Below are 50,482 nucleotides of genomic sequence, written 5' to 3' on the forward strand. Positions count from 1 at the left end.
CACTCTTTCCCTACACGACGCTCTTCCGATCTGACCAGCTATGTATGGCTCATACCATCACATTACAGTTCTCGGAAAGGAAGATAAAGAATGTGATAATACCTATGATATAGTGGGTTCGCTCTGTGAAAATAATGATAAGTTTGCGATAGACAGAGAATTGCCAAAGATAGATATGGGGGATTATATTTATATCCATGATACGGGCGCACATGGTTTTGCAATGGGATATAATTACAATGGAAGGCTTCATTCATCAGAATTATTGTTAAAAGAAGATGGAAGTGTAGAAATGATAAGAAGAGCAGAGACACCGAAGGATTACTTTGCAACTTTTGATTTTTGCGACATAATGATGTAACCAATCGGAAGGATTCATTACCTGAGATTGTAGAAAAGTAGGCTTTTATGAAGAAGATTGTTGGAGATTTATTAAAAAATAGAAATGTTGAAGCTGCATTACAGGAATATTATGGTAAATTTATGGAAATAAATAATAAATATGCCTACATCAGACTGGCTATGAATTATTATACCTATTATGTAATGCTCTCAGAGAGTGATGGAATCATGCAAAATGATTTCAAGGCAGAAATCGAGTGTATCAATGACATTGTTGAAAAAACAATAAATGAAGATACAGAAGCGGTAGAGAAAGGTATTGTGTCTCTGGAGAAAATCCGTGAAGATATGATAAAAAAAGTAAGGGACATTACCTGTTTTGTAGATAGATATAATATCTATGAATATGTGTTAAACCGTATAGAATATCGATTTAAGGAAACAGATTATCCGTCCGGATATTCAGATGAAAACTATACGAGGAAAATTATGCAGTTCATTTTAGAAGATGAAGACGGCATGATGATAAATAGCAAGATTAAAGATGTTATTGGACAGCTTCCGATTCGGATGACAAAAAATAAATTTTACGACATGATATCGAACGGATTGACAATTTACAATGATAGTTCCAAAGATAGTGTTGATGATTTTTTATATATGATTAAAACTTCTTCAATGTTAGCTGAGACCAAAACAATGAAAGAAAGTTATCCGTATCTTTCTGAAGCATTTGTCCAATTAAAAAATATTAAATTTAGAGATTTATCTGAGGAACAGTTTAATGAGGCAAGAGATATTCTGAAACAAATTGCTGCTTACATTGATGAAAAAATGAATGGAGCGATGATGATTCAGGAAATCGTAAATGACTTGCTGCTTGTCTTATACACACATAAGAAATGTATTTGCGATAATATTGTTAAGGCATGTAAAGAAATTGTAAAAGATACAAATCTGTTGTTCATGAATAAATTCAGTCCGAAATCTACGGAGGAGATTGAAGATATGTTTGTTATGTTAGAGGGTGAGCAGGAACAATTATATCCAAAACTCTCCACATATGATATATCAGATGAAATTAAAAGTACCTATTCGGAGAAGATTATAGAGTTAAATCTGAAAGACGAGTACGATATTGTCTATAAGCTGCCAAAGTTAAATTCAGACAGTATGTTTGTAGACATGAATAAAGAAGAAAATGAGACAATAGCAGGTGAGGCTTATATAGAAGCTGAAAAGAATAAATTATTTGAGGAATACGGCAGGCTTTTTAAAGAAAACGAAAAAGTGATTAACAGAGCAGTCATGTCAGCCGCGTTATCAGAGTTACCGGTTTTCTTTCATAATATCAGTGAACTACAGGATTTTATTTATAATACGCTTTCGGTCTGTACAGATAAAGCAGAAAAATTGGCATGCATTGAGATATTAAATGGTATCATGTATGAATAAAAAATGTGAAGGTAGTGGAGTAGTTATATGAGATGGTACGAAGATTTATATGTCGGCTATAATCTCCTGGATAAAAAGAGACAGGTTATGAGAAAAATAAAAAACGGTAAGCCACAGATGAATAAATACGTTATCACTCTGCCACAAAATGACTATGATACACTAGAAATATATCCTTCTAATATTCTGACACAAAAATGGTATCTTACTTCAGATATAGTAGTGGTTGGCATCGCTGAGGGCATGGAAGAAGCACTGGATATGATGCAGCTGATAATAATGGATTGTCTCCATGAGACGGGAGAAATAAAAGTAAAGAAATATATTTTGAGTAAGATGGAAGCAGAGGAAAAGTAGCCTATGATACATATATTGTTATTGATTTTAAAAATAATCGGAATCGTATTATTGGCAGTGATTTTTCTTGTGTTGTTACTGTTGTTCTATCCTGTGACGTATAAAATGAAAGGAGTTGTCCGCAAAAATGATTATCAAATCAAAATATCAGCAGGATGGCTCTTTCAAATAATACACTTTAAATTATTAGCAGATAATGAAGGATGGCAGTTTTTTTTAAAAGTATTTGGAATATCGATTGTAAAATATCCTCAGAAAAGAAAAAAGAAAGAAGATATACAAAAGACAGATATCAAAAAAAAGAGTGAAGATTCCTTTGAACAAGAGGTGAAAGAAGACGGTGAGGAAATCTTAGATAAGATATTACAAATCAGAGAAGGCAAAGTTGAGGAAGAAAAAAAGACAGAAAGTAAAAAACAAAATAATAATATAATAATAAAAATACAAAAGTTTCTTATATATTTGTTTTTAAAGATAAAAAATCTTGTTTTGAATATCAAAGCAAAAAAAGATAAGATAATTGAAATAAAAAAATTCATATCGGCAAATACTACAAAAGAGGCATATCATTATGCTAAAAAAATATTGTTTCAAGTAATAAAACATATTTCTCCGGCAAAAATCAGAGGAAGAATCCATTACGGATTTGATATGCCGGATATCACAGGAAAAACACTTGGTCATATTGCTATAATATTTGGGATGTTTCATATAAATCCGAAACATATAAGGATTGCCCCCGATTTTAATCATAAAGTTTTTGAGGGTGATATCAGCTTGAAAGGGCATGTAATGGCTGGTGTAATTGTATTTTATTTGTTTCAATTATATCGGAAAAAGGAAATTCGTGATATTATAAAGAAAATTAGTTAGGAGGCATAATATGTCAGAAAACAAAAAGGCTACAGACGATTTGTTAAAGGCTATGGAACAGTTTATTACTACAAAGTCAGTTGTCGGTGAACCGGTGGTTGTCGGTGAAACAATCATACTTCCGATGGCGGATGTTTCTTTTGGAATGGGAATTGGTACATTCTCAAAGGGTGATAATGGTACAGGCGGTGTTGGTGGAAAAATTACACCAAGTGCAGTTCTCGTAATAAAGAATGGTTCGTCTAAACTGATTAGTGTTAAGGAACAGGACGGATTCGCAAGAATTATCGATATGGTTCCTGATATTGTAAATAAATTTACAAATAAGAGTGATGATGATTTTGAAGAAACAGAAGGGACAAATGATTAATATATTGTTATTTCTACAGTAAAAATAATCATATCAATGCATAAGATATAACATAATAGAAAAAAAGTTAGGAAGAGATATGCATAAATTATGTGGTTTTGCCTTGTTTTGGCTTGCGGTGGGAATGACATTGTCATTGCTGATAGAGAGTACATTTTTTGTGGTTTGTATAATTGTTATATGTCTGCTTGCAGGCTTTAATTTATTTTGTTCAAAACCATAGAATGAAAGTACAGATAAGGAGAAGAATGTGAATACAACAGAACTATTTCATAAAAAAACAGTGTTCTCTTTTGAGGTGTTTCCTCCCAAAAGAGAAAGTGGAGTAGAAACGATATATCGCACATTAGAGGAATTAAGAGAGTTACAACCTGATTTTATCAGTGTAACTTATGGTGCAGGCGGCAGCGGTGTGGCAAATGCTACAACGATTGATTTGTGTTCAAAGATTAAGAATGAATATGGAATCGAGACAATTGCTCATTTATCCTGTCTATATAATACGAAAGAAAGTATTGATGCTATTCTTGGACAATTACAGGAAAAGGGAATAGACAATATATTAGCGCTCCGTGGAGATGTGAATCCTGATTACGAGGTAAAAAAAGATTTTAAATATGCTTCGGAATTAACAGAGTATATTATGTCAAAAAATATGGGATTTCATGTATCCGGCGCCTGTTATCCGGAGGTACATCAGGAAGTTGACAATATGATTACGGATATTAAAAATCTCAAGAAAAAAGTAGAGGCAGGAGCAGAGCATTTAATTTCTCAGCTATTTTTTGATAATCGTGCGTTCTATGATTTTATTGATAAAGTAAGGATTGCCGGAATTGATGTGCCGGTGGAAGCCGGAATTATGCCTGTAACAAATAAAAAACAGATAGAGAGAATGGTTTCTATGTGTGGAGCCAGTATTCCGGCAAAGCTATCCAAGGTATTGCAGAAGTTTGGTGATAATCCTGTTGCCATGCGTGATGCAGGGATTTCTTATGCAGTAAACCAGATTATTGATTTGGTGGCAAATGGTGTAGATGGAGTTCATATCTATACGATGAATGATCCCTATGTGGCTAGAAAAATTACAGAAAGTGTCGAGAGTATTATAAAAAACGATAAATAGTGATATATATTTCACAAATAAGGAAAAGATGAAGAGAGAAAGAAATATTGTAATTGAAGATATAAACTATAGTGAAGCTCTTAGATATTTGGGGATGGGAGACCGTGCTCCGGATGAAACGACAAAAGAGCTTCTTTTGTTATGCGGGGAACAATTACGAAAAGTAATAGAACCAAAGTTTATTTATAAAGTTTTTGAGTTGGAGAAGGGGCAGATACCCGGCTGCGCATTTAGATTGCAGGGACAGGCAATAGCGAGACACTTAGAAAATTGCGAGAAGGTTGTGTTTATGTGTGCCACGCTGTCAGCAAATGTAGACTTGCTTTTACGGAAAAAACAGATTACAGGTATGGCGGAAGCTATGATTACAGACAGTCTGGCATCAGCAATTGTGGAGCAGGTTTGTGATAAGGCGGAAGAAATCATATTAAAAGATTTTATGGAATATGAACATACCTGGCGGTTTGGATTAGGATATGATGATTTTCCTTTAAGTGGCCAAAAACAGTTTTTAGAAGTATTGGATGCTCCAAAACGTATTGGCGTATGCGTAAATAGTAGTATGATGCTGACACCTACAAAATCAGTTACCTGTGTAATAGGTTTAGGACATAATTTAAAAGTTTCCAGTAAGAAAAGTTGTGATTTATGCAGCTTTAGAGAGAAGTGTCAGTTTAGAAAGGAAGGGAAAAGCTGTGGCAGATAGACAAATATTTAATAAAGATTATATATTACTTGATGGAGCAATGGGAACAATGCTTCAAAAAAAAGGCATGGAGGTTGGTACAGTTCCGGAAACGCTGAATATTTTAAAACCTGATTGGATTATTGACATTCATAAAAGTTATATAGAGGCGGGGGCGGATATTATTTATGCCAATACTTTTGGAGCAAACCGATATAAAATGGAAAATACCGGATATAGTGTCAAAGAGTTAATTGGTGCAGCCGTTAAAAATGCCAAAGAAGCAGCCAAGGGAACAGATACCCTTGTGGCTCTTGATTTAGGCCCTATAGGACAATTGCTGGAGCCTACCGGAAGTCTTACATTTGAGGAGGCATATGACATATATGCTGAAGAGGTAGAAGCGGGAAAAGAGGCGGATGTTATTGTAATAGAGACGATGACGGATTTGTTAGAGACAAAAGCAGCAGTATTAGCTGCAAAAGAAAATACAGATTTGCCGGTGATAACAACGATGACCTTTGAGGAGAATAAAAGAACATTTACAGGTTGTTCAGTGTCTGCAATGTGTCTTACACTGCAGGGGCTTCATGTGGATGCACTTGGTGTAAATTGTTCACTGGGACCCAAAGATTTACTTCCGATTGTAGAGGAAATTTCCCGATGGACAAACTTACCGATAGTGGTAAAGGCAAATGCAGGTCTTCCTGACCCGGTAACAAATACATATAATGTATCGGCAGACGAATTTGCAGTTGTATGTAAGGAAATGCTGAAATATGGAGTAAAGGTTTTGGGTGGATGTTGTGGAACAAACCCGGATTATATTATGGCATTGAAATCTATGTTGGAGCAGGCAAAAGCGAGTGGAGAGTTAAAGAAAAATGTAGAGAGTAAGAGGCTTGCTGTTTGTTCCCCACTTAAGACTGTAGTCATAAATCAGCCGAGAATTATCGGTGAAAGAATTAATCCTACCGGAAAAAAGAGGTTTAAACAGGCTTTGATAGACAACGATATGGATTATATTTTAGGACAAGCGATTGAACAGGTGGAAGGTGGAGCAGATATTCTGGATGTAAACGTGGGATTGCCACAGATTGATGAAAGAAAAATGATGGTAAAAACAGTGAAAGCACTCCAGGCAATTGTAGATGTTCCACTACAGATAGATTCTACAAAACCCGAAGTGTTAGAGGCAGCTCTTAGAGTGTATAATGGGAAACCGATTGTAAATTCTGTAAACGGTGAGGATAAAGTTTTAGATACGATACTTCCGGTAGTGTCCAAGTATGGCGCCGCCGTAATTGGTTTGGCACTTGACGAAAACGGTATTCCTGATAGTGCAGAGGGAAGAGTGGCCATAGCTGAAAAAATTATGAATAGGGCATTATCTTATGGTATTCCAAAAGAAGACATTATTATAGACTGTCTTACGCTTACAGTATCGGCAGAACAGAAAGCGGCGGGAGAGACTCTTAGAGCATTGAATATCGTAAAAAACGAATTGGGACTTAGGACAGTTCTGGGAGTTTCGAATATTTCTTTTGGTCTTCCAAATCGTGAAATCGTTAATAAAACGTTCCTTACAATGGCGCTTCACAGTGGACTTGATTTACCTATTATCAATCCAAATGTTTCAGCTATGGTTTGGGCTGTCAAGACATACAATGTATTGGCAGCAATTGATGAAAATGCGATGGATTTTATTGAGTATTCGAATCATAATCCAATTGATACGACTGTTGTGGGAAAAAAAATCACGGCAAATAATATACAGGCAGTCGGAAGTACAGTTGCCAGTCTTGGTTCTAAAGAGGCTGATATGATTTTACACGCTATGGAAACAGGAATGAAAAATGATGGTCGGAATATCACGAAACAAGTTTTGAAAAAGACAGAGGCAATGGAAATTATTAATGGGATGTTGATACCAGCATTAGACGTTATTGGTGATAAGTTTGAAAAAGGAACAATTTTTCTTCCACAGTTGATTTTAGCTGCAGATGTGGCAAAGGAATGTTTTGATGAGATTAAAACCTATTTGGCAAACCATGGAACTGCTTCAGAGAGTAAAGGAAAGATTATTGTTGCGACGGTCAAAGGCGATATCCATGACATTGGAAAGAATATTGTAAAAGTAATCCTCGAAAACTATGGATTTGACGTGATAGATTTAGGGCGTGACGTGGAGCCGATGGTAATTGTAAATTCTGCCTTGGATAATAACGTACATTTGGTAGGTTTGTCTGCGCTTATGACAACCACATTGGGGTCCATGGAAGAGACGATTCGATTATTAAGGGAAAACCATGTAGATTGTAAAGTGATGGTAGGAGGTGCAGTTCTGACGGAAGACTATGCAATGCAAATTGGTGCGGATTTTTATGCAAAAGATGCGAAGATGAGCGCTGATATTGCAAAGGAAGTCCTGTGCAGCTAAGTGAAGGGCAAAGTTTTTAAAAAAAGGGTTGCAATTTGTTTTTCATTTTGATAAAATGTCCTTTGTGTCAGGTCAATGAAGAAGTTTGACCTAATTTGTACAAAGGGAGGTGCTATTATGGCGAAATGTAGTATTTGCGGTAAGGGTGCTCATTTTGGAAACGCTGTGAGCCATTCACATAGACGTTCAAATAAAATGTGGAAATCAAACGTAAAGTCTGTTAAGGTTAAAACAGAAGGCGGAGCAAAGAAAATGTATGTTTGCACATCTTGTTTAAGATCAGGAAAAGTAGAAAGAGCATAGTTTAAGGTTCGAACTAGGCATAAATAAAAGAAAGAGCGGATAAGAGATATTCCTTATGTCTGCTCTTTCTTTGCGTTAGAATTGAATTCCCGTTTAAAAATTGTTAACAAAACCTTCATATAAAAATGTCTTTTATTTTTATGGTAAAAATAGTATAATAAACTAGATTGTGTAAAATAAAATTTCATTCGTTTAACTTTTATGTTAGTGAGAATAATATAATTAAAGTTACTATAAAATGGGAGGTACTTATATGAAAGGAAAAATGAACACTGATTTAGGTCAGATACTTATCAGCCCGGATGTTATTGCAAAATATGCCGGAGAGACGGCTTATGAATGCTTTGGTATTGTGGGCATGGCTATGGTGAGCGTGAAAGACGGTCTTGTAAGACTTCTAAAAAAAGACAGTTCTACAAAGGGCATTAACGTTTCCATTGACGAAAATAATGAGATTTCAATTGATTTTCACATTATTGTGGCGTACGGTGTAAATATTGCCACAATCGCTGATAATATTATCTCTAGTGTAAAATATAAAATAGAAGAATTTACAGGAATGAAAGTAAAAAAAGTAAATATATATGTTGAAGGAGTAAGAACAATAGACTAATATTCACTTACCCTCAGGAGGATAAAAATTTGGAAATGAAAGCTATTAATGCGGAAACTCTGCAAAAGATGTTTATTGCAGGCGCAAAAAATCTTGAAGCAAAGAAAGAATGGATTAATGAATTAAATGTATTCCCGGTACCGGATGGTGATACAGGTACAAATATGACGCTTACGATTATGTCGGCAGCGAAGGAAGTTGGAAGTATTGCTGAGCCGACAATGGAAAGTATAGCTAAGGCAATATCTACAGGTTCCCTTAGAGGTGCCAGAGGAAATTCCGGTGTTATTCTATCACAGTTATTTAGAGGTTTTACAAGGGAAATCAAAAAGAATGAAGTGATGAATACGGAAGTATTGTCCAGAGCATGTGTTAAGGCTGTTGAGACAGCGTATAAAGCGGTTATGAAACCGAAAGAGGGAACGATTCTCACTGTTGCTAAGGGGATGGCTGATAAGGCATGTGAAATGCTTGGAGAAAGTGATGATTTAGTTTTCGTTATTGATGAAATTATTAAACATGGTGATTTTGTTTTGAGCCAGACACCGGAAATGCTTCCGGTTTTAAAACAGGCAGGTGTGGTAGACTCTGGTGGACAGGGTCTTATGACTGTTTTAAAAGGTGCGTACGATGCACTTCTTGGTAAAGAAATAGATTATACTTTAGAGACAGTGGCATCTTCTGTGAATGTTACAACTGATGATATTCCAATGGATGAGGCAGATATAAAATTTGGGTATTGTACAGAGTTTATCATTAATTTAAATCATCCTATGCCTGAATCAGAAGAAAAGAGCTTTAAAGAATTTTTGGAGTCAATTGGTGATTCTATTGTACTTGTTGCAGACGAGGAGATTGTAAAAGTTCATGTTCATACGAACCAGCCGGGTGAAGCGTTTACCAAAGCTTTGACATATGGTTCGCTCTCGAGAATGAAAGTAGATAATATGAGAGAGGAGCATCATGAAAGGCTTATTAAAAATGCTGAAAAGATGGCAGAACAGCAAAAAGCAGAGGAAGAAAAGGCAAAGGCAAATGAACCGAAAAAGAAATATGGCTTTATTGCAGTTTCTGTAGGTGAAGGTTTAGATGAAATATTCAAGGGACTAAACGTTGATAATATTATTTCGGGCGGTCAGACGATGAATCCGAGTACGGAGGATATTTTAAATGCGGTTGACAAGGTAAACGCAGATACTATATTTATTCTCCCGAACAACAAGAATATTATTCTTGCAGCAAATCAGGCAGAAAGTCTCGTTGAGGACAAGGAATTGATTGTTATTCCTTCTAAAACAATACCACAGGGGATTTCTGCCATGATAGGATTTGTGGAAGAAAACTCAGCAGAGGAAAATAAAGAGGCTATGATGGATAGTATGTCATATGTAAAGACAGGTGAGATAACATATGCCGTCAGAGATACCGTAATTGATGATAAAGAAATCAGAGAAGGAAACATCATGGGTATTGGTGACGAAGGAATCCTTGCTGTCGGAGAAGATATCACTGCTACAACAGTTGAGATGATTAAAGAAATGCAGGATGATGACTCAGAAATCGTAAGTATATATTATGGGGAAGGTGTTACAGAAGATGAAGCAAATACATTAGCCGAAAAAATATCGGAGGAAATGCCTGAACTAGAGGTAGAAGTGTATGCAGGCGGACAGCCGGTTTATTATTATATTGCATCTGTGGAATAACACTAAAGTTACGGAGGAAGAATATGGATGAGGTATTTGTTGAACAGATAATTAAAAGAAAGACCAGTGCGTCAGGCATAGCTATCAGAGTAATATGTATCGCACTTGTAATAACAGGTTTTTTGAGTATGTTATTGTTGGGAGTGCTTGGACTGACAATAACAGCATTACTTATTTATGGAACTTATCTTTTGTGGGGATATACCAGTGTTGAATATGAATATTCATTTTTGAATGGTGAATTGTCGGTAGATAAGATAATGGGGCAGAGAAAGAGAAAGACAATTGCAAATTTTGACATAAAGAATGCAGAAATTGTAGCACCGGCAATGTCTGACGAAGTAATCAGCAGAGTGAACAATACAGTGACAAAGGATTACTCGACGGGATATCGGGGAGGAAACATATATTCTATGATAATAAATGATTCTGACGGAATGAAACAGGTATTGTTTGAGCCAAATGAAAAGGTTCTCTCTGCAATGTATCATGTCAAACCAAGTATTGTCAGAAAACAATAGATAGTTATAAAAGTTGACTGATGGACAACGGTTACAATTAATGTAATAAAAAACGGTATTGTCATTGACAATGTCGTTTTTTAGTGTTAGTATTTTCAACAATATATCTAAAATAATGAACTTAGAGGAGGAAAGAATCAGTGGGTAAAATTATTGGTGAAGGAATTACATTTGATGACGTTTTGTTAGTACCTCAGTATTCAGAGGTTACACCAAATATGGTAGATTTGACTACATATCTCACAAAAAAAATCAAATTAAATATTCCTATGATGAGTGCCGGAATGGACACGGTTACAGAATACAGAATGGCGATTGCTATGGCGAGACAAGGCGGCATTGGTATTATCCATAAAAATATGACGATTGAACAGCAGGCAGACGAAGTAGATAAAGTGAAACGTTCTGAAAACGGTGTCATCACTGATCCGTTCTATTTATCACCGGAACATACATTGAAAGATGCCAATGAGTTGATGGCAAAATTTAGAATATCCGGTGTTCCTATTGTTGTGGGAAGAAAGTTAGTAGGTATTATTACGAATCGTGACCTCAAATTTGAAACTGATGGAAGTAAGCTTATCAAAGATTCTATGACATCAGAAGGGTTGATTACAGCAAAGGAAGGAGTAACTCTTGAGGAAGCGAAAGCAATTTTGGCAAAGTCAAGAAAAGAAAAGCTTCCAATTGTTGATGATGATTTTAATTTAAAAGGTCTTATTACAATAAAAGATATTGAAAAGCAGATTAAGTATCCACTTTCTGCGAAGGACGAGCAGGGAAGACTTTTGTGTGGTGCGGCTGTTGGTATTACAGCTAATGTAATGGAAAGAGTAAAAGCTTTAGTAGACGCAAAGGTAGATGTTATTGTAATTGACTCGGCGCATGGACATTCGGCAAATATTTTTAAAACATTAAAAATGATTAAGGCGGAATATCCTGACCTTCAGGTAATTGCCGGTAACGTTGCCACAGGTGATGCGACAAGAGATTTGATTGAAGCAGGTGCGGATGCGGTAAAAGTCGGTATTGGACCTGGTTCTATCTGTACAACTCGTGTGGTTGCAGGTATCGGTGTTCCACAGGTGTCAGCAATTATGGATTGTTATGAAGTGGCAAAAGAGTATGGTGTGCCAATTATTGCTGATGGTGGTATCAAATTTTCCGGTGATATTGTGAAAGCAATTGCAGCCGGTGGAAGCGTTTGTATGATGGGGTCTATGTTTGCAGGATGCGACGAGGCTCCTGGTGATTTTGAGTTATTTCAGGGTCGTAAGTATAAGGTATATAGAGGCATGGGCAGTATTGCTGCCATGGAAAACGGAAGTAAGGACAGATATTTCCAGGCAAATGCAAAGAAGTTAGTTCCGGAAGGTGTTGAGGGACGAGTTGCATATAAGGGAAGTATCGAAGATACGGTGTTCCAGCTTATGGGCGGTTTGCGTTCAGGTATGGGATATTGCGGTGCTAAGAACATTGAATCATTAAAAGAAAATGGAAAATTTGTAAAAATTTCAGCGGCTTCCCTTAAAGAAAGTCATCCGCATGATATTCATATCACTAAGGAAGCGCCAAATTATACGACAGAAGTATAAAAAATATATATATTTTGTGAATTTAAAAATAAATATATATAAATTTGATAAAATATGATAAAATAACGAGGAAAGTTTCAATTATGTTTGTACAAATTGAAATTTGACGAGAAAATCATGGAGGTGTTAACCGACATGATAAAAATAAAAAGGATCTTTGTTAGATGAAGGTCCTTTTTGTTGATTCGGTAGAATATTAATTTTATCAAAAAATAATGGAATTACGGTAAGGAGAATGAAAGTGGAACAAAATAAAGATATCAGACAGGAAAATGTGGAAGAACAGAAGCCGGAAAAGAAAAAAATAAACCCGGCAGCATTTATTGTACCTGGAATTATTGCGGTGATTATTATAGTGTTTGCTATAGTGATTTATTGGGCAAAGGTTATTAAACCAAAAGCAGATATTAATAATGAACTTGGTTATAACACAGAGGAATATATTAAATTGGGGCAGATAAAAGGGTTAGAAGCAGAAATTTCTCAGGAAGAATGGGATGAGTGTGTGAATGAAGACAGACAGTATCATCAGGAAGTTGATAGAGCTGCAAAAGAAAACGACCAGATAGAGTTTGATTTTACAGGATATATCAACGGGAAAAAAGTTGATGATTTAACAATGAAAGAGCAATCTTTAAATATTGGAGAAAATTCCGATGGAATTTACAAGAAATTTTCAGATGCTTTTTTAGGAAAGAAGAAAGGTGATAAAGTTTCCATTGAAGTGAGTGGAAAAGAAGTGGCAGAGTTGTCAATGGCAAACAAGGATTACTCTGATAAAAAAGTAAAGTTTCAATTGAAAGTTAGAGCTGTAAGTGAGTTGGTCGTTGAAAAAATAACGGATAAATGGGTTGTTGAAAACTATTTAGAGGAACGCGGAGTAGAGACCACAGATGAATTTTATGAGTGGGAAAAAGAATATCTGATTGAAACTTCCGTAAAGCAGAATCTTTGGAAAAAAGTAGTGCAAAATGCTAAAATGAGTGGTTATCCGGCAGAGCTGTATAATGACACTGTAGACGAAATAGATGGACATATAATAGCCGATGCAAAAGAGCAGGGAATGTCTGTAGAAGAATATAAACAATTTTTTGGTTATACAGATGAAAAACTGGATGAGGAATACAGTTCTGAAGTGAAGTCACAGTTAGTAATGTGGCAATTGGTGAAAGATTTAGGTTTAGAGGCGTCTGCTGTGGAAATCGAAGAAATGTACGAAAAAGAGTATGCAGAAGTGAATCTGGATAGTGTAGAAGAGATGAAAAAAATGTATACAGTGGCAGAGATGAAAGAGGCAGTTTTATTAGAAAAGGCACAGCAGTATGTGTTTGATAACGCAAAGGTAAGTTACAATTATAAAATAGATAAATAAGTTGAAAAATAGTGATACCTGTTATAAAATAATATTAACAATTTTTGGTTTTAAAAAATTTTATAGGAGGTATCGCTATGGACACATTCAGGAAGATGTCAAAAAAAACAATGGCATTTTTTTTGATACTTACAATGTTAACGTTAACTTGCGCGACGAAACATACAGTAAATGCGGGAAACGTGTATTTAAATTATAGTTGGTATATGATTACAGCAGGAAGTTCTTTTGATTTAAAAGTAATGGGAACTTCTAAAAAAGTAAAATGGAGCAGTTCAAATAAAAAAATTGCATCTGTAAACAAAAAAGGAAAAGTAACGGCTAAAAAAGCAGGGAAGGTTACGATTACAGCTAAAGTTTCGGTGAAAAAATATAAATGTAAAGTAACGGTAAAAAAGAATCCTAATTACCAGGTCAAAACTTTTTCGGGAAGAGCTTTAAATGTTTCAGAATTGAAGCTGGACATAAATAAGGCTGCATATGATATGAGTGGAAAGAGTGATGCAGTTTACATATCTAATGAGAGAGGAACGTTCGTTTTAAAATTACTTAATAATAAAAAGAAAGTAAAATGGAAAACCAGTAACTCTAAAGTTGCTACCGTAAACGGGGGAAAGGTTACAGCGGTATCTAAAGGCAAATGTAAAGTTACTGCAATCGTTGGAAAAAAGAGTTATAAGTGTTCTGTAACGATTACGAATTTAAATGATGCACAAAAAATAGCTACACAGGAAGATGTATATTATATATTAGGACGATTAAATAAGGATAGGGTGAAGAGAAAGGCAGTTCCATTAAAATTCAAGGACGAATTGAATCAGATTGCGACAATCAGGGCAAAAGAAATTTCAAAGAAGTTTTCGCATCAAAGACCGGATGGCACTACATATAAGGAGGTTTATAAGGAGATTGGATTTAAGCCCGGTCGGGTTACAGGTGAAAATTTAGCTCACACAAAGGAAAAAGTTTTATATATGAGCAATTTTGCCTCAAATGCATATAAAGCATTATACCGTCATAAACAGCATCGAGAAGAAATGTTAAATCCTAAATATGAGTACATCGGAATCGGATATTGCAAGGTAGGAATTTCATTTGATTACTGGGGGGCAATGTATTCAGAGTCTTATTGGGTGCAGGAATTGTATTCAAAATAAAATAATAAGAAACAATAAAGAACAATAAAAAATATTTACATTTTTTGTCAATAGTAGTATAATTAGTCCAGATGGTGAGACCGGCTGGACTAATTTTTATATAAGCGACGATATTAGAGAAAATAAAAAAGAAAAGTTAATGCCTGCTATGCAATGGTAGATATGAATCGGAAATTATTATTATCTATTTGCATTGGAATAAAATTGAAAAGAGGACATCATTATGATAAGAGGGCAAATCTCCAGGTGCGGAAATGGGAGAGGGGTTGTTGCATTGCTTATGATGACTTTGATAATGGCTAGTGTATTTTTCTGGAGTGGAAGTATTACACAAGTACAGGCAAAAAGCATAAGACTAAATTATTCATGGATTACTATGACAAAGGGATATTCCATGAATTTAAAGTTAAGTGGAACAAAGAAAAAGGCGAAATGGAAAAGCTCAAACAAAAAGATTGCAATTGTTAATAAAAAAGGGAAAGTAACCGGAAAAAATGTGGGACATTGTACAGTGACTGTAAAAGTTGGAGGAGAGAAACTTCAGTGTAGTGTAACTGTAACTAAGGCACCTGAAAAGAAAGAAAAGGTTTCCAATTATAAAAAGACGGTATTTAATGTCTCGAAATTAAAATTAAATGTTTGGGATGTTTCATATGACAAATTAGGATATCCTGAGATGGCAAAAAATAAAAATGGAACATTTCAATTACAACTTTTGAATAATAAGAAAAAAATTGTCTGGTCATCCAGTGATGAGAAAATTGCCATGATTTCTTCAGGTCTTGTCACTGCAAAATCAAAGGGAAAGTGTACCATAACAGCGAAAGTTGGAAATAAAAAATATAAATGTTCCGTAACGGTTACAGATTATGATGATGTTGAGGTTGTTTATAATCAAAGAAATATTTATATTATGTTGGGTTTGATAAATAAAGACAGAGTTAAGGTGAAAGTCGCACCATTAGCGCTGAAAAACGATATAACAAAAATTGCAGACATTCGGGCAGAGGAGGCGTCACGAGAATTTTCGCATACGAGACCTAATGGAGAATCCTATAAAACAGTATATAATCAGGTGGACGTAAAAATTGGAAGTGTTATAGGAGAAAATCTTGCATATACGATGGATGGTGCAAAAAATAGAAAAAAACTGGTAAAAACAGCGTATAAGAATCTCTATAAATCAAAATATCATAAGGAGAATATGTTAAGTCCTAAGTACAAATATATTGGTATTGGCAGTTATTCAAAAATATATGTAAATAAATGGAAAGATGTATGCGTTGATACTTATTGGGCACAGGAATTTTATAAAAAGTAAATGAGAACATACTTTTTTATGATAAAGTTTTCCATTGACAACATGAAACAGAATGCTATAATAAAAAAATAAAACGATGACGAGGACAGTAGATTATTTGGAGGGTTACAGAGAGAGGCATCATGGCTGGAAATGCCTTACAGAAAAATAATTGAAGACTACCTCTGAGTGGCTCTAATCAAGCCCGGTGATTCCGTTATCATCATAATGAGAGGTCTAATTAGGCAATCAGGGTGGAACCGCGTATATTACGTCCCTGTTTATGGAAACATAAACAGGGATTTTTATATTGTAGGAAATTTCCTTGTAATTGTGTTTCAAAAAAATAATAGATAAGGAGACGAACGATGAAAATTACATTAAAAGATGGCTCAGTAAAAGAATATGCAGAGGCAATGACAGTTAATGATATTGCTTTTGATATTGCAGGTGGATTAGGAAGAGCAGCCTGTGCAGGTGAAGTGGATGGCGAAGTAGTCGACTTGAGAACTACGATTGACAAGGACTGCACATTAAATATTTTGACATTTAACGACGAAGCAGGAAAGGCCGCATATAGACATACAACTTCTCATGTATTGGCGGAGGCAGTGAAAAACCTATATCCTGATGCAAAGTTGGCAATTGGACCGTCTATTGACGATGGCTTTTATTATGATTTTGAAAGCGAGCCTTTCTCTAGAGATGATTTGGATAAAATAGAAGCTGAAATGAAAAAAATAATAAAAAAAGGTGCAAAACTAGAAAAATTCACTCTTCCTAGAGAAGATGCAATTAAATATATGGAAGATAGAAACGAACCATATAAAGTTGAATTGATAAAGGATTTGCCGGAGGATTCTGTGATATCTTTCTATAGTCAGGGAGAATTTGTGGATTTGTGTGCAGGTCCACATCTTATGAATACAAAGGGAATAAAAGCATTTAAATTAATATCCTCATCTATGGCATACTGGAGGGGAGATTCCGATAAAGCGAGACTGCAAAGAATATACGGAACGGCATTTGACAACAAGGACTCGTTGAAGGAACATCTTGAAATGTTAGAAGACCAGAAAAATCGTGACCATAACAAATTAGGTAGAGAAATGGAGCTTTTTACTACTGTTGATGTCATTGGACAGGGACTTCCTTTGCTGCTTCCAAAGGGAACAAAGATGGTTATGAAACTTCAGAGATGGATTGAAGATTTAGAAGATAATGAGTGGGGATATACAAGAACAAAAACTCCGTTAATGGCAAAATCAGATTTATATAAAATATCAGGACATTGGGATCATTATACAGACGGTATGTTTGTGCTTGGTGATGAGGAAAAGGATAAAGAAGTTATGGCACTCCGACCAATGACATGTCCATTTCAATACTATGTTTATAAGGCAAGTCAGAAGTCATACAGAGATTTACCGTTGAGATATAGTGAGACATCTACATTGTTTAGAAACGAAGATTCCGGCGAAATGCATGGACTTACAAGAGTTCGTCAGTTTACTATTTCTGAGGGTCATTTAATTGTAAGACCTGACCAGATGGTAGAGGAATTTAAGAATTGTCTGGCGCTTGCAAAATATTGTCTACAGACACTTGGAGTGGAGGAGGATGTGACATATCACCTTTCCAAGTGGGACCCGGATAATAAAGAAAAGTATATTGGAGAGCCTGAAGTTTGGGAAGAGACAGAGCAGCATATCAGAGAAATACTGACAGACCTTGAAATAGAATTTACGGAAGATGTGGGAGAAGCTGCTTTTTATGGACCAAAAGTAGATATTAATGCAAAAAATGTATACGGAAAAGAAGATACTATGATTACGATTCAATGGGATGCTCTGCTTGCCGAACAATTCGATATGTATTATATTGATGAAAATGGAGACAAGGTGAGACCTTATATTATTCATAGAACCTCGATGGGATGTTATGAGAGGACACTCGCATGGCTGATTGAAAAATATGCCGGAAAATTCCCTACCTGGCTTTGTCCGGAGCAGGTGAGAGTTCTTCCTATTTCTGAAAAATACGAGGAGTATGCGCAGAAGGTTGCAAAAGAATTAAAGGCAAGACATATTGATGTGACAGTGGATTCCCGTTCAGAAAAAATCGGTTATAAGATTAGAGAGGCAAGACTCGATAAGCTTCCTTATATGTTAGTTGTGGGACAGCAGGAGGAAGAGGATAGAACAGTGTCAGTAAGAAGCAGATTTGCCGGTGATGAGGGTGTAAAGCCTTTGGATGAATTTATTCAGCAGATTTGTAAAGAAATTGATACAAAAGAAATCAGAAAAGAAGAAAATAACAATTAAAATTTTGTATTAAATTCAAATTTTGTATTTTGAATAATTATTTTTAAAATCTCCACAATAATAATAATCGGATTTTCCGAAATAAAATATTGTGGAGGTTTTTTATGACAAAGTTAAATTGTAGTGTAAAGAATTGTTATTATAACAAAAGTTCAAAATGTTGCCGTGAGGGCATTAAAGTAGGAGGAACAGAGGCAATTGTCACAGATGCGACTTACTGTAGTGATTTCAGAGAAAAACGTGACAGTGCAACATCGAAAACGGAACATTGTGATTGTGGACCTGAAAACAGATTGGATATAAAGTGCCATGCCGTAAATTGTACATTTAATGATAATTGTAAATGTCATGCGGAACAGATTACAATTCAGGGAAATGGTGCAACAGACCAGAGCCAGACAGAGTGTGGAAGTTTTGAGTGTGGCTGCAGATAATAAGAGCTGTATAGCTATTTTTAAAAAATAGTTTTGCAGGAAAACCTATTGACAAATAAAGTTGAGAGTGGTAAAATACTTCATGTTGTAAAAATAAAGCAGAGTATCCACTCTCACCCAGACGCTTGAGGCGAATCGAGGTTTATAAATTTACAAACAATATATTTATTTTTTGTTTGATTTTATGTGGATAATCTGTTTAGGTTATCCACTTTTTTTCTATAATTTATATGGTGATATGAAAAAAGATGGGAAATTTATTTGGAGGTGCAATACTATTAGCGATTTAATGATTAACGGACAAATTAGAGACAGAGAAGTTCGTGTGATTGGAACAAATGGAGAGCAGTTAGGTATTATGTCGTCAAGGGACGCTCAGAAGTTAGCTGACGAGGCAGAACTTGATTTGATAAAGATTGCTCCAAAGGCTCAACCACCTGTATGTAAGATTATGGATTATGGAAAATTCAGATACGAGCAGCAGAAAAAGGAAAAGGAAGCCAAGAAAAAACAGCATGTTGTTGAAACAAAAGAGATTCGACTTTCACCAAATGTTGAGATGAACGATTTAAAGACTAAAGCAAACAATGCCAGAAAGTTCATTGAAAAAGGTGACAAGGTAAAAGTAACTCTTCGTTTTAGAGGAAGAGAAATGGCTCACATTAGTAGTAGTGCACATGTTTTAGATGACTTTGCAGAAATGTTAGAAGATATAGCACAGATTAGCAAAGCAGCAAAATTAGAAGGCAGAAACATGACAATGTTTTTAGAAAAAAAGCGTTAAGCTTTTAGAAGATATTTAAGGAGGAAAAAGACATGCCAAAAATTAAGACAAGCAGAGCAGCTGCAAAACGTTTCAAAAAGACAGGTACAGGAAAGCTTAAAAGAAATAAAGCTTACAAATCACATATCTTAACAAAAAAATCAGCTAAGAGAAAAAGAAATCTTAGAAAAGCAACAACAACTGATGCTACAAACGTAAAGAATATGAAGAAGATTTTACCTTATTTATAATCTAAAGTAGGAGGAGATAGAAATGGCAAGAATTAAAGGCGGACAGAACGCTAGAAAGAAACATAATAGAGTATTAAAGCTGGCTAAAGGTTATAGAGGAGCTAGGTCAAAACAGTATAGAGTAGCAAAACAGTCAGTTATGAGAGCATTAACAAGCTCATATGCAGGTAGAAAGCAGAAAAAGAGACAGTTCAGACAGTTATGGATTGCAAGAATTAATGCTGCTGCCAGAATGAATGGTCTTTCATACAGCAAATTTATGTATGGACTTAAATTAGCAGGAGTAGAGATGAACAGAAAAATGTTAGCTGAAATGGCAGTAAATGATGCAGAAGGATTTGCACAGTTAGTAGAAGTTGCCAAGACAAAATTAGCATAATAGTATAAATAATACAAAGAAAAAAGACTTAAGGCAGAAAAATGCTTTAAGTCTTTTTTTGTATAAGTGATGAGTAAAAGTACAGTTTGTTAAGTTCACAATTTGAACACAGAAAATACTGGTTTTTATCACAAATATTACTAATTAAAAACACATAAGTAAAATATACTTATTATGTATTGTGATTTTGCGGACAAGAAATTTTATTGCAAATAGTTAACGGATAGGAGGCAGAGAGATGAGTGTTATTGAAATTGAAAATCTCGTCAAAAAATATGGTGATAATGTAGCTGTGGATAATTTGAATTTAAAAATTGAAAAGGGTAAAGTATATGGATTTTTAGGTCCCAACGGCGCAGGTAAATCTACCACAATGAATATTATTACAGGATACATAGGTTCCACGTCAGGAACGGTTAAAATTAATGGATACGATATTTTTAGAGAGCCGGAGAGAGCAAAAAAATGTGTTGGTTATCTGCCGGAAATACCACCTCTTTATCAGGATATGACTGTAAGGGAATATCTTGCGTTTGTAACGGAATTAAAAAAGATTCCTAAGAGAGAGCGGGAAAAAAACATATCTGATGTTCTTGATATGACAAAGACAACGCAGGTTGAAAAACGTCTTATCAGAAATCTGTCTAAAGGATATAAACAGAGAATCGGGATTGCCCAAGCGTTGATTGGTATGCCGGAGGTTATTATATTAGATGAGCCTACAGTTGGTCTTGACCCGAAACAGATTATTGAAATAAGGCAGTTAATAAAAGAGCTTGGGAGATATCATACGGTTATTTTAAGTTCACATATTTTGTCTGAAATAAGCGAAGTATGTGATTATATTTATATAATTTCGAGAGGAAAGCTTGTAGCTGCCGGAAGTGAAAAAGAATTGGTAGAGCAGCTTGCGGGAGAGAATGTTTTAGAGTTGGAAATGAAAGGCGATAAGAGCGAAGCTGTATCTATCATGGAAAGTTTTTCTGAGATTGAAAGCTATAAGATAATGGAAGCGGAAAACAATCAATGTGTGCGGATTAAGGTTGTATGCGATGGAAAAAGAGATATCAGGGATAAGATTTTTTATATGTGTGCGGAAAGAAAGATGCCAATTCTCGAGATGCATTTTAAACAGAAAACGCTTGAGGACATATTTATTGAATTGACAAAAGAGTATGCACCGCCTGAAAAGAAAAAAAGAGCGGTTTTTAGAAAAAAGAGAGAGCAAAAAGTGATTACAGAAGAAGATATTTACGAAGAAGTAGAGGCTTTAAAAAACATATCAGAACAGGAGGAGATTAACTAATGTTTGCAATTTATAAAAAAGAATTAAAATCTTATTTTACATCGGTTATCGCATGTCTCTTTATTGCTGTTACCACATTGATAGCAGGTATATTTTTTGTGTATTACAATTTGCAGAATGGAATGACAAGTATGTACTCAGTGTATCAAAGCCTGTTTATTCTTGTATTTACAGTTCCTATACTGACAATGAAAATTATTGCAGACGAGAGACGATTGAAAACAGACCAATTAATTCTCACTGCACCGGTATCTGTCGGAAAAATTGTTTTTGGTAAATTTTTGGCCCTTGCGACAATATTTATTATTCCGATATTGGTAATGTGTCTTTATCCGTTAATTTTGTCGCAATTTGGGACTATTATATTTAAGACAGCATACACAAACATATTGGGGTTGTTCTTATATGGTCTGGCTTTTATTGCGATAGGTATGTTTATTTCTTCTGTGACAGAGAGTCAGGTAATTTCAGCTATTTTAAGTATTGTAGTATTGCTTCTTGGCTACCTGATGGGGTCTCTCACAAGCATAATATCTTCTGATGGAAATATATTTACGAAAATACTTGGATGTTTTGATTTATATACTCCAATGCAAAATTTTTTAAATGGGATTATTACATTATCTGATGTCATTTATTACATATCGCTTATTATATTGTTTTTATTTCTTACCTGTCAGTCTATTCAAAAGAGAAGATGGGAAATTTCAAAGAAATTTATCGGCACAGGTATTTTCAGCGCCGGGTTTATTGCGGTAGTAGTAGTGCTTGTTGTGTTTTTAAATATGATTGCCGGAAGTGTTACATCAAGAGCAGCATGGGCAACACAGGATATGACAGCAGTTTCGCTTTACTCTATTTCTAATGATACAAAGAAGATGTTAAAAGATTTGGACAATGATATTACTTTTTATGTAATGTCATCAGAAGCGAATGCAGATGCAACAGTAAAAAAGACATTAGAAAGATATCAAACAAATTCTAAGCATATTCATGTGGAATATAAAGATACAACGAGATATCCTAACTTTTATAAAGAGTTTACAGATACAGCGCCGACAGCAGGAAGTATTATCGTATATAATGACAAAACAAAAAAATCAAAAGTTGTAGATTATAATGATATATATATTTCGGATAATTATTCTTATTATTATTCAGGACAGTCAGGTGCATCATCTTATGATTGTGAAGGGCAGTTAGACAGTGCTATTGCTTATGTAAGAACAGAGAATACATATAAAATTTATCAAGTGGAAGGACACGATGAAGCGGTTCTTGACACTACAAATTTTGGTACTTTAAATAATCTCACAGATATTATTCAAAAATATAATTGTGAGATAGAGCAGATAAAATTGTTAAGTATGAAATCAATTCCAAATGATGAGTGTTCTGCATTGCTTCTTTTGGGACCAAAAACAGACTATACAGAGGATGAAGCAACTCTTGTAAAAGAATATCTTGCAAAAGGGGGGAATGCAATTATTGGAATTGAAAGTATGGCCAGTATAGGCACAGATAAACCAAATTTTTATTCTATTTTAAAGGAATATAATGTTGAGGTGAAAGCCGGAATAATAGCTGAAAATAATAGTTCCTTTTATGCACCGCAATATGGTCCGTTTTATGCATTTGCGGAGGGAATTACGGGATATGCAACAGGTCTCACAAGTTATGTGTTTACACCATATACCGTGGGGTTGAAACAGATTGACAGTAAAGATAGCAGCATAACATATACAGCACTCGCATCAAGTTCTAAGGATTCTGTTTTAAAGACGAATGCAGCAAATGCAAAGTCCTATGAAAAAGAGAAAGGAGACGAAGAGGGTCCTTTTGACACGGTAGCTGCAGTGACAAAAACAACAGAAGGAAATGATTCCACAGAGGATGAAGAAAAGAAGAAATCAGACAGTTCCAACGAAACGGAGTCCAATATTACGTCCAATATTTTAGTGTTTGGCTCAGTATATTCACTCTCCGATACGATGGATACGCTGGTACAGGGGTCTAATACTCAGATAGTTAATAACGCATTGAAAGAATATATTGATACAGATGTTACAACAATATCGGTACCCGCAAAAAGCCTTACAAGTGATACACTTACAGTTACCGAATCAGGAACAAGATTGTTTGGTATATTACTTGCAGTTGTAGCGCCTGTGATTGTGTTAGCAGCAGGAATTATAGTCTGGGTGAGAAGGAGAAAGTGTTAATGAAAAAGCAGATGAGACAATTTGGTGTGATTGCATGTATATTGCTTGTGTGTATTATTGTATATTTTGTTATAAATAATCAGTTTGCAAAAGCTGAAAAGGACAAAGAGAGTGCAGATAAAATCGTTGCCTTTACTTTGCATGATTACAAGGAAATCAAAGAGATATCGTATGTGCATGAAAATAAAGTGATAAAGCTGAAACAAGAAAATAAGAAATGGAGCATATTAGGGGACGAAAAAGCAAAAATAGACAGTGATGTTGTAGAGAAAGAGATGTTGTCTAAGTTGGTGGAAGTAATTGCCAAAGAAAAAATTGAGAGTGTAAGCCATGAAGAAGATTATGGATTTATCAAATCAGATGATGAAATGGCAGCTTCGACCAATACAATTAGAATCGTGGATAAGGATGAAAAAGAACTTGTCGTTTATATTGGAAATGCAAATCCGTATGATGAGTCTCTGTATTATATGATGGTAAAAGGGGATGAAAATGTATATGTCATTTCATCAGATATTGTTGATGGTTTTTCTAAGTCCGTTGAAGATATAGAGGAAGAGACGACAACAATGGAAGAAACCACCACGACGAATCATGAAAAATAATGCGATATAATAAAGATAAAAGGGACTTGAAAAAGTCCCTTTTATGCAGTTGATGGGACTTGAACCCACACCCAAGTAATATGGACATGAACCTGAATCATGCGCGTATGCCAATTCCGCCACAACTGCCTGTAAGTTAAAGATGATGTTATATAGTATAGATAAAATGGAAGCCTTTAAGACTTCCATTCTATACATACTAATGCGGAAGATGGGACTTGAACCCACACAAGCGCAATGCTTACAAGATCCTTAGTCTTGCTCGTCTGCCAGTTCCGACACTTCCGCATACGTTTTAAACGCAAGAAAAATATTACCATAATAATGAAATTGTGTCAACACCTTTTTGTAAAAAGTTTTATCACCCTTTTATATTATATAAAATTGTTGTATAATACTCACAGAAATAACGATAGTGGAGAGGGACCGTTTTCGGAGGGGATTTCATGAATATCAGAGAAAAAAATGAAGCGTTAGAAAAACAATATCTTAGTCCTTATGCATCACTGAGCAGCGAGAGTCTTGGAAGAGACAGGGAAGAAGTACAGTGTGATATCAGAACTGTGTATCAAAGAGACAGGGATAGGATTATTCATTGTAAAGCATTTCGGCGCCTAAAGCATAAAACACAGGTGTTCCTGGCTCCGATGGGGGACCACTATCGTACACGTCTTACGCATACGTTAGAGGTATCCCAAATTGCCAGAACGATAGCAAAGTCCCTTGATTTAAATGAAGATTTGACAGAGGCGATTGCCCTTGGTCATGATTTGGGGCATACGCCTTTTGGTCATGCAGGGGAGAGGACATTGAATCAGGTTTGCAGTTTTGGATTTCAACATTATAAACAGAGTATTCGGGTGGTTGAAGTCTTAGAAAACAACGGAAATGGATTAAATCTTACAAAAGAGGTCAGAGATGGCATTTTAAATCATAGAACCAGTGGGAATCCATCGACCTTAGAGGGGAAGGTGGTAAGATTATCTGATAAAATTGCGTATATTAATCATGATATTGATGATGCAATCAGAGGCAGGATTATCAGCGAAAAGGATTTGCCTGCGGCGTATACAGAGGTACTGGGGAATACTACAAAGAAACGTCTGGACAAGATGGTGCATGATATTGTGGTAAATAGTTATGAAAAGAGTGATATCTCTATGTCAGAGGCAGTGGGAAGTGCCATGATGGGACTTAGAAGTTATATGTTTGAGCATGTTTATACAAATCCATGTGCTAAAAGTGAGGAAGAACGTGCCGCGGAAATGCTAAAAGTACTTTTTGATTATTTTTTACATCATGTGGGCGAGATGCCGGAAGAGTTTATTTATTTGATACAGGAATGTGGAGAACAGGAAGAACAGGTGGTGTGTGATTATATTGCCGGAATGAGCGACCAATTTTCCGTTGCTACTTTTGAAAAGATTTTTGTTCCGAAATCATGGACGATGTGATGTCAGAAACGGGAGGACAGTGTGTTTTATTCAGAAGATATTATTGAGCAGGTGAGAACAGAAAACGATATTGTTGATGTGATAGGTGATTATGTAAAATTGCAGAAAAAAGGAAGTTCTTATTTTGGTTTATGTCCTTTTCACAATGAAAAATCACCTTCTTTTTCTGTGTCTCCTCATAAACAGATGTATTATTGTTTTGGATGTGGAGAAGGTGGAAATGTCATTTCTTTTCTTATGAAATACGAGAATTATACCTTTATTGAGGCAATGGAATTTTTGGCGGAGAAAGCCGGGATTGAGCTTCCCAAAATGGAATATTCAAAAGAGGCACGTCGGGAAAAAGATTTAAAGACCAGGATTATTGAAATAAATACAGAAGCAGCGAAATATTATCACTATCTTTTAAAGACAGAGAGAGGAAAAACAGCATATAACTATTTGGCAGGACGTGAATTATCTAATGAGACTATTGTAAAGTTTGGTTTGGGATATTCTGATAAATATAGTAGTAATTTATATCAGTATCTAAAGAAAAAAGGGTATAACGATGGAGAATTGAAAGAGACAGGATTATTTACCTTTGATGAAAAGCGGGGAGTCACCGATAAATTCTGGAACAGGGTAATGTTTCCCATTATGGATGCCAACAACAGAGTTATTGCTTTTGGTGGACGTGTTATGGGGGAGGGAAAACCGAAATATCTCAATTCCCCTGAAACAAAGGTGTTCGATAAGAGCAGGAATCTATACGGATTAAATGCAGCAAGGAGTTCACGAAAAGATTATATGCTTATCTGTGAGGGCTATATGGATGTCATCAGTCTGCACCAGGCAGGGTTCAATAATGCGGTGGCAGCGCTTGGTACAGCATTTACTTCCAGGCATGCGGTACTTATTAAGCGGTATGTTAAAGAAGTTGTGCTGACATTTGACAGTGATGAGGCAGGTATTAAGGCAGCACTGAGAGCGATACCTTATCTGAGAGATGCAGGTCTTGCCGTGAAAGTTTTGAATATGAGACCATATAAAGACCCAGATGAATTTATCAAGGCACTGGGCAGGGAGGCATACGAAGAAAGGATTAAGAATGCTTCCAATTATTTTATTTTTCAAGTGGGAGTAGAACAGAAAAAGTATAACCTTTCAGATCCTCAGGAGAAGACTGCGTTTCATAAAAAAGTGGCAGAGATGCTTTTAGATTTTAAGGATGAAATAGAACGGGACAATTATCTCCAGGCAATTTGTGATGCTTTTCATATTCCGAGAGAGGGATTATCAAAATTAGTAAAAAAAACAGGTCTTACTTATGTGGGAAAAGAAGATAAGATGAATGATGAACCTAGGATAGCTGCAAAGGTGAAAAAAGAAGATGCATCCGTACAGGCACAGAGAATCTTATTGGCATATCTGCTTGACAGACAAAACTGGTTTTACAGAGTCGCAGAAGTAATATCTCCGGATGATTTTATTGATGAATTTTATAAAAAAGTTGCCAGTTTGTTTTGGGAACAGATGGAGCGGGGAGAGGCGAATCCGGCTCAGATTATGAATTATTTTAGTGAGGAATCGGAACATAAAAAAGTGGCAGAATTATTCGTTTCACCGATTCGGGCGAACTTGGATTTGAGTGAACAGGAAAGAGCTATCAATGATGCTGTTTATAAAATAAAAAAAGAGAGTCTGGATTATAAAGCGGCGGCAGCCACAGACATTAATCAGCTTCAAGGTATTATCAAAGAACAGAGCAGACTGCAAAAAATTCATATCACACTAAATTAGTGTTATGCGAGAGGGATAGAAGATGTTGTCAGAGAGATTAAAGACGGTAGCAAAAATGGTTACGAAAGGAAATATCGTTGCAGATATAGGCACAGACCATGGGTATGTGCCTATTTATCTTATAGAAAATAATATTTGTGAAAGAGCATATGCTATGGACATCAATGAAGGTCCGATTGATATTGCACGGAACAATATAGAAATAAGAGGGTTTGGAGATAAGATAAAGACTATAAAATCAGATGGAATGGATAAGTTAGAAGATTTTATGGCACAGAGTGTGATTATCGCCGGAATGGGAGGAGATTTGATTGTAAATATTCTTTCGAGAGGAGAAAATATTCATGGTATCGAAGAATTGATTTTATCTCCTCACAGACGTGTGGATTTGGTGAGAGATTATCTTATTGTCCATAACTGGGAAATTATAGATGAAAAAATGTTAGTGGACGGTGGAAAATATTATACGGTTCTTAGGGCAAAAACTGCTCAAAAAACGACAGAATATAGTGAGGTGGAAAAAAAGTATGGTAAAATACTGTTGGGAAAGAAAGATAAAGTTTTAAAACAGTTTTTAGAAAAAGAATATACAAAATTTGAACATATATTGAATACAATGAAAAAGAGCAAAAGTAAAAACATCGTTCAGATAGAACAAGTGCTTAGTTTAAACAGGGAGGCATACAGCATTTATGATTAATGTTAATATTGGAAATGTCACATATGAATACGAGGATGGAACAACCATATATGAGATTGCAAAAGAGTTTAGGAAATTCTATGAATATAATATTATATTGGCAGTGTGTAACGGAAAATTATGTGAATTATCTAAAGTTTTGACGGAGAGCTGTACAATAAAGTTTGTGACAACAGCTAGCCATATCGGAAATGAGTGCTATAGAAGAAGTGTTACATTTATGATGTTAAAGGCTTTTTATAAAGTGGCAGGAAGGCAGAATGTAGATAAGATATCTGTTCAACATTCCATCAGCAAGGGATATTATTGCAAGGTTTACGGAACCGTAAAAGTAGATGATTTCTTTGTGAGGCAGGTAAAGGAGGAGATGAGAAATCTCGTAAAAAGAGATATTTTAATTACAAAGGAAGCATTATCCGCCTCAAAGGCTATCGAAAAATTTGGACGATATGGTATGAAGGATAAAGAGCATCTCTTAAAATACAGAAGAGCATCGACTGTAAAGGTATACAAAATAGAGGGGTTTGAGGATTACTTTTATGGATATATGGCATATTCTACCGGAGAATTGAAATATTTTGACCTGATACCTTATGATGAGGGATTTGTACTGCAATTGCCCGTCAAAGAAAATCCTGTAATTGTTCCGGAATTTATTCCTCAAATAAAGATTTTTAATGTATTAAAAGAAACTACTTCGTGGGCGGGAAAACTGGGAGTTTCCACAATCGGCCAGGTTAACGATAAGATAACAAATGGAACAATTAATGATATAATGCTTGTCCAGGAAGCGCTTCAGGAGAAAAAAATTGCAGATATTGCAACAGATATTGCATCAAAGAAAAATGTTAAGGTGGTTATGATTGCAGGACCGTCTTCTTCGGGAAAAACTTCATTTTCTCATAGATTGTCAATACAGCTGATGGCTCAGGGGTTGAAGCCGCATACCATTCCTGTAGACAGTTATTTTGTCAATAGAGAAGATACACCTTTAGACGAAGAAGGAAAAAGGGATTATGAAGTGCTTGAAGCGTTGGATGTGGAATTTTTTAATGAGCAGATGACAGCGCTTTTATTGGGAGAACTGGTTGAATTGCCGGATTTTGATTTCGTGGTTGGAAAAAGGGTTTTTAATGGGAAATATTTACAGTTAGGCGAGGAGGACGTTTTAGTCATAGAAGGGATACATTGTCTCAATGATGCTATGTCTTACAGTTTGCCTATGGATAAGAAATACAAGATATATGTCAGCGCTCTGACGCCTTTGAATGTTGATGAACACAATAGGATTGCAACATCCGACTGGAGACTTCTGAGAAGAATTGTAAGAGATGTGCGGACAAGAGGAACTTCTGCGGAGAGTACAATTGAAATGTGGAAACGTGTCAGGAGAGGGGAGGAAAATAATATTTTTCCGTATCAGGATAGCGCTGACGCAGTATTTAATTCCGCTATGGTGTATGAATTATCAGTGTTAAAGACATATGCAGAACCGGCATTATTTAGTGTGCCGGAGGGGACAAATGAATATCTTGAAGCAAAAAGACTATTGAAGTTTTTAGATTATGTGTTGGCGCTTCCAAAAGAGAATATACCTAAAAATTCTATATTGAGTGAGTTTGTCGGTGGAAGCATTTTTCCGGTATAAAATGGAATGAGATTGACGCATCAGTAAATAAAAATCTTGAAAATATAGAAGTGTTGTGATAATTTAGATAATTGTGAGTAAGACAGATAATCGCTGCTGCTATTGCCGAAAGGACGCAGGAGAGGAAAGTCCGGGCTTCACAGGGCAGGATGCCGGTTAACGGCCGGTGGAGGTGACTCCCAGGAAAGTGCAACAGAAATAAAACCGCCTTTGAAAGGTAAGGATGAAATGGCAGTGTAAGAGACTACCGCTTTGGTGGTAACATCAAAGGTCAATGTAAACCCCATCTGAAGCAAGACTGAGCAGAAAGCATATGGTTGCCCGCCAGCTTTCGGGTAGGTCGCTTGAGCGTATTGGTAACAATACGCCTAGATAGATGATTATCCACGACATAACCCGGCTTACAGTCTTACTCACTTTGTAGAATTAAATGGAAATTACGATTTGTTTTACCAATTTGCAGAATTTATCACTTGCTTTTGATGCAATGATACCAACTTCTTCATCACTTAAAGGCTGTCCGGTAATTCCGGCAGCTTTATTTGTTATACAGCTGATGCCGCAAACCTGAAATCCACAGTGGACAGCTGCCATTGCTTCACAGGCTGTACTCATTCCCACAGCATCGGCGCCCAGAGTTTGGTATGCGCGAATTTCTGAAGGAGTTTCATAATTGGGACCTGTTGTCTGAAGAAAAACACCTTGTTTTAAATCCAAATGAATATCTGAAGCAATCTGCATAATTTTTTTTCTTAAATTTTTGTCATATACATCCGTCATATCCGGAAAACGGGTTCCCAGTTTTTTTATATTTTCTCCTATTAATGGTGATGGAATAAAACAGGAGATATGGTCTTTGATTAACATTAAATCCCCGACATTTAAATGTTCGCTAATCCCGCCTACGGCATTGGAGAGTATCAATTTTTGAGCGCCTAACATGCGCATTAATCTAATTGGAGCCACAACTTCATTCATAGTATAACCTTCATAGTAATGAAGGCGCCCCTGCATGGCTACAATGGGTACATCTTCAATATATCCGAAAATAAATTGTCCTTTATGCATTTCATTGGTAGTGACAGGAAAGTTATCAATATCAGAGTAGCTGATGGAATGTTTTATATCAATAAAATCACATAATCCATCTAATCCCGAGCCTAATACGATAGCAATTTTCGGGGAAAAGTGAATCCTTTCTCTTATGGCATTTAAGTAATCGCATAAATTCTTATATTCAGTGCTCATATAATCTCCAATCTTTTATAAAATAAACTTTTATATAATTATATCAGAAATATAAAATAATATATAGAATTTAAGTGTTAAAAAGATAAAAAACAGAAGTGATTCTCTTGAATAATTATACTGAATCGGGTATCATCTTAATAGCAAAAAAATGCACACAGAAATTTATAGAATAAAATACGAATGGAGGGTGAAATGAGACATTTAATTAGTCCATTGGATTTTACGGTAGAAGAATTGGATACACTTTTAAATCTTGCCGACGATATCGAAAAAAATCCTCAGAAATATAAAGAGAGTTGTAGAGGTAAGAAACTGGCTACTCTTTTTTATGAGCCAAGCACAAGAACAAGACTAAGTTTTGAGGCAGCGATGATGAATTTAGGCGGTAATGTATTGGGATTTTCCGAGGCAACATCAAGTTCCGCTTCGAAAGGAGAGAGCGTATCCGATACCATTCAGATTATCTCCTGTTATGCTGATATCTGTGCTATGCGGCATCCGAAAGAAGGAGCGGCGTTTGTGGCGGCAAGAAAATCAGGAATCCCTGTTATCAATGCGGGAGATGGAGGACATCAGCATCCAACACAGACATTGACTGATTTGCTTACGATTAAATCGTTAAAAGGGAGATTGGACAATATAACAATTGGACTTTGTGGTGATTTGAAATTTGGCAGAACGGTTCACTCATTAATCAATGCATTGTTAAGATATGAAAATGTTAAATTTGTTCTTATTTCACCAAGTGAGCTGAAAGTTCCGAAATATATCATAGAAAATATAGAAGCAGCGGGAGCAGAGTATGAGGAAGTGACAAAGCTTGAGGATGTAATCGGAACGCTTGATTTATTATATATGACAAGAGTTCAGCGCGAACGTTTTTTTAATGAGGAAGATTATATCCGTTTAAAAGACAGCTTTATATTGGACAAAAAGAAAATGTCCCTGGCAAAAGAGGATATGCTTGTACTGCATCCACTGCCAAGAGTAAATGAAATATCCGTAGAAGTAGATGACGACCCGAGGGCGGTTTATTTTCAACAGGCACAATATGGTGTATATGTCAGAATGGCACTTATTTTAACATTATTGGAGGTGGAAGTATAGATGCTGCATATAGATGAGATTACAAATGGATTTGTGTTGGACCATATTCAGGCGGGACGTGCCATGGCTATTTATCATTATCTTAATTTAGACGATTTGGACTGTCAGGTTGCTATTATAAAAAATGCCAGAAGTGGGAAAATGGGAACAAAAGATATTATAAAAGTGGAAGGTCCTTTAGATATTGTTGATTTTGACATTTTAGGCTTTATTGACCACAATATTACCGTAGACATCATTCGTGAAGGGAAATTAATAGAAAAGAGAGAGTTAAAACTTCCTGAAAAGATTGTGAATGTATTACACTGTAAGAATCCGAGATGTATTACATCCATTGAGCAGGAATTAGACCATATTTTTGTACTGACGGATAAAAAGAAAGGCTTTTACAGCTGTCAATATTGTGAAGAACAACAGGGAAAATTATGGGAAAAATTATAATACATATTTTGACAAAATATTCTGTTTGTATTGAAATCAAAACAATATATGGTATAATTTGAGAGTAAATATTCTATAATAAAATACAGGAGGAAGAAAGATATGTATTGTAATAGTTGTGGAAAAGAAATTGATGACAATGCAGTAGCATGCCCAAACTGTGGAGCTGCTACAAAGAACACAGCAGATAATAGTGCACCTGTAACAGATAATGGTGGATTTGGCTGGGGATTGTTGGGATGTTGTATCCCTTTGGTAGGTTTGATTTTATTCCTTGTCTGGAAAGATTCAAAACCTAAGACAGCAAAGGCTGCCGGTATTGGAGCATTAGTAAGTGTAGGTATTTCTGTTGTTTATTACATAATTATGATTGTAGCAGGAGTAAGTTTTGGAGCATTTTCAGCTTTAGGTATGTAATGTGAAAACATGGCTGTGTAAATGGCTTCCGATAGTATTTGGATGTCATCAGAGACCGGAACGTTCCTTTTTTGTGAAAGGAAAACAATTTCCCCTATGTGCCAGATGCACAGGGGAATTATTTGGAATTATATTGACTCCATTTTTATATTTTCTGCTTAGCAGATTACCGGTTTGGGTATTTTTTATAATGTTGATACCTCTTATAACAGATGGCATGATACAGGCGAGAACAAACTATGAAAGTGATAACATAAAGCGTGTTTTTACCGGATTATTTTTTGGAATTGGTCTGGCGATGTTGTTTATGTTATCCTCTCAATATTGTTTTGCAGTCGGATTCGATTATGGGAAAAACCTAATGAAATAATTTACATAATAAAAGGAGCAGTGACTGCTCCTTTTATTATACGTTGAAATCAGAGAAAAAAATTATTCCTCAGTAATTTCAGATTCTGTATTATCTTGTTCTAAATTAGATTCTTCTTTAGGCTCAACAACGACTTTTACTAAATCAATTCTTTTGTCGTCCATTTTAATAACAGTAAGCCGGCAGTTATCAATAGTGACACAATCTCCTTTATTTGGGAGTCGGTCCAGATGTTCAATAATAAGTCCGCCAAGCGACTCATAATCTTCAGAGTCAATATTGGTCTCCAGCTGATCATTAAAATCATCCAGATTAATTGAACCTTCAACGATATACTCGTGGTCACCAATTTGTCTTAAAACCTGTTCTTCTGCTTCGTCAAATTCATCATGGATATCACCGATGATTTCCTCCACAATATCCTCTAATGTAATGAGCCCTTCACATTGTCCGTATTCATCTAAGACGATACACATACCGGGTTCCTTATTCCTCATTTCAATCAGAAGGTCGTTCAGTTCTTCTTTTTCGTGAGTGTAATAAGGTTCACGCATAAGCTTTCTGATATCAAAAGTAGAATTATCAACCTCATTTATAATCATGTCTTTTATATTGATAATTCCTACAACATTATCGGTATCCTCCTTGTAGACTGGCATTCGAGTGTATTTATCTTCCTTTATTACGTCTAACAATTCGTTATAAGTAATATCAATAGGAACCATTGTAATGTCAATCTTTGGAATCATAATATCCTTTGCACATGTATCTCCAAAGTCAAATACGTTATTAATCATATCAAATTCATCTTCTTCAATGATTCCTTCTTCCTGACTCACACCAACTATGGTACGGAGTTCATCTTCTGTAATAGAAGCGGAATTTAAATTAATGTTGACACGGAATATTTTAAGCATAAAACTCGAAAATACATTTAAGACAAAAATAAAAGGTGTAAGAATTATCATAAAAAATCTTACATATTTTGCATATGCAAGAGCCATAGACTCTGCATGAATCGTAGCAATTGTCTTAGGAATTATTTCTCCGAAAATAATAATTGTAAGCGTGAGCAGACCGACACCGATACTCACAATCCAGCTTACATGAAAAACATTCTGCGTAAATATTGTTGTGAGAGACGAGGCTGCTATGTTGACAATATTATTGCCAATTAGAACCGTACTGAGCATTTTTCTGGAGTTTTCTAATACTTTATCCAGAATCACAGCTTTTTTATTACCGTCGTCAATCAACATTCTTAAACGTACTTTGTTGACTGTGGTAAGAGCAGTTTCGGCAGAAGAAAAAAATGCCGAGAATAATAATAAAATTAATAATATGCATAGCAAGGCTATGTCACTGGGTCCCATAAAGTTCTCCTTATAAAAAATATTCCAGGTTTTGCCTGTTAGCAATGATTGTACAAAAACATTATATTAAAGTCAAGAATCCGTAATAAAATATACGTTCAACAAATATAAATTATTATATAAAAATATTTAAATAGTAAGGGGAAAAGCCGGTTGGTAAAATCACCGGCAGGTAGAGTATGAAAAAAGTAATAATGACATTGTTGAAAGAAACATTGGCGGAAATGATAATAAGTGCAATATTACTGGCAGTGGTATCCTTTATTGTACTTAAAATTTCTCCATCTCTGTCTACAGTAAAAACTTTAATTCTTGTAATATATGGAATATCGTGTTTTTGCGGTGGGATTATTATGGGAAAAGTCATGGAAACAAAGAAATTCTTATGGGGAGCGCTTGCCGGAGTTGTCTATTTTGCAATTATTATAGCGGTAGCATTTATTGCAAAAGGAAATGTTTCAGCCGGAACTGTAGGAATTGTGTCGGGAATTATTGTATCAACCGGTGCCGGAACAATAGGAGGAATGATTAGCTGAAAAACCGATAAAGAAAACGTTTGAAAAAATAGTATATTGTGTTATAATAGCGTAAGAATTGTGCTTATTTTACATAAATTGCAATGGCACAAAAAAGATTTGGAGGATTACCATGAAACATATTAAGACATTAAATGCAAAAACATTAAAGGACACAATGAAAAAAGGTGGTTGTGGTGAATGTCAGACATCATGCCAGTCAGCATGTAAGACATCATGTACAGTAGGAAATCAGACTTGCGAAAACAAATAGGAAAATAGTATCACAGATTATTATAACAGAGCCGATTTTCGACTCTGTTATAATGCGTTAAAAAGGGAGGACATTACAGTGATTCATCAGTACAAAAGTAATGGATATAATATTGTAATGGATGTTAACAGTGGAGCAGTCCATGTTGTTGATGATGTTACATATGATGTCATTGCTTTATATGAGGAACTGGGAGCGGACGAAATAATAGCAAGGTTACATTCAACGTATAATGAAATGGAAATCACAGAGGCTATTGAGGAAGTAAACCAGTTAAAAGAAGATGGACAGCTGTTTACCCAGGATATTTATCAGCCATTTGTTGAAAAGTTTAAAGAGACGCGTCAGACCGTTGTAAAGGCTTTATGTCTTCATATCGCCCATGATTGTAACCTGGCATGTAAGTATTGTTTTGCAGAAGAAGGGGAGTATCATGGACGAAGAGAGCTGATGAGTTTTGAGGTCGGAAAGAAAGCACTTGATTTTCTTGTGGCAAATTCAGGAAACAGAGTGAATCTGGAGGTTGACTTTTTTGGTGGGGAGCCACTTATGAACTGGGATGTAGTGAAGCAGTTGGTAGAGTATGGCCGCTCATTGGAGGAAAAAAATAATAAAAAATTCAGATTTACTTTGACAACCAATGGGGTACTTCTCAATGATGAGATTATGGAATATCTGAATAAGGAGATGTCAAATGTTGTCTTAAGTCTTGATGGAAGAAAAGAAGTAAATGACAATATGAGACCTTTCCGGACAGGGAAAGGGAGCTATGATTTGATTGTTCCAAAGTTCCAAAAGCTTGCAGAAAGCCGTAATCAGACGGATTATTATGTGAGAGGTACATTTACGAGAGATAATCTTGATTTCTCAGAGGACGTAAAACATTTTGCCGATTTGGGATTTAAGCAGATGTCGATTGAGCCTGTCGTGGGTCCGGAAGAAGACCCGTATTCCATAAGGGAAGAAGATTTGCCTGTAATTATGGAAGAGTACGATAAGCTGGCTCTTGAGTACATAAAAAGGGAAAAAGAAGGAAAGGGCTTTAATTTTTTCCATTTTATGATTGATTTAAACCAGGGACCGTGTGTTTACAAGCGATTGTCAGGATGTGGTTCCGGTACAGAATATCTTGCTGTTACACCATGGGGAGATTTTTATCCATGTCATCAGTTTGTCGGAAACGAAGAGTTTCTGATGGGTAATGTTTCTGATGGTATTGTCAGGGAGGACTTGATTACAAAGTTTAGTAATTGCAACGTGTATTCAAAAGAAAAATGCAAAAACTGCTTCGCGAGATTTTACTGCAGCGGAGGTTGTGCTGCAAATTCATATAATTTTCATGGCACAATTAATGATGCTTATGATATTGGATGTGAAATGCAGAAAAAAAGGGTGGAATGCTCAATAATGATAAAAGCGGCATTGGCAGATGCCGACTAGTAGGAAAGAGGTTATAAGATGAAAATTAGAATGAACAAAACAAAGGGAATGATATTCTTTATACTTTCTCTTGCCGTAATGGCATTTGCCGGTTACGTTATTATGTTTGGCATAGGGGACCGTGGACAGGCTAAGTATATTACACAGGGTCTCGACCTTAAAGGTGGCGTAAGTATCACATACCAGGTAGCAAAAGAAGATAGAAATAAGTTAGACAGCAATACTTTAGAAGCTACAAGAGGAAAACTGGAAAAGAGAATCCATAATTTTAGTACAGAGGCTACAGCATATAAACAGGGCGATGATAGAATTACAGTTGAAATTCCCGGCGCTTATGATGCAGATAAAGTTCTCGAAGAGTTAGGAAAACCGGGTTCACTTTATTTCTGTACAAAGGCAGATTCAGAACCAACGAAAGAACAGTTGGAAAATAAAGAATATATTCAGTTGAAAGATACGCCAAACGGACAGCATGATGGATATTATCAGGTATGGCTTACCGGAGAGAGCGTTTCAGATGCAGTTGGACAGGCCAGAACAAATGAAAATACAGGTAAGATTGAAAACGTAGTTTCACTTCAGTTTAACAGTGAGGGTACTACAGCTTTTGGTGATATGACATCACAGCATGTCAACGATACCTCCTATATTATTTATGACGGTGAGGTTTTAAGCTATCCGACAATCAATCAGGCAATTACAGGTGGACAGGCTGAAATTTCAGGAAATTTCACTCTCGAAGATGCACAGACATTGGCTTCCAACATCAAGATTGGTTCTCTTGATCTTTCATTGGATGAATTAAGCCATAGTGTACAGAGTGCACAGTTAGGTAATGATGCATTATCAAAGAGTATTAAAGCCGGTATTATCGGTTTTATCATTATAATTATTTTCCTGTTAATTGTTTACAGACTTCCGGGTCTTGCAGCAGGTTTTGCTTTATTCTCATATTTGGAATTAATGCTTCTCGCATTAAATGGATTTGATTTGACATTAACACTTCCGGGTATCGCGGGTATTATCCTGAATATAGGTATGGCGGTTGACGCTAACGTTATTATATATGCCCGTATTAGAGAAGAGATAGCGGCAGGAAAGACAGTAAAGAGTGCTATTAAGATAGGATTTAAGAAAGCCACATCAGCGATTGTCGATGGAAATATTACAACATTGATTGCGGCGTTAGTTCTTCTCTGGAGAGGTTCAGGAACCGTTCAGGGATTTGCAATGACTCTTGCAATTGGTATTTTTATCCAATTATTTACCTCACTTGTTATTTCAAGAGGTTTAGTATGGATGTTATATTATATGGGATTCCAGAATCCTGTATTCTACGGTAAAGAAAAAGTTAAAAAGACAATCAAGTTTGTAGAAAGAAAAACAATTTGTTTCGCTATTTCTATTTTGATTATTGTAGTAGGTCTTGGTTCAATTATTGTTAATTCTGCAAAGGGAGACGGAGCATTTAACTTAAGTATCGAATTTAAGGGCGGTTCTTCTGTAAGCGTACAGTTTGATAAGGATTATACAATTGATGAGTTTAATGATGAAATTAAACCGGAAATAGAAAAGTTACTTGGAACAACAGATGTTCAGGGACAGAAAGATACAGCTACAAAGGGATTATTCTCAATTAAGACAAAGAAGTTAGAAGGAGAAGAAATGACTAACTTTAAGAAGCTTTTAATTGATAAATACCAGGCTGTTGATGATAAACAGAATTTTAATGATACAGAAATTTCAGATACGATTAGTTCGGAAATGAGAAGAGATGCTGTTGTTGCTACAATTATTGCGACAATCTTCATGTTGATTTATATCTGGTTCAGATTTAAGAACGTACATTTTGCCCTTGCTGCTGTTATTGCATTGGTTCATGACGTACTTATCGTTGTCGGTTTCTATTCATTGTCAAGGGTAACAGTAGGTACTACATTTATTGCCTGCCTTCTTACAATCGTAGGTTACTCAATTAATGCTACAATCGTTATTTTCGACAGAATCAGAGAAAATAAGGCTGTAATGAAGCGTGGCGAGACAATGATTGAAAAGATTGACCAGAGTATTACACAGACTCTCACAAGAAGTATTTACACTTCATTAACGACATTTATCATGGTATTTATGATATATGTAATGGGTGTATCATCAATCAGAGAATTCACATTGCCATTAATGGTAGGTATCGTTGCAGGTGCTTATTCATCAGTATTTATTACAGGTGCATTATGGTATGTAATGAAAGGTAAGAAATACGATAAATAGTTAAAGTTTTAGAAACGGTATCACCTATCGGGTGATACCGTTTTTGTGATTGTAATTATAAAGGATATAATTATGAGAGAAAAATGGTTTTTGCAGACAAAACGTGCAGATTTCAATAGAATAGCGGAAAAATATAAGGTTAGTCCTGTGATTGCAAGAATAATACGAAACAGAGACATTATAGAAGATAAAGATATCTATGAATATTTGAATGCCGATATATCTCATATAGGTTCGCCGTGGCTTTTTAAGGATATGGATAAGGCAGTAGATATCTTGAGAATAAAAATAAGCCAGGGAAATAAAATAAGAATTATATGTGATTATGATGTTGATGGCATTACGTCGGGCTATATTCTTCTAAGAGCTTTAAGAGAGAGAGGAGCATATATCGATATTGTTGTTCCTCATCGTATAGAGGATGGGTATGGTATCAATGAAAAGCTGATAAAAAAGGCATTTGATGATGATGTGGACACGATTCTCACATGTGATAACGGAATTGCCGCATATCATCAGATTCAATATGCGAAAAACCTCGGAATGACAGTGATTGTGACAGACCATCATGAGGTACCTTTTGAGGAGCAGGAGGGAATGAAAAAGTATTTGATACCGAATGCAGATGCAATAATTAATCACAAACAACAGGATTGCAGCTATCCGTTTAAAGAATTATGTGGAGCAATGGTGGCTTATCAGCTGATTTCAGCACTTTATGAATCTATGGGAGTGGGAAATAATGAAGTGAGGAAGTTTCTGCCTTATGCTGCAATCGGAACGGTGTGTGATGTTGTAGAATTAAAGGGAGAAAATAGAACGGTTGTTAAATTGGGGATGGAAGAGTTAAAGCACTCTAAAGATATTGGTATAAATACTTTGATTGAAGAATGTAAATTAGATAAGAATCATCTAAATTCCTTTCATTTTGGGTTTATTATAGGACCATGCTTAAATGCCAGCGGAAGATTGGACACAGCAAAATGTGCCATTGAATTATTAGACTGTCAGGATAGTGTGAAAGCAGAGCGATATGCGAAAAAGCTTGTGGAATTAAATGCAGAGCGTAAAGCTATGACAGATAAAGGGGCAAAAGAAGCAATTCAAATTGCTAAGGATTTAGAGGATAAAGTGCTAGTTATCTATCTTAAAAACTGCCACGAGAGCATTGCGGGAATTATTGCAGGAAGAGTGCGGGAACAATATAATAAGCCGACTTTTATATTAACGGATGCAGAGCAGGGGGTGAAAGGTTCAGGACGTTCCATTGAAGAGTATGATATGTATGCTGAACTGACAAAGGTGAAAGATATACTCTCAAAATTTGGCGGTCATAAAATGGCAGCCGGAATATCATTAGAGAGGGAAAATATAGAGTTATTGAGAAAAAAACTCAATGAAAATTGTAATTTATCGGAAGAAGATTTATATTTAAAAGTGTGGATTGACATGCAGCTTCCGTTAGAATATGTTACAATGGATTTTGTAAAACAATTAGATGTTATAAAACCATATGGAAAAGGAAATGAGAAACCGGTATTTGCCGAAAAAAAGTTAAAGCTTATAAAATTGCAGATTGCAGGGAAAAACAATAACGTGTTAAAAATGGTTTTGGAAAACAGTAATCATTACCGAATGACTGCCGTAAAGTTTAATAGTGCGCAAAATTTTATGACATATATGAGAGAAATGTTTGGAGAGGAAGAAATCAATAAAGCGTTACAGGGAATAAAAAATAATATTGAATTTATGGTTACATATTATCCTGAAATCAATGAATATCATGGAAGAACCAATTTACAGATTGTTATAGACAGATTTTGTTAAGAAAAGTCTGGTATTTTTAATGAACAAATCTGAGAAAAAAATATATATTATTTAAAGGAGATGATAAAATGCATGAAGTAGAAAAGTACATAAGGAGTATACCTGATTTTCCGGAACCGGGTATTATATTTAGAGACATCACAACAGTTATGCAGGATGCTGAGGGTTTTAAAATAGCAATTGATGCTATGGTAGAGAAAATAAAAGATTTAGATTTTGACCTGGTAGTGGGATTAGAAGCGAGAGGATTTGCCTTTGGAACTCCGATTGCATATGCTGTAAATAAGGGATTTATACCTGTCAGAAAAAAAGGAAAGCTGCCATGTGAAACTATCTCCCAAAAATACGATTTAGAGTATGGTTCCGCTGAGATTGAAATGCATGTGGATGCGATTTCTCCGGGACAGAAAGTTGTCATTGCGGATGATTTGATTGCCACAGGAGGTACTGTAAAGGCTGCAATCGACTTGGTTGAAAAATTAGGAGGAGAGGTAGCAGGCTGCGTCTTCCTGATGGAGTTGGCAGGACTTGAAGGAAGAAAGAAACTTGAAGGTTATAGAGTAGATGCCGTTGTAACATATGAAGGGAAATAATATGAACGACGTAAAGATTGAGAATCATGGTGTCATTCCAAAGGAGCAGGAACAGGCGACTCCGGAGGAGCTGTATGCCAGACTGATAGAAAAAATTAAACATTATCATCCCTCGGCAGATGAGTTGCAGATGATAGAAAAAGCATATAATTTTGCAAAATCATCTCATGGGGTGCAGAAGCGCAAATCGGGTGAGCCTTATATTATCCACCCGCTTCACACAGCATTAATTTTAGCCGATTTAGAGTTGGATAAAGAGTCTATTATGGCGGGACTTCTTCATGATGTGATGGAAGACACTGCCGCTACGAGAGAGGTAATGGTGCGTGAATTTGGTGAGGAAGTAACAGATTTAGTAGATGGTGTTACAAAGCTGACGCAATTAGATTATGATGCTGACAAGGTAGAAGAACAGGCGGAAAACCTGAGAAAGATGTTTCTTGCTATGGCAAAGGATATCAGGGTTATTCTTATAAAGCTTGCAGACAGGCTTCACAATATGCGTACATTACAGTATATGACGCTTGAAAAACAAAAGGAAAAATCAAGAGAGACGATGGATATATATGCTCCGATTGCTGACAGACTTGGTATTTCTAAAATTAAGATAGAGTTAGATGACTTGGCACTCAGATATTTAGAGCACGATAAGTATAATGAATTGGTTGCAGGTGTTCACGAGAGGTTAGAGCATAGAGAAGAATTTATGAGCAATCTGATTGCCGAAGTGGCGGGGCATATCGAAAAGGCGGGAATAAAAGCTACAATAGATGGTCGTGTAAAGCATTATTTTAGTATATATAAGAAAATGACAATGCAGAATAAAACATTGGACCAGATTTATGATGTATTTGCGGTTCGAATTATTGTGGATAGTGTCATGGAATGTTATGGTGCGCTTGGAATCATACATGAAAAATATACGCCGGTTCCCGGAAGATTTAAGGATTATATTGCCATGCCAAAGCAAAATATGTATCAGTCTCTGCACACCACATTGATTGGTCCGAATGGTCAGCCTTTTGAAATTCAAATCAGGACATTTGAGATGCATAAGACTGCGGAATATGGTATTGCCGCGCACTGGAAGTATAAGGAGAATATTACCGGTGACAGTGATAATGAAGAACAAAAAATCAGCTGGCTCAGACAGATTCTGGAATGGCAGAGAGATTTGTCTGATAATAGAGAGTTTTTGAATCTATTAAAAGATGATTTAAATATGTTTTCAGAGAGAGTTTACTGTTTTACCCCAAATGGAGATGTGAAAAATCTGCCAAACGGTTCTACGCCGATTGATTTTGCGTATAACATTCACAGTGCGGTAGGAAATAAGATGGTTGGAGCCAGAGTAAATGGAAAGATGGTCAATATTGACTATAAAATCCAAAATGGTGACAGAGTGGAGGTTATTACTTCAAATAACTCTACAGGTCCGAGTATGGACTGGTTGAAAATTGTTCAGAGTACACAGGCAAAAAATAAGATTAATCAGTGGTTTAAACAGCAGAATAAGGAAGAAAATATCCTTAAAGGGCGTGAACTTCTTGACAAATATTGTAAGTCAAAGAACATTGTTATGTCTGATATATTGAAACCGGAATACATGGAAAGGGTAAGGCTGAAATATAGTTACAAGGAATGGGATTCTCTTGTGGCATCGATTGGTCATGGAGGCTTAAAAGAAGGACAGATTGTCAATAAGTTAGTGGATGAGTACAATAAGGACCATAAGGTCGAGATGACAGATGAAGATGTATTAAATGAAGCAAATTCCTCGAAGCCGCAAAATAGAAAAAACACGTCGAAAAGTGGTATTATTGTTGAGGGAATGGATGATGTGGCAGTGCGGTTTTCCAAATGCTGTAGTCCGGTTCCGGGAGATGAGATTGTAGGCTTTGTTACAAGAGGACGTGGGGTTTCCATTCATAGAACAGACTGTGTTAATATCATGAATTTACCTGATATTGAGAGGGGAAGACTGATTGAGGCAAGCTGGGCTGCGGATGAATCTGAGCAGGATGGAAAATATATGACGGAAATTGTTATTTATGCCCATAACCGCGTAGGTATTCTCACAGATTTATCTAAAATATTTACAGAAAAAAATATTGATGTAAACAGCATCAACAGCAGAACAAGCAAAGCGGATATTGCTACAATTGCTATGACTTTTGCAATTCAGGGAACAGAAGAGTTAAATAGTCTGATTGCAAAAATCAGAACTATTGATTGCATTATAGATATTGAAAGAACGAGTAGTTAACAAATAGGTGGTAAAAAAGATATGGCAGAAATTATGATAAGAAGCGTGCTGGTAAGTGAATGTTATACGAATTGTTATATTTGTATGAATCAGGAGACAAAGGAAGGGTTTATCGTGGACCCGGGAGCAGATGAATTGAAGATATCTGCTAATATCAGCAGGCTGGAAATGATACCAAAAGCGATATTGCTGACACATGGTCATTTTGACCATGTTGAAGCAGTGGAAGGATTGAAAAATAGATATGATATTCCGGTTATTGTGGGTGAAAAGGAAGACAGACTGCTTTTAGATAAGCGAATGAATTTATCAGCTATGTTTGGAAATCCACTGCAGGTTTGTGCAGATAAATTTTTGTCTGACGGTGAGAAAATTACAGTTGCCGGATTCAAAATTCAATACATCCATACCCCCGGACATACACCGGGAAGCGGCTGTTATTATTTAGCTGACAATGAAGTTTTATTTAGCGGCGACACTCTATTTCAGGCGAGCAGAGGAAGAACTGATTTTCCGGGAGGCAGTGAGGCTGCAATTTTAAATTCAATAAAAAACAAGCTGTTGACATTGCCGGGAGATACCGAGGTGTATCCGGGACATATGGAGATTACAACAATTGACAGCGAAAAGGTATACTATTAATGATTGATATAAGGATAAATCCGAGACAATTTGAATACGATATACAGTCTATGGTACAGGCTTTTTATATGGGACATTTATTCAAAATAAATGGTCTGGTAGAACATCCATATAGAGTAATAGAAGTGGAATTTTTGGAGCAGACGATATGTGCCAGACTGTATGGAATGAATCAAAAGCTTTTTGAAGGGCAGACTGCGTGTGACTTATCTGATAGGAGAAACACAAAAAATGCCTTAAAAAAGCTTTTGTATTGTTTGATGGTAAAAGATACCGGCACAGAGCTTCCGTGGGGAAATCTGACAGGAATCCGTCCGGCAAAAATTCCCGGAATACTTATGGAAGAGGGATATATAGAGGACGAAATTAGAAAAATAATGAAAGATACCTATATGATATCAGACGAGAAACTTAATTTAGCGCTGGACGTTTCTAAGATGGAGAAAAAAGTTCTTGAAAATATCCATTATAGAGATGGATATAGTTTGTATGTTGGGATTCCTTTTTGTCCAACTACATGTCTGTATTGTTCTTTTACATCCTATCCGATAACGGTATTTAAGAAAAAAACGGATGCGTATGTAGAGGCTGTGATGCGGGAAATTGAGTTCTTGGGAAAGAAAATGTCAAATAGGGAGTTGAACACGGTATATATCGGTGGGGGAACACCGACTACACTTGAGCCTGTTCAGTTAGAGAAGCTCATTAAGGCGTTAAAAATAAATTTTGACTTTTCCACAGTGAAGGAATTTACAGTGGAGGCCGGCAGACCCGACAGCATTACAGAGGAAAAGTTATATACTTTGAGGAAACTTGGAGTATCCAGAATATCTATCAATCCTCAGACAATGAATCAGAGCACATTAGATTTGATAGGCAGACGACACACGGTAGAACAGGTAAAAGATGCCTTCTATCTTGCCAGAAAAATCGGATTTGACAATATTAATATGGATTTCATAGTGGGTCTCCCACAGGAAAAAATAGAAGATGTAAAGCACTCAATGGAGGAGGCTTTGAAACTGAATCCAGATAGTATTACGATACATTCTCTGGCATTAAAAAGAGCATCCCGGTTGAATATTGAAAGTGATTCCTATGCACATATGACTATGGAAAATAGCAATGAGATGATGAATTTGACGGCAGAGTATGCAAAGAAAATGAAAATGCGGCCTTACTATCTTTATCGCCAGAAAAATATGACAGGAAACCAGGAGAATGTAGGGTATGCAAAAGAGGGATGCGAAGGCATATATAATATACTGATGATGGGAGATTATCAAGATGTGTGGGCAGTCGGTGCGGGAGCTGTGACAAAACTGTTGTCTAAGGATAGAAAAGAAGCAAAAAGGATAGATACGGTAAAAGATGTGAATCAGTATATAGAGCGCATTGATGAGATGATAGAGAGAAAAAATAAGAGCAGTATCAATTCATGAATTATACTTGTCTAATTGGAAATTTAATAGTAAAATTATAGGGCTTAATAATCAGAGAGGAGCAAAAAGATGGCATTGAGTAAAAAGCCGGTGACAGGAATGAAAGATATCCTTCCGGAGGAAATGAAAATTAGAAATTATGTGCAGAATGTAATAAAAGATACATACAAGGCTTTTGGGTTTACGCAGATGGAAACCCCTTGTGTTGAAAATATTTCAAACTTAACAAATAAGCAGGGGGGCGAAAATGAAAAGCTGATATTTAAAATATTAAAGAGAGGTGAAAAGTTAAATCTGGAAACTGCAAAAGAGGAGATGGATGTTGTGGATAACGGTCTAAGATATGATTTGACAGTACCTCTTGTAAGATATTATTCCAAAAATGCAAACGAACTGCCTTCTCCGTTTAAGGCATTGCAGATGGGAAATGTCTGGAGAGCCGACAGACCGCAGCGTGGAAGGTATCGTCAGTTTATGCAGTGCGATATTGATATTTTAGGTGATTCCAGTAATTTAGCAGAGATTGAATTAATTTTGGCTACAACCACAACACTTGGAAAATTAGGTTTTAAAAACTTTCAGATTAGAATTAATGAGAGAAGAATTTTGAAAGCTATGGCGGCTTACAGTGGTTTTCCGGAGAAAAGCTTTGACAGTGTATTTATTATTCTGGATAAGATGGATAAAATCGGTTTAGAGGGTGTAAAAGAAGAGCTCATTAAATATGGTTTTGCTGAGGAGGCAGTAGAGAAATATACGAATCTTTTTGCAGAAATAGAGAGACAGGAGAATCCAATCGCATATCTTGCAGATAAGCTCGGTGATTTTATGGGAGATGATGTGAGACAGTGGATGGATGAAATTATAGAAAGCGTTAAGGCAACAAAGTCTTCTGATTTTGAAATTATATTTGACCCGACACTTGTGCGGGGAATGTCTTACTATACGGGAACCATTTTTGAGATTGCGATTCCTGAGTTTGGCGGCAGCTGTGGTGGAGGAGGCCGTTATGATAAGATGGTAGGAAAGTTTACGGGACATGATGTTCCGGCGTGTGGTTTTTCTATTGGATTTGAGAGAATTGTTCTCTTACTTATGGAGCAGGGCTTTAAAATTCCGGAAGATTATGATAAGGTTGCTTTTCTGATTGAAAAAGGTGTAAAGGGTCAAGCGCTCTGTGATGTGATTGCGCAGGCGCAGGAAGAAAGAAAAAATGGAACGCAGGTGCTTGTTACACGAATGAATAAGAATAAAAAATTTCAGAAGGAGCAGTTAAATGCTCAGGGATATGAGAATTTTAAGGAATTTTATAAGAATCCACTGAAATAGTATAGATTAGGAGGAAGTTGCAAAATGGCAGAATCAATGCAGGGGCTTCACAGGAGCCATAGATGTACGGAAATTAGTAATAAAAATATTGGAGAATCTGTTACTGTTATGGGATGGGTTCAGAAGAGAAGAAATTTAGGGAGCCTTATTTTTATCGATTTGAGAGACCGTTCCGGAATTTTACAATTGGTTTTCGATGAAAATGATGGTGAAGTTTTTGAGAAAGCAAAACAGCTTAGAAGTGAATATGTGATTGCCGTAGAGGGAAAAGTAAGGAAACGTGATGGAGCAATCAATGAAGATTTGAAGACAGGTGATATTGAAGTTACTGTTGATACATTGCGCATCCTGTCAGAATCTGATACACCACCTTTTCCGATTGAGGAAGATGCGAATACGAGAGAAGAATTGAGACTGAAATATAGATATCTGGATTTGAGGAAGCCACACCTTCAAAAGAATTTAAAGCTTCGCAGTGATGCAACTACTTTTATCAGAAAATTTATGTCACAGGAAGGTTTCTTAGAAATTGAGACACCTACATTATGTAAGAGTACACCGGAGGGTGCGAGAGATTATCTGGTACCGAGCCGTGTTCATCTGGGTGAATTTTATGCTTTACCGCAGTCCCCTCAGTTATTTAAACAGCTTTTAATGTGCTCAGGATATGACAGATATATTCAGATTGCAAGGTGTTATAGAGATGAAGATTTAAGAGCAGACAGACAGCCTGAATTTACTCAGGTGGATATGGAATTATCTTTTGTGGATATCGATGATGTGATTGATGTCAATGAAAGATTATTGCAGGCAATGTTTCGAGAGATATTAGGAGTGGATGTTGTACTTCCAATGCCTCGAATGACATGGCAGGAAGCAATGGACAGATATGGTTCCGATAAGCCTGACACACGTTTTGGAATGGAGTTGGTTGATGTTACAGATGTGGTAAAAGGCTGTGGATTTGGCGTATTTACAGGTGCTATCGAAAATGGCGGTACGGTTCGTGGTATTAATGTAAAAGGCCAGGGACAGATGCCGAGAAAGAAGATTGATAAACTTGTGGAGTCTGCAAAAGGAAATGGAGCGAAGGGACTTGCATATCTTTGTATCAATGAAGACGGGACATATAAATCATCCTTTGCTAAATTTATGACAGAAGAAGAATTGGAAAATTTAGTCCGGATTATGGATGGAGAAGCCGGAGATTTGTTGTTGTTTGCAGCAGATAGAAATAAGATTGTATGGAATGTTTTAGGAGCTCTCAGACTAGAACTGGGTGAACAGTTAGAACTTATTGATAAGAGCAAATTTAATTTCTTATGGGTTGTAGAATTTCCACAATTTGAGTGGTCAGATGAACAGGAAAGATTTATTGCAATGCATCATCCGTTTACAATGCCTATGGAGGAGGATATTCCATATCTTGACTCAGATTTAGGAAAGGTTAGAGCGAAAGCGTACGATATCGTTTTGAACGGTTCGGAAATCGGTGGAGGAAGTGTGAGAATACATCAGGCGGATATTCAGGAAAAAATGTTTGAAGCTTTAGGGTTTACGCCGGAAGAAGCACATGAGCAGTTTGGTTTCCTGTTAGATGCTTTTAAGTATGGAGTCCCACCACATGCAGGGCTTGCTTATGGACTTGACAGACTTATTATGCATATGGCAGGGGAGGACAACATTCGTGAAGTGATTGCATTTCCTAAAGTAAAAGATGCATCATGTCTCATGACATCGGCACCGAGTATTGTGGACAATAAACAGCTGGAAGAACTGGCGCTTTCTATTCAAAAAAGTGAGTAATAATTTGGTTAGAGTATTATAGAACAATCCCCAGAATGCGGCTGACGCCGTTTCTGGGGATTTATATATGTGCTGACATATCAAATTGTCTGATAGCAGCATTGAAATGATTCGTTATTTAATCATCAAATCCAACGATAATGTTATTCCAATTATAATCTACTTTTTTATAATCTGCATTTACTACTTTTAGTATGTCATTGTAAAGATATTCATGTGAGAATACGTTAGGCATACGCATTTCATCGTAAAGGTTTTGTGCAACTTTGTAGATTGAGTAATCTGCAACATTACTGTAAACAACAGAACCATCAGCAAGAATTGCATATGTTCTTACTTTATAGTTTGCATTATATGCAGCTGCAGTAGTACCATTATCCGTCATTGTTCTGACAAAATATGTTGCCGTATCGGATAAACCAAATTTTTTGTTTACGATACCGGCAGTGGTAGCTTCATAGCTGGCGACAAACTGGTTGTCTGAATTTAGTATCATATCTCTCTCTGAAACTCCCATATCTGCATATCCATAAATATTTCCAAAACGGACAACTTTTTGACCATTTATTGTTGGTTCTACCGAAGATATAACTCGAAATCCTTTTAACAGTGCACTGATTTGATATCCCTCGACTTTAACCTGGTCGCTGATAGTAATAGGATTGAGAGATTCCTCGTCTTCATCCATTAATGTGACCTCAATATAGTCTATATTGGCGCCGCCGGTTCCATGTGTAACAGTGATTGTATTATCTGTTCCGGGATTTAGCGTAACAGTAATATTGGCTGTTCCATTAAAGTTATTCCAGTCATTGGTCGACAAGAGATTCAGCAGGGAATAATCTGTTTCATTTACAGTAAGCCTTACTTTTGACAAATTATCATTTGATGCATAATGGATAAGAATATTTCCACGTCCGCCTTTTCCACCGTTAACGTTGCTTTATCTGCCTTAAACTGACGTCGTACTTCCTCTATCATCTTATTTGCTGCCATTTTCGCCCTGAACAAGACACCCATCTCTGCTTTTCCCAACTC

46 protein-coding genes, 2 tRNA genes, 1 other RNA gene, 1 pseudogene and 1 other annotated feature are annotated in these 50,482 nt (G+C 36.0%); of the genes and pseudogenes, 45 read left to right on the forward strand and 5 right to left on the reverse strand.

Translation table 11 applies throughout. From position 1 onward, the window contains the following. Positions 1-34: 34 nt before the first annotated feature. From Q5O86_RS07380 to Q5O86_RS07500, 25 genes and pseudogenes are all read left to right on the forward strand, one after another. Positions 35-361, forward strand: a pseudogene (locus Q5O86_RS07380) (diaminopimelate decarboxylase); the annotation flags it as partial. A 47-nt stretch (positions 362-408) separates the two neighbouring features. Then, positions 409-1,797 carry a hypothetical protein gene (locus tag Q5O86_RS07385; protein ID WP_302626500.1) on the forward strand — a complete coding sequence of 463 codons (1,389 nt, stop codon included), beginning with the start codon at positions 409-411 and terminating at the stop codon, positions 1,795-1,797. A gap of 27 nt (positions 1,798-1,824) precedes the next feature. After that, complete coding sequence (locus tag Q5O86_RS07390; RefSeq protein ID WP_302626501.1) at positions 1,825-2,154, forward strand: hypothetical protein; 330 nt, start codon at positions 1,825-1,827, stop codon at positions 2,152-2,154. A 3-nt stretch (positions 2,155-2,157) separates the two neighbouring features. Further along, positions 2,158-3,027 (forward strand): DUF2953 domain-containing protein, encoded by an 870-nt coding sequence (locus tag Q5O86_RS07395; protein ID WP_302626502.1) that lies wholly within the window; start codon positions 2,158-2,160, stop codon positions 3,025-3,027. A 10-nt stretch (positions 3,028-3,037) separates the two neighbouring features. Then, complete coding sequence (locus tag Q5O86_RS07400; protein WP_302626503.1) at positions 3,038-3,397, forward strand: GerW family sporulation protein; 360 nt, start codon at positions 3,038-3,040, stop codon at positions 3,395-3,397. 79 nt (positions 3,398-3,476) lie between these two features. Continuing rightward, a complete protein-coding gene (locus Q5O86_RS07405; protein WP_302626504.1) occupies positions 3,477-3,620 on the forward strand; it encodes a hypothetical protein in 144 nt (47 codons plus the stop codon). Positions 3,621-3,647: 27 nt separating this feature from the next. Further along, on the forward strand, positions 3,648-4,523 hold the full coding sequence (metF, locus tag Q5O86_RS07410; RefSeq protein ID WP_302626505.1) for a methylenetetrahydrofolate reductase [NAD(P)H]: 876 nt from the start codon (positions 3,648-3,650) through the stop codon (positions 4,521-4,523). Between the two features lie 28 nt (positions 4,524-4,551). Beyond that, the gene (locus Q5O86_RS07415) at positions 4,552-5,229 is read left to right on the forward strand and encodes a methionine synthase (protein ID WP_302626506.1); all 678 of its coding nucleotides are present in this window, start codon (positions 4,552-4,554) and stop codon (positions 5,227-5,229) included. Then, on the forward strand, positions 5,219-7,648 hold the full coding sequence (locus Q5O86_RS07420; RefSeq protein ID WP_302626507.1) for a homocysteine S-methyltransferase family protein: 2,430 nt from the start codon (positions 5,219-5,221) through the stop codon (positions 7,646-7,648). The genes Q5O86_RS07415 and Q5O86_RS07420 overlap by 11 nt, the downstream gene beginning before the upstream one ends. Before the next feature lie 117 nt (positions 7,649-7,765). Beyond that, positions 7,766-7,951: a 50S ribosomal protein L28 gene (rpmB, locus tag Q5O86_RS07425; protein WP_302626508.1), complete on the forward strand. Its 186-nt coding sequence runs from the start codon at positions 7,766-7,768 to the stop codon at positions 7,949-7,951. A 253-nt stretch (positions 7,952-8,204) separates the two neighbouring features. Next, positions 8,205-8,564 carry an Asp23/Gls24 family envelope stress response protein gene (locus tag Q5O86_RS07430; RefSeq protein WP_302626509.1) on the forward strand — a complete coding sequence of 120 codons (360 nt, stop codon included), beginning with the start codon at positions 8,205-8,207 and terminating at the stop codon, positions 8,562-8,564. Positions 8,565-8,599: 35 nt separating this feature from the next. Then, complete coding sequence (locus Q5O86_RS07435; RefSeq protein WP_302626510.1) at positions 8,600-10,270, forward strand: DAK2 domain-containing protein; 1,671 nt, start codon at positions 8,600-8,602, stop codon at positions 10,268-10,270. A 23-nt stretch (positions 10,271-10,293) separates the two neighbouring features. Next, positions 10,294-10,791 (forward strand): DUF6106 family protein, encoded by a 498-nt coding sequence (locus tag Q5O86_RS07440; protein WP_302626511.1) that lies wholly within the window; start codon positions 10,294-10,296, stop codon positions 10,789-10,791. Between the two features lie 140 nt (positions 10,792-10,931). Beyond that, positions 10,932-12,386, forward strand: coding sequence for an IMP dehydrogenase (gene guaB / locus Q5O86_RS07445; RefSeq protein WP_302626512.1), 1,455 nt, complete (start codon positions 10,932-10,934; stop codon positions 12,384-12,386). A 241-nt stretch (positions 12,387-12,627) separates the two neighbouring features. After that, positions 12,628-13,758: an FKBP-type peptidyl-prolyl cis-trans isomerase gene (locus tag Q5O86_RS07450; RefSeq protein WP_302626513.1), complete on the forward strand. Its 1,131-nt coding sequence runs from the start codon at positions 12,628-12,630 to the stop codon at positions 13,756-13,758. A 77-nt stretch (positions 13,759-13,835) separates the two neighbouring features. Next, the gene (locus tag Q5O86_RS07455) at positions 13,836-14,915 is read left to right on the forward strand and encodes an Ig-like domain-containing protein (RefSeq protein WP_302626514.1); all 1,080 of its coding nucleotides are present in this window, start codon (positions 13,836-13,838) and stop codon (positions 14,913-14,915) included. A 223-nt stretch (positions 14,916-15,138) separates the two neighbouring features. Further along, positions 15,139-16,236, forward strand: coding sequence for an Ig-like domain-containing protein (locus tag Q5O86_RS07460; protein ID WP_302626515.1), 1,098 nt, complete (start codon positions 15,139-15,141; stop codon positions 16,234-16,236). Between the two features lie 67 nt (positions 16,237-16,303). Further along, positions 16,304-16,497 (forward strand) — a binding site (T-box leader). Positions 16,498-16,583: 86 nt separating this feature from the next. Next, on the forward strand, positions 16,584-18,539 hold the full coding sequence (gene thrS, locus Q5O86_RS07465) for a threonine--tRNA ligase (protein ID WP_302626516.1): 1,956 nt from the start codon (positions 16,584-16,586) through the stop codon (positions 18,537-18,539). Between the two features lie 104 nt (positions 18,540-18,643). Next, positions 18,644-18,973, forward strand: coding sequence for a DUF1540 domain-containing protein (locus Q5O86_RS07470; RefSeq protein WP_302626517.1), 330 nt, complete (start codon positions 18,644-18,646; stop codon positions 18,971-18,973). Between the two features lie 289 nt (positions 18,974-19,262). Next, complete coding sequence (infC, locus tag Q5O86_RS07475; protein ID WP_302626541.1) at positions 19,263-19,757, forward strand: translation initiation factor IF-3; 495 nt, start codon at positions 19,263-19,265, stop codon at positions 19,755-19,757. A 32-nt stretch (positions 19,758-19,789) separates the two neighbouring features. After that, positions 19,790-19,987, forward strand: coding sequence for a 50S ribosomal protein L35 (gene rpmI, locus Q5O86_RS07480; RefSeq protein WP_005359362.1), 198 nt, complete (start codon positions 19,790-19,792; stop codon positions 19,985-19,987). A 22-nt stretch (positions 19,988-20,009) separates the two neighbouring features. Continuing rightward, a complete protein-coding gene (gene rplT / locus Q5O86_RS07485; RefSeq protein WP_302626518.1) occupies positions 20,010-20,366 on the forward strand; it encodes a 50S ribosomal protein L20 in 357 nt (118 codons plus the stop codon). Between the two features lie 238 nt (positions 20,367-20,604). Next, positions 20,605-21,672, forward strand: coding sequence for an ABC transporter ATP-binding protein (locus Q5O86_RS07490; RefSeq protein ID WP_302626519.1), 1,068 nt, complete (start codon positions 20,605-20,607; stop codon positions 21,670-21,672). Then, a complete protein-coding gene (locus Q5O86_RS07495; protein WP_302626520.1) occupies positions 21,672-23,894 on the forward strand; it encodes a Gldg family protein in 2,223 nt (740 codons plus the stop codon). Before Q5O86_RS07490 ends, Q5O86_RS07495 begins: the two co-directional genes overlap by 1 nt. Next, a complete protein-coding gene (locus Q5O86_RS07500) occupies positions 23,894-24,499 on the forward strand; it encodes a DUF4340 domain-containing protein (RefSeq protein ID WP_302626521.1) in 606 nt (201 codons plus the stop codon). Before Q5O86_RS07495 ends, Q5O86_RS07500 begins: the two co-directional genes overlap by 1 nt. 44 nt (positions 24,500-24,543) lie before the next feature. Here the strand turns inward: Q5O86_RS07500 and Q5O86_RS07505 are convergent. Beyond that, positions 24,544-24,628, reverse strand: a tRNA-Leu gene (locus tag Q5O86_RS07505). Between the two features lie 74 nt (positions 24,629-24,702). After that, positions 24,703-24,787 (reverse strand) — tRNA-Leu (locus tag Q5O86_RS07510). A gap of 158 nt (positions 24,788-24,945) precedes the next feature. Between Q5O86_RS07510 and Q5O86_RS07515 the strand changes: the two genes are divergently transcribed. From Q5O86_RS07515 to rnpB, 5 genes are all read left to right on the forward strand, one after another. Next, a complete protein-coding gene (locus Q5O86_RS07515) occupies positions 24,946-25,953 on the forward strand; it encodes a deoxyguanosinetriphosphate triphosphohydrolase (protein ID WP_302626522.1) in 1,008 nt (335 codons plus the stop codon). A 21-nt stretch (positions 25,954-25,974) separates the two neighbouring features. Next, positions 25,975-27,735, forward strand: coding sequence for a DNA primase (dnaG, locus tag Q5O86_RS07520; protein ID WP_302626523.1), 1,761 nt, complete (start codon positions 25,975-25,977; stop codon positions 27,733-27,735). A gap of 22 nt (positions 27,736-27,757) precedes the next feature. Beyond that, positions 27,758-28,435, forward strand: a complete 678-nt coding sequence (locus Q5O86_RS07525) for a class I SAM-dependent methyltransferase (protein WP_302626524.1) — start codon at positions 27,758-27,760, stop codon at positions 28,433-28,435. Beyond that, positions 28,428-30,083 (forward strand): nucleoside kinase, encoded by a 1,656-nt coding sequence (locus tag Q5O86_RS07530; RefSeq protein ID WP_302626525.1) that lies wholly within the window; start codon positions 28,428-28,430, stop codon positions 30,081-30,083. The genes Q5O86_RS07525 and Q5O86_RS07530 overlap by 8 nt, the downstream gene beginning before the upstream one ends. A gap of 74 nt (positions 30,084-30,157) precedes the next feature. Then, an RNA gene (gene rnpB / locus Q5O86_RS07535) (RNase P RNA component class A) lies at positions 30,158-30,503 on the forward strand. 6 nt (positions 30,504-30,509) lie between these two features. Here rnpB and Q5O86_RS07540 read toward each other — a convergent pair. Further along, entirely contained in the window at positions 30,510-31,331 is an 822-nt protein-coding gene (locus tag Q5O86_RS07540) for a purine-nucleoside phosphorylase (protein ID WP_302626526.1), read from the reverse strand. A 195-nt stretch (positions 31,332-31,526) separates the two neighbouring features. Between Q5O86_RS07540 and pyrB the strand changes: the two genes are divergently transcribed. From pyrB to Q5O86_RS07560, 4 genes are all read left to right on the forward strand, one after another. Further along, positions 31,527-32,441, forward strand: coding sequence for an aspartate carbamoyltransferase (gene pyrB, locus Q5O86_RS07545; RefSeq protein ID WP_302626527.1), 915 nt, complete (start codon positions 31,527-31,529; stop codon positions 32,439-32,441). After that, positions 32,442-32,882 carry an aspartate carbamoyltransferase regulatory subunit gene (locus Q5O86_RS07550; protein ID WP_302626528.1) on the forward strand — a complete coding sequence of 147 codons (441 nt, stop codon included), beginning with the start codon at positions 32,442-32,444 and terminating at the stop codon, positions 32,880-32,882. 102 nt (positions 32,883-32,984) lie between these two features. Continuing rightward, positions 32,985-33,299 (forward strand): zinc ribbon domain-containing protein, encoded by a 315-nt coding sequence (locus Q5O86_RS07555; RefSeq protein ID WP_302626529.1) that lies wholly within the window; start codon positions 32,985-32,987, stop codon positions 33,297-33,299. A 1-nt stretch (position 33,300) separates the two neighbouring features. Beyond that, complete coding sequence (locus Q5O86_RS07560) at positions 33,301-33,669, forward strand: DUF2085 domain-containing protein (protein WP_302626530.1); 369 nt, start codon at positions 33,301-33,303, stop codon at positions 33,667-33,669. Positions 33,670-33,731: 62 nt separating this feature from the next. Here Q5O86_RS07560 and Q5O86_RS07565 read toward each other — a convergent pair whose 3' ends face one another. Beyond that, positions 33,732-35,042, reverse strand: a complete 1,311-nt coding sequence (locus Q5O86_RS07565) for an HlyC/CorC family transporter (protein WP_302626531.1) — start codon at positions 35,040-35,042, stop codon at positions 33,732-33,734. Positions 35,043-35,221: 179 nt separating this feature from the next. On the opposite strand from Q5O86_RS07565, the gene Q5O86_RS07570 reads away from it, so the two are divergent. The 11 genes from Q5O86_RS07570 (at position 35,222) to aspS (ending at position 49,444) form a co-directional block, all read left to right on the forward strand. Beyond that, positions 35,222-35,578: a TIGR04086 family membrane protein gene (locus tag Q5O86_RS07570; protein WP_302626532.1), complete on the forward strand. Its 357-nt coding sequence runs from the start codon at positions 35,222-35,224 to the stop codon at positions 35,576-35,578. A 112-nt stretch (positions 35,579-35,690) separates the two neighbouring features. After that, entirely contained in the window at positions 35,691-35,831 is a 141-nt protein-coding gene (gene scfA / locus Q5O86_RS07575; RefSeq protein WP_021952875.1) for a six-cysteine ranthipeptide SCIFF, read from the forward strand. A gap of 78 nt (positions 35,832-35,909) precedes the next feature. Further along, positions 35,910-37,271: a thioether cross-link-forming SCIFF peptide maturase gene (gene scfB / locus Q5O86_RS07580; protein ID WP_302626533.1), complete on the forward strand. Its 1,362-nt coding sequence runs from the start codon at positions 35,910-35,912 to the stop codon at positions 37,269-37,271. An 18-nt stretch (positions 37,272-37,289) separates the two neighbouring features. Further along, positions 37,290-39,539 (forward strand): protein translocase subunit SecD, encoded by a 2,250-nt coding sequence (secD, locus tag Q5O86_RS07585; RefSeq protein WP_368074755.1) that lies wholly within the window; start codon positions 37,290-37,292, stop codon positions 39,537-39,539. Positions 39,540-39,611: 72 nt separating this feature from the next. Then, positions 39,612-41,366, forward strand: a complete 1,755-nt coding sequence (recJ, locus tag Q5O86_RS07590; protein WP_302626534.1) for a single-stranded-DNA-specific exonuclease RecJ — start codon at positions 39,612-39,614, stop codon at positions 41,364-41,366. Positions 41,367-41,434: 68 nt separating this feature from the next. Continuing rightward, entirely contained in the window at positions 41,435-41,959 is a 525-nt protein-coding gene (locus Q5O86_RS07595) for an adenine phosphoribosyltransferase (protein ID WP_302626535.1), read from the forward strand. A gap of 1 nt (position 41,960) precedes the next feature. Further along, on the forward strand, positions 41,961-44,225 hold the full coding sequence (locus Q5O86_RS07600; RefSeq protein ID WP_302626536.1) for a bifunctional (p)ppGpp synthetase/guanosine-3',5'-bis(diphosphate) 3'-pyrophosphohydrolase: 2,265 nt from the start codon (positions 41,961-41,963) through the stop codon (positions 44,223-44,225). Between the two features lie 21 nt (positions 44,226-44,246). Then, entirely contained in the window at positions 44,247-44,867 is a 621-nt protein-coding gene (locus Q5O86_RS07605; protein ID WP_302626537.1) for an MBL fold metallo-hydrolase, read from the forward strand. Further along, a complete protein-coding gene (gene hemZ, locus Q5O86_RS07610) occupies positions 44,867-46,309 on the forward strand; it encodes a coproporphyrinogen dehydrogenase HemZ (protein WP_302626538.1) in 1,443 nt (480 codons plus the stop codon). Before Q5O86_RS07605 ends, hemZ begins: the two co-directional genes overlap by 1 nt. Before the next feature lie 69 nt (positions 46,310-46,378). After that, positions 46,379-47,638, forward strand: coding sequence for a histidine--tRNA ligase (gene hisS / locus Q5O86_RS07615; protein WP_302626539.1), 1,260 nt, complete (start codon positions 46,379-46,381; stop codon positions 47,636-47,638). Positions 47,639-47,662: 24 nt separating this feature from the next. Further along, positions 47,663-49,444, forward strand: coding sequence for an aspartate--tRNA ligase (gene aspS, locus Q5O86_RS07620; protein WP_302626540.1), 1,782 nt, complete (start codon positions 47,663-47,665; stop codon positions 49,442-49,444). Positions 49,445-49,562: 118 nt separating this feature from the next. On the opposite strand, the gene Q5O86_RS07625 is transcribed toward aspS, so the two are convergent. Beyond that, a complete protein-coding gene (locus Q5O86_RS07625; protein ID WP_302626543.1) occupies positions 49,563-50,351 on the reverse strand; it encodes a carbohydrate-binding domain-containing protein in 789 nt (262 codons plus the stop codon). Between the last annotated feature and the right edge of the window lie 131 nt (positions 50,352-50,482).

The organism is uncultured Eubacterium sp. (assembly GCF_937958975.1).
In the GTDB taxonomy this organism is placed as follows: Bacteria; Bacillota; Clostridia; order Lachnospirales; family Lachnospiraceae; genus Eubacterium_G.

Bases quoted from the DNA above. Each gene is read 5' to 3' on its own strand.
- aspS (WP_302626540.1), top strand. From the start codon at position 47,663: ATGGCAGAATCAATGCAGGGGCTTCACAGGAGCCATAGATGTACGGAA.
- Q5O86_RS07540 (WP_302626526.1), bottom strand. From the start codon at position 31,331: ATGAGCACTGAATATAAGAATTTATGCGATTACTTAAATGCCATAAGA.
- Q5O86_RS07495 (WP_302626520.1), top strand. From the start codon at position 21,672: ATGTTTGCAATTTATAAAAAAGAATTAAAATCTTATTTTACATCGGTT.
- Q5O86_RS07435 (WP_302626510.1), top strand. From the start codon at position 8,600: ATGAAAGCTATTAATGCGGAAACTCTGCAAAAGATGTTTATTGCAGGC.
- Q5O86_RS07390 (WP_302626501.1), top strand. From the start codon at position 1,825: ATGAGATGGTACGAAGATTTATATGTCGGCTATAATCTCCTGGATAAA.
- Q5O86_RS07530 (WP_302626525.1), top strand. From the start codon at position 28,428: ATGATTAATGTTAATATTGGAAATGTCACATATGAATACGAGGATGGA.
- Q5O86_RS07550 (WP_302626528.1), top strand. From the start codon at position 32,442: ATGCTGCATATAGATGAGATTACAAATGGATTTGTGTTGGACCATATT.
- rpmB (WP_302626508.1), top strand. From the start codon at position 7,766: ATGGCGAAATGTAGTATTTGCGGTAAGGGTGCTCATTTTGGAAACGCT.
- secD (WP_368074755.1), top strand. From the start codon at position 37,290: ATGAAAATTAGAATGAACAAAACAAAGGGAATGATATTCTTTATACTT.
- Q5O86_RS07460 (WP_302626515.1), top strand. From the start codon at position 15,139: ATGATAAGAGGGCAAATCTCCAGGTGCGGAAATGGGAGAGGGGTTGTT.
- scfA (WP_021952875.1), top strand. From the start codon at position 35,691: ATGAAACATATTAAGACATTAAATGCAAAAACATTAAAGGACACAATG.
- Q5O86_RS07405 (WP_302626504.1), top strand. From the start codon at position 3,477: ATGCATAAATTATGTGGTTTTGCCTTGTTTTGGCTTGCGGTGGGAATG.
- Q5O86_RS07525 (WP_302626524.1), top strand. From the start codon at position 27,758: ATGTTGTCAGAGAGATTAAAGACGGTAGCAAAAATGGTTACGAAAGGA.
- infC (WP_302626541.1), top strand. From the start codon at position 19,263: ATGATTAACGGACAAATTAGAGACAGAGAAGTTCGTGTGATTGGAACA.
- recJ (WP_302626534.1), top strand. From the start codon at position 39,612: ATGAGAGAAAAATGGTTTTTGCAGACAAAACGTGCAGATTTCAATAGA.
- Q5O86_RS07490 (WP_302626519.1), top strand. From the start codon at position 20,605: ATGAGTGTTATTGAAATTGAAAATCTCGTCAAAAAATATGGTGATAAT.
- hisS (WP_302626539.1), top strand. From the start codon at position 46,379: ATGGCATTGAGTAAAAAGCCGGTGACAGGAATGAAAGATATCCTTCCG.
- Q5O86_RS07455 (WP_302626514.1), top strand. From the start codon at position 13,836: ATGGACACATTCAGGAAGATGTCAAAAAAAACAATGGCATTTTTTTTG.
- Q5O86_RS07440 (WP_302626511.1), top strand. From the start codon at position 10,294: ATGGATGAGGTATTTGTTGAACAGATAATTAAAAGAAAGACCAGTGCG.
- Q5O86_RS07515 (WP_302626522.1), top strand. From the start codon at position 24,946: ATGAATATCAGAGAAAAAAATGAAGCGTTAGAAAAACAATATCTTAGT.
- Q5O86_RS07605 (WP_302626537.1), top strand. From the start codon at position 44,247: ATGGCAGAAATTATGATAAGAAGCGTGCTGGTAAGTGAATGTTATACG.
- Q5O86_RS07500 (WP_302626521.1), top strand. From the start codon at position 23,894: ATGAAAAAGCAGATGAGACAATTTGGTGTGATTGCATGTATATTGCTT.
- Q5O86_RS07430 (WP_302626509.1), top strand. From the start codon at position 8,205: ATGAAAGGAAAAATGAACACTGATTTAGGTCAGATACTTATCAGCCCG.
- rplT (WP_302626518.1), top strand. From the start codon at position 20,010: ATGGCAAGAATTAAAGGCGGACAGAACGCTAGAAAGAAACATAATAGA.
- Q5O86_RS07395 (WP_302626502.1), top strand. From the start codon at position 2,158: ATGATACATATATTGTTATTGATTTTAAAAATAATCGGAATCGTATTA.
- hemZ (WP_302626538.1), top strand. From the start codon at position 44,867: ATGATTGATATAAGGATAAATCCGAGACAATTTGAATACGATATACAG.
- Q5O86_RS07400 (WP_302626503.1), top strand. From the start codon at position 3,038: ATGTCAGAAAACAAAAAGGCTACAGACGATTTGTTAAAGGCTATGGAA.
- Q5O86_RS07600 (WP_302626536.1), top strand. From the start codon at position 41,961: ATGAACGACGTAAAGATTGAGAATCATGGTGTCATTCCAAAGGAGCAG.
- Q5O86_RS07385 (WP_302626500.1), top strand. From the start codon at position 409: ATGAAGAAGATTGTTGGAGATTTATTAAAAAATAGAAATGTTGAAGCT.
- Q5O86_RS07570 (WP_302626532.1), top strand. From the start codon at position 35,222: ATGAAAAAAGTAATAATGACATTGTTGAAAGAAACATTGGCGGAAATG.
- rpmI (WP_005359362.1), top strand. From the start codon at position 19,790: ATGCCAAAAATTAAGACAAGCAGAGCAGCTGCAAAACGTTTCAAAAAG.
- Q5O86_RS07555 (WP_302626529.1), top strand. From the start codon at position 32,985: ATGTATTGTAATAGTTGTGGAAAAGAAATTGATGACAATGCAGTAGCA.
- thrS (WP_302626516.1), top strand. From the start codon at position 16,584: ATGAAAATTACATTAAAAGATGGCTCAGTAAAAGAATATGCAGAGGCA.
- Q5O86_RS07470 (WP_302626517.1), top strand. From the start codon at position 18,644: ATGACAAAGTTAAATTGTAGTGTAAAGAATTGTTATTATAACAAAAGT.
- Q5O86_RS07565 (WP_302626531.1), bottom strand. From the start codon at position 35,042: ATGGGACCCAGTGACATAGCCTTGCTATGCATATTATTAATTTTATTA.
- pyrB (WP_302626527.1), top strand. From the start codon at position 31,527: ATGAGACATTTAATTAGTCCATTGGATTTTACGGTAGAAGAATTGGAT.
- Q5O86_RS07595 (WP_302626535.1), top strand. From the start codon at position 41,435: ATGCATGAAGTAGAAAAGTACATAAGGAGTATACCTGATTTTCCGGAA.
- Q5O86_RS07415 (WP_302626506.1), top strand. From the start codon at position 4,552: ATGAAGAGAGAAAGAAATATTGTAATTGAAGATATAAACTATAGTGAA.